This window comes from Corallococcus sp. AB030 (assembly GCF_003668965.1).
GTDB lineage: Bacteria > Myxococcota > Myxococcia > Myxococcales > Myxococcaceae > Corallococcus > Corallococcus exiguus.
Genome location: NZ_RAWQ01000025.1, coordinates 1 through 56,815 on the forward strand (window position 1 = coordinate 1; position 56,815 = coordinate 56,815).

The 56,815-nt window shown below is 70.3% G+C and carries 48 protein-coding genes and 1 pseudogene (1 of these 49 cut by a window edge); 21 read left to right on the top strand and 28 right to left on the bottom strand.

Features of this window, described 5'->3' with window-relative positions; translation table 11 throughout:
* Nucleotides 1–252: pseudogene (locus D7Y15_RS09050) on the top strand (hypothetical protein); the annotation flags it as partial.
* A gap of 12 nt (nt 253–264) precedes the next feature.
* Here the strand turns inward: D7Y15_RS09050 and serB are convergent.
* The 3 genes from serB to D7Y15_RS09065 all read right to left on the bottom strand — a co-directional run bounded on the left by serB (nt 265) and on the right by D7Y15_RS09065 (nt 4,032).
* Nucleotides 265–1,461, bottom strand: a complete 1,197-nt coding sequence (serB, locus tag D7Y15_RS09055; protein ID WP_121752293.1) for a phosphoserine phosphatase SerB — start codon at nt 1,459–1,461, stop codon at nt 265–267.
* 74 nt (nt 1,462–1,535) lie between these two features.
* Nucleotides 1,536–3,197 (bottom strand): serine/threonine-protein kinase, encoded by a 1,662-nt coding sequence (locus tag D7Y15_RS09060; RefSeq protein ID WP_121752294.1) that lies wholly within the window; start codon nt 3,195–3,197, stop codon nt 1,536–1,538.
* 82 nt (nt 3,198–3,279) lie between these two features.
* Nucleotides 3,280–4,032: a TIGR02266 family protein gene (locus D7Y15_RS09065; RefSeq protein ID WP_120579120.1), complete on the bottom strand. Its 753-nt coding sequence runs from the start codon at nt 4,030–4,032 to the stop codon at nt 3,280–3,282.
* A gap of 104 nt (nt 4,033–4,136) precedes the next feature.
* Between D7Y15_RS09065 and nuoE the strand changes: the two genes are divergently transcribed.
* From nuoE to D7Y15_RS09100, 7 genes are read left to right on the top strand one after another with little or no spacing between them, the layout of a single operon-like run.
* Nucleotides 4,137–4,625, top strand: a complete 489-nt coding sequence (nuoE, locus tag D7Y15_RS09070) for an NAD(P)H-dependent oxidoreductase subunit E (protein WP_120579121.1) — start codon at nt 4,137–4,139, stop codon at nt 4,623–4,625.
* 40 nt (nt 4,626–4,665) lie between these two features.
* Nucleotides 4,666–6,006 (top strand): NADH-quinone oxidoreductase subunit NuoF, encoded by a 1,341-nt coding sequence (gene nuoF / locus D7Y15_RS09075; protein ID WP_120579122.1) that lies wholly within the window; start codon nt 4,666–4,668, stop codon nt 6,004–6,006.
* Nucleotides 6,003–6,509 (top strand): NADH-quinone oxidoreductase subunit J, encoded by a 507-nt coding sequence (locus D7Y15_RS09080; protein ID WP_120579123.1) that lies wholly within the window; start codon nt 6,003–6,005, stop codon nt 6,507–6,509. The genes nuoF and D7Y15_RS09080 overlap by 4 nt, the downstream gene beginning before the upstream one ends.
* A 25-nt stretch (nt 6,510–6,534) precedes the next feature.
* Nucleotides 6,535–6,837: an NADH-quinone oxidoreductase subunit NuoK gene (nuoK, locus tag D7Y15_RS09085; RefSeq protein ID WP_120527355.1), complete on the top strand. Its 303-nt coding sequence runs from the start codon at nt 6,535–6,537 to the stop codon at nt 6,835–6,837.
* Between the two features lie 25 nt (nt 6,838–6,862).
* Nucleotides 6,863–9,091: an NADH-quinone oxidoreductase subunit L gene (gene nuoL, locus D7Y15_RS09090; RefSeq protein ID WP_120594063.1), complete on the top strand. Its 2,229-nt coding sequence runs from the start codon at nt 6,863–6,865 to the stop codon at nt 9,089–9,091.
* Nucleotides 9,088–10,779: a NuoM family protein gene (locus D7Y15_RS09095; RefSeq protein ID WP_120579125.1), complete on the top strand. Its 1,692-nt coding sequence runs from the start codon at nt 9,088–9,090 to the stop codon at nt 10,777–10,779. The genes nuoL and D7Y15_RS09095 overlap by 4 nt, the downstream gene beginning before the upstream one ends.
* Before the next feature lie 15 nt (nt 10,780–10,794).
* The gene (locus D7Y15_RS09100; RefSeq protein WP_120579126.1) at nt 10,795–12,354 is read left to right on the top strand and encodes an NADH-quinone oxidoreductase subunit N; all 1,560 of its coding nucleotides are present in this window, start codon (nt 10,795–10,797) and stop codon (nt 12,352–12,354) included.
* A gap of 519 nt (nt 12,355–12,873) precedes the next feature.
* On the opposite strand, the gene D7Y15_RS09105 is transcribed toward D7Y15_RS09100, so the two are convergent.
* From D7Y15_RS09105 to D7Y15_RS09125, 5 genes are all read right to left on the bottom strand, one after another.
* Nucleotides 12,874–14,340 (bottom strand): sigma-54 dependent transcriptional regulator, encoded by a 1,467-nt coding sequence (locus D7Y15_RS09105; protein ID WP_121752295.1) that lies wholly within the window; start codon nt 14,338–14,340, stop codon nt 12,874–12,876.
* On the bottom strand, nt 14,337–16,847 hold the full coding sequence (locus D7Y15_RS09110; protein ID WP_121752296.1) for an ATP-binding protein: 2,511 nt from the start codon (nt 16,845–16,847) through the stop codon (nt 14,337–14,339). The genes D7Y15_RS09105 and D7Y15_RS09110 overlap by 4 nt, the downstream gene beginning before the upstream one ends.
* Nucleotides 16,844–18,772, bottom strand: a complete 1,929-nt coding sequence (selB, locus tag D7Y15_RS09115) for a selenocysteine-specific translation elongation factor (protein ID WP_120579129.1) — start codon at nt 18,770–18,772, stop codon at nt 16,844–16,846. The genes D7Y15_RS09110 and selB overlap by 4 nt, the downstream gene beginning before the upstream one ends.
* A gap of 27 nt (nt 18,773–18,799) precedes the next feature.
* The gene (locus D7Y15_RS09120) at nt 18,800–19,495 is read right to left on the bottom strand and encodes a phosphoribosyltransferase (protein ID WP_120579130.1); all 696 of its coding nucleotides are present in this window, start codon (nt 19,493–19,495) and stop codon (nt 18,800–18,802) included.
* Nucleotides 19,496–19,657: 162 nt separating this feature from the next.
* Nucleotides 19,658–20,551, bottom strand: coding sequence for an Hsp33 family molecular chaperone HslO (locus tag D7Y15_RS09125; RefSeq protein ID WP_120579131.1), 894 nt, complete (start codon nt 20,549–20,551; stop codon nt 19,658–19,660).
* 272 nt (nt 20,552–20,823) lie between these two features.
* Here D7Y15_RS09125 and D7Y15_RS09130 point away from each other — a divergent pair, with 272 nt between their 5' ends.
* Nucleotides 20,824–21,507, top strand: a complete 684-nt coding sequence (locus tag D7Y15_RS09130; protein ID WP_120579132.1) for a succinate dehydrogenase — start codon at nt 20,824–20,826, stop codon at nt 21,505–21,507.
* Between the two features lie 114 nt (nt 21,508–21,621).
* Here the strand turns inward: D7Y15_RS09130 and D7Y15_RS09135 are convergent, their stop codons facing one another.
* Together D7Y15_RS09135 and dacB are read right to left on the bottom strand one after the other, a co-directional pair.
* Entirely contained in the window at nt 21,622–22,140 is a 519-nt protein-coding gene (locus D7Y15_RS09135) for a single-stranded DNA-binding protein (RefSeq protein ID WP_120579133.1), read from the bottom strand.
* A gap of 261 nt (nt 22,141–22,401) precedes the next feature.
* On the bottom strand, nt 22,402–24,666 hold the full coding sequence (dacB, locus tag D7Y15_RS09140; RefSeq protein ID WP_120579134.1) for a D-alanyl-D-alanine carboxypeptidase/D-alanyl-D-alanine-endopeptidase: 2,265 nt from the start codon (nt 24,664–24,666) through the stop codon (nt 22,402–22,404).
* Nucleotides 24,667–24,773: 107 nt separating this feature from the next.
* On the opposite strand from dacB, the gene D7Y15_RS09145 reads away from it, so the two are divergent.
* The 4 genes from D7Y15_RS09145 to dtd are packed head-to-tail and all read left to right on the top strand — an operon-like array spanning nt 24,774 to nt 28,647.
* Nucleotides 24,774–26,390 (top strand): ABC transporter substrate-binding protein, encoded by a 1,617-nt coding sequence (locus D7Y15_RS09145; RefSeq protein WP_121752297.1) that lies wholly within the window; start codon nt 24,774–24,776, stop codon nt 26,388–26,390.
* Complete coding sequence (locus D7Y15_RS09150) at nt 26,387–27,301, top strand: ABC transporter permease (RefSeq protein WP_199745899.1); 915 nt, start codon at nt 26,387–26,389, stop codon at nt 27,299–27,301. Before D7Y15_RS09145 ends, D7Y15_RS09150 begins: the two co-directional genes overlap by 4 nt.
* Nucleotides 27,298–28,131: an ABC transporter permease gene (locus D7Y15_RS09155; RefSeq protein ID WP_121752298.1), complete on the top strand. Its 834-nt coding sequence runs from the start codon at nt 27,298–27,300 to the stop codon at nt 28,129–28,131. Before D7Y15_RS09150 ends, D7Y15_RS09155 begins: the two co-directional genes overlap by 4 nt.
* Before the next feature lie 54 nt (nt 28,132–28,185).
* Complete coding sequence (dtd, locus tag D7Y15_RS09160) at nt 28,186–28,647, top strand: D-aminoacyl-tRNA deacylase (RefSeq protein ID WP_121752299.1); 462 nt, start codon at nt 28,186–28,188, stop codon at nt 28,645–28,647.
* Here the strand turns inward: dtd and D7Y15_RS09165 are convergent.
* From D7Y15_RS09165 to D7Y15_RS09215, 11 genes are all read right to left on the bottom strand, one after another.
* Complete coding sequence (locus D7Y15_RS09165; RefSeq protein ID WP_233604867.1) at nt 28,644–29,741, bottom strand: alpha/beta fold hydrolase; 1,098 nt, start codon at nt 29,739–29,741, stop codon at nt 28,644–28,646. The genes dtd and D7Y15_RS09165 overlap by 4 nt on opposite strands.
* A gap of 94 nt (nt 29,742–29,835) precedes the next feature.
* Complete coding sequence (locus D7Y15_RS09170; protein WP_120576836.1) at nt 29,836–30,681, bottom strand: hypothetical protein; 846 nt, start codon at nt 30,679–30,681, stop codon at nt 29,836–29,838.
* 23 nt (nt 30,682–30,704) lie between these two features.
* Nucleotides 30,705–31,166, bottom strand: coding sequence for a PTS sugar transporter subunit IIA (locus D7Y15_RS09175; RefSeq protein WP_120576835.1), 462 nt, complete (start codon nt 31,164–31,166; stop codon nt 30,705–30,707).
* Nucleotides 31,167–31,366: 200 nt separating this feature from the next.
* Entirely contained in the window at nt 31,367–32,014 is a 648-nt protein-coding gene (gene raiA, locus D7Y15_RS09180) for a ribosome-associated translation inhibitor RaiA (protein ID WP_120576834.1), read from the bottom strand.
* Nucleotides 32,015–32,284: 270 nt separating this feature from the next.
* Nucleotides 32,285–33,073, bottom strand: a complete 789-nt coding sequence (locus D7Y15_RS09185; protein WP_120576833.1) for a hypothetical protein — start codon at nt 33,071–33,073, stop codon at nt 32,285–32,287.
* Between the two features lie 16 nt (nt 33,074–33,089).
* On the bottom strand, nt 33,090–33,728 hold the full coding sequence (locus D7Y15_RS09190; protein WP_121752317.1) for a GNAT family N-acetyltransferase: 639 nt from the start codon (nt 33,726–33,728) through the stop codon (nt 33,090–33,092).
* Nucleotides 33,729–33,786: 58 nt separating this feature from the next.
* The gene (rpoN, locus tag D7Y15_RS09195; RefSeq protein ID WP_120576832.1) at nt 33,787–35,307 is read right to left on the bottom strand and encodes an RNA polymerase factor sigma-54; all 1,521 of its coding nucleotides are present in this window, start codon (nt 35,305–35,307) and stop codon (nt 33,787–33,789) included.
* Nucleotides 35,308–35,559: 252 nt separating this feature from the next.
* Nucleotides 35,560–36,300, bottom strand: a complete 741-nt coding sequence (gene lptB / locus D7Y15_RS09200) for an LPS export ABC transporter ATP-binding protein (protein WP_120554202.1) — start codon at nt 36,298–36,300, stop codon at nt 35,560–35,562.
* On the bottom strand, nt 36,297–36,947 hold the full coding sequence (locus tag D7Y15_RS09205) for an LptA/OstA family protein (protein ID WP_120576831.1): 651 nt from the start codon (nt 36,945–36,947) through the stop codon (nt 36,297–36,299). Before D7Y15_RS09205 ends, lptB begins: the two co-directional genes overlap by 4 nt.
* Nucleotides 36,944–37,495, bottom strand: coding sequence for an LPS export ABC transporter periplasmic protein LptC (locus D7Y15_RS09210; RefSeq protein WP_121752302.1), 552 nt, complete (start codon nt 37,493–37,495; stop codon nt 36,944–36,946). The genes D7Y15_RS09205 and D7Y15_RS09210 overlap by 4 nt, the downstream gene beginning before the upstream one ends.
* Nucleotides 37,496–37,508: 13 nt before the next feature.
* On the bottom strand, nt 37,509–38,462 hold the full coding sequence (locus D7Y15_RS09215; protein ID WP_120576829.1) for a lysophospholipid acyltransferase family protein: 954 nt from the start codon (nt 38,460–38,462) through the stop codon (nt 37,509–37,511).
* A gap of 18 nt (nt 38,463–38,480) precedes the next feature.
* On the opposite strand from D7Y15_RS09215, the gene astB reads away from it, so the two are divergent.
* Nucleotides 38,481–39,803, top strand: a complete 1,323-nt coding sequence (gene astB, locus D7Y15_RS09220) for an N-succinylarginine dihydrolase (RefSeq protein ID WP_121752303.1) — start codon at nt 38,481–38,483, stop codon at nt 39,801–39,803.
* Between the two features lie 132 nt (nt 39,804–39,935).
* A complete protein-coding gene (locus D7Y15_RS09225; RefSeq protein ID WP_121752318.1) occupies nt 39,936–40,466 on the top strand; it encodes an aminoacyl-tRNA deacylase in 531 nt (176 codons plus the stop codon).
* 5 nt (nt 40,467–40,471) lie between these two features.
* On the opposite strand, the gene D7Y15_RS09230 is transcribed toward D7Y15_RS09225, so the two are convergent.
* A complete protein-coding gene (locus D7Y15_RS09230; protein WP_121752304.1) occupies nt 40,472–43,096 on the bottom strand; it encodes an O-antigen ligase family protein in 2,625 nt (874 codons plus the stop codon).
* Between the two features lie 178 nt (nt 43,097–43,274).
* Between D7Y15_RS09230 and D7Y15_RS09235 the strand changes: the two genes are divergently transcribed.
* On the top strand, nt 43,275–43,550 hold the full coding sequence (locus D7Y15_RS09235; RefSeq protein ID WP_120576825.1) for a hypothetical protein: 276 nt from the start codon (nt 43,275–43,277) through the stop codon (nt 43,548–43,550).
* Nucleotides 43,551–43,828: 278 nt separating this feature from the next.
* Here D7Y15_RS09235 and D7Y15_RS09240 read toward each other — a convergent pair whose 3' ends face one another.
* The 6 genes from D7Y15_RS09240 to D7Y15_RS09265 form a co-directional block, all read right to left on the bottom strand.
* Nucleotides 43,829–45,022 carry an acyltransferase gene (locus tag D7Y15_RS09240; protein ID WP_121752305.1) on the bottom strand — a complete coding sequence of 398 codons (1,194 nt, stop codon included), beginning with the start codon at nt 45,020–45,022 and terminating at the stop codon, nt 43,829–43,831.
* Complete coding sequence (locus D7Y15_RS09245) at nt 45,023–46,321, bottom strand: UDP-glucose/GDP-mannose dehydrogenase family protein (RefSeq protein WP_120576823.1); 1,299 nt, start codon at nt 46,319–46,321, stop codon at nt 45,023–45,025.
* A gap of 105 nt (nt 46,322–46,426) precedes the next feature.
* Nucleotides 46,427–47,398 (bottom strand): nucleotidyltransferase family protein, encoded by a 972-nt coding sequence (locus tag D7Y15_RS09250; protein WP_121752306.1) that lies wholly within the window; start codon nt 47,396–47,398, stop codon nt 46,427–46,429.
* A gap of 39 nt (nt 47,399–47,437) precedes the next feature.
* A complete protein-coding gene (locus D7Y15_RS09255) occupies nt 47,438–48,514 on the bottom strand; it encodes a nucleotidyltransferase family protein (protein WP_172813389.1) in 1,077 nt (358 codons plus the stop codon).
* A gap of 4 nt (nt 48,515–48,518) precedes the next feature.
* Entirely contained in the window at nt 48,519–50,006 is a 1,488-nt protein-coding gene (locus D7Y15_RS09260) for an MraY family glycosyltransferase (RefSeq protein WP_121752307.1), read from the bottom strand.
* 173 nt (nt 50,007–50,179) lie between these two features.
* Nucleotides 50,180–51,208 carry an ROK family protein gene (locus D7Y15_RS09265; RefSeq protein WP_120576820.1) on the bottom strand — a complete coding sequence of 343 codons (1,029 nt, stop codon included), beginning with the start codon at nt 51,206–51,208 and terminating at the stop codon, nt 50,180–50,182.
* Nucleotides 51,209–51,448: 240 nt separating this feature from the next.
* Here D7Y15_RS09265 and D7Y15_RS09270 point away from each other — a divergent pair, with 240 nt between their 5' ends.
* The 5 genes in view from D7Y15_RS09270 to D7Y15_RS09290 are tightly spaced (at most 23 nt apart) and all read left to right on the top strand, a layout consistent with a single transcriptional unit that may run on beyond the window.
* On the top strand, nt 51,449–52,969 hold the full coding sequence (locus D7Y15_RS09270; protein ID WP_121752308.1) for an oligosaccharide flippase family protein: 1,521 nt from the start codon (nt 51,449–51,451) through the stop codon (nt 52,967–52,969).
* A complete protein-coding gene (locus D7Y15_RS09275) occupies nt 52,966–54,099 on the top strand; it encodes a glycosyltransferase (RefSeq protein ID WP_121752309.1) in 1,134 nt (377 codons plus the stop codon). The genes D7Y15_RS09270 and D7Y15_RS09275 overlap by 4 nt, the downstream gene beginning before the upstream one ends.
* 23 nt (nt 54,100–54,122) lie before the next feature.
* A complete protein-coding gene (locus tag D7Y15_RS09280; RefSeq protein WP_121752310.1) occupies nt 54,123–55,247 on the top strand; it encodes a glycosyltransferase family 1 protein in 1,125 nt (374 codons plus the stop codon).
* Between the two features lie 15 nt (nt 55,248–55,262).
* The gene (locus D7Y15_RS09285; protein ID WP_121752311.1) at nt 55,263–56,498 is read left to right on the top strand and encodes a glycosyltransferase family 4 protein; all 1,236 of its coding nucleotides are present in this window, start codon (nt 55,263–55,265) and stop codon (nt 56,496–56,498) included.
* A protein-coding gene (locus D7Y15_RS09290) for a glycosyltransferase family 4 protein (protein ID WP_121752312.1) crosses the window boundary here: on the top strand, nt 56,495–56,815 show its start. The gene runs 831 nt beyond the window's last position; 321 of the gene's 1,152 nt are visible here — the first part of the coding sequence; its start codon is at nt 56,495–56,497; its stop codon lies beyond the right edge, outside the window. The genes D7Y15_RS09285 and D7Y15_RS09290 overlap by 4 nt, the downstream gene beginning before the upstream one ends.

Sequence of the window (56,815 nt, forward strand, 5' to 3'; positions counted from 1 at the left end):
GCCCCGGCCCCCGCCGCGCGCGCGGCCCCCGCGCCCGCCGCGAACCCGGGCTCCAGCGCCTCGGACATCCTGGATGAAATCCTCGCGGGCGGCTCGCCCACCTCCGAGTGGACGGAGGAGGACCTGGCCCGCCTGCAGACGGTGCAGCAGAACCAGGAGAAGAGCTCGAAGATCCTCCGCGCCCTGCTGGAGCTCGTCTTCGAGAAGGGCGCAGTGCAGCAGCGCGAGCTGGCCGCGCGCATGCGCCTCTGACCCTGGCTTGTTTCAGCCCACCTCGCGCAGCTCGCGCGCGGTGAGCCCCAGCAGCGTGAGGATGGTGTCCAGCCCGCCGGCGGAGATGGACGTGTCGGCGGCCTCGCGCAGCTTCGGCTTGGCTCGGAAGGCGATGCCCAGCCCCGCCTTCTCCAGCATCAGCAGGTCATTGGCCCCGTCACCCACGGCGATGACCTGCTCCAGCAGGATGCCTTCCTGCTTCGCCAGCGTCTCCAGCAGCTCCGCCTTGCGGCGCGCGTTGACGATGGTGCCCAGGGTGCGGCCGGTGAGCTTCCCGTCCTGGACCTCCAGCACGTTGGAGTACGCGAAGTCGATGCCCAGCCGCTTCTGCAGCGCTTCCGCCGCCACGGAGAAGCCGCCGCTGATGACCGCGGTGCGGTAGCCCAGGCGACGGAGCACGCGGATGAGCGTCTCCGCGCCTTCCGTGAGCGGCAGGTTCGCGGCCAGCTCGTGCAGCACGCGAGCGTCCAGCCCGGCGAGCAGCGCCACGCGCTGACGCAGGGACTCGTCGTAGTCCATCTCCCCGTGCATCGCGCGCTCGGTGATGGCGGCCACCTTCGCGTGGACGCCGTAGGCACGCGCCAGTTCGTCGATGACCTCGATGCGGATGAGCGTGGAGTCCATGTCCATCACCACCATCCGCTTGCCGCGCCGGTAGAGGCTCTCGCGCTGGAGGGCGACATCGAAGGTGGGGCTCGCCATGGACAGCTCCAGCAGCGCGCGCTTGAGCGCTGACGTGTCGGCATCCGGCGGCAGCGTGACGTGGAGCTCCACCGCCGCGAGCGGCGTCTCGCTCAGCCGGGTGATGCGCTCCACGCGCGCGTTCCCCGCCACCAACTTCTGCGTCAGCGCATGCACGTCGTGCACGCCCAGCGCCTTGCCCACCGCGGTGACGACGTAGCGCAGCGGCTCTGGCCCCGGCGCTGGAGACGTGACGGCCGGAGGCACCGCGCGGACGTCCACCGTGACGCCCAGCTCCCGGGCCAGCTCAGGGAGCGCCTGGAGGGACTCTCCGCCTGGCAGACGCACCCACAGGGCCAGGGTGAGCAGGCCCTGCACCACCACCTGCTCCACGTCGAGCAGCTCCGCGCCCGCTTGCGCGAGCAGGCCGGTGAGGCGGACGGTGGTGTCGGGGCCGTCCCTTCCGGTGACGGTGAGGAGGACGCTGTCAGAGGGGCGCGTGTGCATGACGCACCGCACTCTGACAGGTCCATGCGGGGACGGGCGAGCCTCGCGAGGAGGCCCGCCTGCCCGGCCGACGGCTACTCCTGCGGATCCGACGACAGGACGAGCGAGCCGCGATCCAGGTACTCGCGCTCCGGGAAGGCCTTGTAGAAGTCCGCCAGCATCGCGTCCACGTCCGGGTAGCGCTGCTCGCGCCGGTCCTGCGTGGCCTTGTCGAAGAGCTGATCCAACCCGCTGGGCGCCTCCGGGTTCACCTCCGACGGCAGCGGCGAGCGGCGGCCCGGAATCTGACCGGTGAACATCTCGTAGAGCAGGATGCCCAGGGCGTACACGTCCGCGGCGGGACCCGCCTCCTGGACGCCCTTGTTCATCAGCTCCGGCGCCATGTAGACCATGCCGCCCGTGCCCACGAACACCTGGGGCATGCCCTTCGTCGCGTCCACCTCCACCACGCGGCTCATGCCGAAGTCGGAGAGCTTCGCGTTGCCGTACGCGTCGAAGAGGACGTTCTCCGGCTTGATGTTGTGGTGGGTGAGCCCCGCGGCGTGCGCGGCCTTCAAGCCGTACGCCAGCTGCAGGAAGGTGCGCAGCGCGTGCTGCACGTCAATGCCCTTGCCGCCAGCCGCCTCCAGCTTCTCCTTCAGGCTGCCGCGCATCAGCTCCACCACGAAGTAGGGCCGCGCCGAGTCCACGTTCTGGTCGAGGATCTGCACCACGCCCGGGTGGCGCACCTGCGCCTGCGCGCACAGCTCCTTCTTCAGGCGCTTGAGCACCTCACCGCGCTGCAGGAAGGAGAAGTAGCCGAAGATGTCCTTCAGCTCCTTGATGCAGATGTCCAGCCCCAGGGCGTTGTAGCGGCCCTTGAAGACCGTCCCCAGCGGCCCCGTGCCAATGGGGTCGAACTTCTGGTAGCGCAGGTCCAGGTCGCTGGTGCCCTTCGCGGCGGCCGCGGCGGCGGCGGCGTGGGGGACCGGAGCTGCGGGAGCGGGGGTCGAGGCGGGAGGGGGCATCGGAGCGGGCGCGGCGGCGAGCGGAGGGGTGATGATGAGCGGTTGGGACGCGCTGGGAACCGGCGCGGTCACGACAACGGGCTGGGACGCGGGCGCCGGCGGCGACCCGATGAAGGTCTCCCGGCGTCCTTCCGCCGGGCCGTCCTGCCGGAACGCCGGCTGGGGCTGCGGCGTCGCGATGGGCGGCGGCTGCGCGGGCTGCATCTGGGTGGCGGCCTGCGCCAGGTCCAGCGCCGGCATGGCCACGCGGTGCGTGCGCGACGGCGGCACCGGCGGCGGCCCCACCTGGGACTGGGAGGAGGCCCCGGCCGAGGAGGACGGATCCACCTCCGCCTCGTCCAGGAGCAGCTCCGGCGGCGGCGGCGGGACGTTCATCGGTTCGTCCTCGTCCAGCGGACGGCCGATGTGCGTGGCGTCCTCCGCCGGCAGGAGCTGATCCGCGAAGAAGTCGTCGACCTCTGACGCGAACCGGTCCTGCAGGTCCCCCTCCACCACCCGCTCACCCGTTTCGGTGAGCTTCAGCTGGGCCTCGCGGTCCATGGCGATGTAGTGGAACTTGCGCAGGAAGAAGAAGTAGTTGTCGAACTCCAGCGAAACGGACGGTTCGAGGGCGGCCTTCACGTCGGCCAGCTTGTTCGAGCGTCCCAGGCGGCCGTTCTCCCGCAGATTCTGCAGGATGAGCAGCGCCTCTCCACTGACGGTGTCACGATGGATGGCGGGCTTCGTCATGGGTGCGCGGACTCTACGCGGCACCCGCCCGGCGCTTCAACGTCTGGTGCGACGAAGAAGCGCCTGGGGAATCACCCGGGCCCTACCGGATGCGCAGGAGCTGCTTCACCGTCTCCAGCACTTCCACGAACCGCACGGGCTTGCGCAGGTAGATATCCACCCCCAGCTGCATCGCCCGGTCCTGGGCCTCCTTGCCACCCGCGGAGATCGCGATGACCGGGATGCCCTTGAGCTCCTCTTCCTCCCGGATGCGCTCCACCAGGGCGAAGCCGTCCATCACCGGCATGTAGAGGTCCAGCATCACCAGGCTGAAGCGGTCCTCGCGCAGCCGCAGCAGGGCGTGGTGGCCGTCCGGGGCGAAGTGGACCTCCAGCGGCACCTTCCCGTGCAGGTCGTTGCTCGCGAGCTTCTTCAGCACGTAGCTGTACATCTCGATGATGTGCGGGTTGTCCTCGACGATGAGCACACGGAACCCGTCCTGCTCAGAGGGGGTCACCGCGTTGTCGTTGGGTCCCGCCGCACTCAAGATGTCACCCAGTCGCCGCCGGTCCTGCTCGCTCTCCACACGGATGCCCACGCCGCCCGGCTGATCGGGCGCGGCAAGGCGCACCCACGCCACCGTCCCGGCGACTTCTACCGGATCCAGCAGTCCCGGGAAAGAAAGAGCAAGCCGCAGCTCGTCCCCCACCGCGAAGAGCTGCTCGGTCTGGACGAAGAACCCTCCGGTGGAGAGGTTTTCCGTCACGTCCCGGACCGGACGCCCATGGGCGTAGTCCACCCGGAGGATGGTGGGGATGCGAGGGTGCTGCCGCTGGTCCGCAGGGTCCAGGCTCATAACAAGGGGTTGAAATCGCTCGGTAATTTGCTGAGGGCGGCCCAGTCTACCGCCGAGGGTTTATGTTGACAACGAAGCCATTGCGGCAATACGTACGGCCCGCCATGGCGGAGCCCCTGTTCACTCCTGAAGAGCAGAAGAAGTTCGACGCGGGGATCGCGGAAATCCTCTCGCACTACCCCTCTGATCGCAAAAGCGCCGGCATGCTTCCCGCGCTGCGCCTGCTGCAGGACCTCAAGGGGTGGTTGCCTCCTGATGGTCTGCGGCTGGTGGCGAAGAACCTGGAGGTCACGCCGGAGCGCGCCTACGAGGTCGCCAGCTTCTACGTGATGTACCACCTCAAGAAGCCGGGCAAGTACGTCATCGACGTCTGCACGAACCTCTCCTGCTCCCTCTGGGGCGCGGAGAAGATGCTCGCGTACCTGGAGCAGAAGCTGGGCCTCACCGCCGGGGAGACGAACGACAAGTTCACCCTGCGCGAGACGGAGTGCCTGGCGTCCTGCGGCACGGCGCCCTGCCTGCAGATCAACGAGGATCACCACGAGCGCCTGACCCAGGCGAAGCTGGACGCCATCCTGGCCCGGCTGTCGTGAGTCGCCCCTCCTCCCCCTCGCTTTCCTAGGACATTCATCCATGGCCTCTACGGCAAAGGCGGTCGAACCCGTCATCTCGGCGGCCTGGGGCAAGCCCCAGTCCTGGACCCTGGACAGCTACCGCTCGCGCGGTGGCTATGACGGGCTCAAGCGCGCGCTCTCCATGGAGCCCGCCGCCATCATCGACGAGGTGAAGAAGTCCAACCTCCGCGGTCGCGGCGGCGCGGGCTTCCCCACGGGCATGAAGTGGAGCTTCGTCCCCAAGGACAGCCCCAAGCCCAAGTACCTGGCCGTCAACGGGGACGAGTCCGAGCCGGGCACCTTCAAGGACCGCTACATCCTGGAGAACGACCCGCACATGATGCTGGAGGGCATCGCCATCGCGTCGTACGCGCTGGGCGTGCACACCTGCTACGTGTACCTGCGCGGCGAGTTCAAGTTCCAGGCGGAGCGCACCCAGGCCGCCATCGATGAGGCCTACAAGGCCGGCATCTTCGGCAAGACGATGATGGGCAAGGACTTCGCGCTCGACTGCTACGTGGTCCGGGGCGCGGGCGCGTACATCTGCGGCGAGGAGACGGCGCTGCTGGAGTCCCTGGAAGGCAAGAAGGGCTGGCCCCGCCTGAAGCCCCCCTTCCCCGCGGTGGTGGGCCTGTTCGGCAGCCCCACGGTGGTGAACAACGTGGAGACGCTCGCCAGCGTGCCCCCCATCCTCGCCAAGGGCGCGGAGTGGTACGCGAAGCTGGGCACGGACAAGTCTGGCGGCACGCACCTGGTGTGCCTGTCCGGCTCCGTGAACCGCCCCGGCGTCTACGAGGTGGGGATGCACACCACCATCCTGGAGCTGATCCACGACGACCAGTACGGCCAGGGCATGCCCAAGGGCCGCAAGGTCAAGGCGGTCATCCCGGGCGGTTCCTCGGCGCCGGTGCTGGGCGCGGACGAGCTGGACGTGGCGCTGGAGTTCGAGGCGCTGAAGATGAAGCAGACGATGGCCGGCTCCGGCGGCGTCATCGTGATGGACGACGCCACCTGCATGGTGCGCAGCCTCTGGCGCGTGGCCCGCTTCTACGCGGAAGAGTCCTGCGGCCAGTGCACCCCGTGCCGCGAGGGCACGCCCTGGCAGACGCGCCTGCTGCGCAAGATCGAGGAAGGCCGCGCGGAGCTGAGCGACATCGACATGCTGTCGAACGTCGCCTCCTCCATCGCGCCCTACCCTCCCATCGGCCTGGGCAACACCATCTGCGCGCTGGGTGACGCGGCGGCGCTGCCCACGCACTCCTTCCTCATGCGGTTCCGGGACGAGTTCGAGGCTCACGTACGGGAGCACCGCTGCCCGTACGGTGACCACCCCTGGGGTTCCTTCGGAGACTGGTCTTGAACATCGAATTGGTCCTCTTCGGCGTCTTCGCCGTCATGACGCTGCTGTCGGCGGGGCTGGTCATCACCGCGCGGAGCCCCATCAACTCCGCCATGGCCCTGGTGTCGACGTTCTTCTTCCTGGCCGGCATCTACGTGCTGCTCTGGGCGCACACGGTCGCCGCCGTGCAGGTGCTCGTGTACGCGGGCGCCATCATGGTGCTCTTCCTGTTCGTCATCATGCTGCTCAACCTGGGTGACGCCCCGCACCGCGGAAAGCCCACGGCGACGCGGTTCCTGGGTGGCGCCTCCGCGGTGGGCCTGCTGGCCGTGCTGGCCGTGACGCTGGGCCGGCTGAACGCGCAGCCCGCGCAGCTGGACGCGCGGGGCCAGGCGGCGTTCGGCACCATGGCGGCCATCGGCGAGACCATCTTCACCACCTGGCTGTTGCCCTTCGAAGCGGTCAGCCTGCTCCTGCTGGTGGCCATGGTGGGCGCGGTGGTGGTGGCCAAGTCCCGCATCTGATCCTCGCGACCTTCCGGACAACCCAATGGTCCCCATCACCTACTACCTCCTGCTGGCCGCGGCCCTCTTCTGCATGGGCATGTTTGGCGTGCTGGTGCGCACCAACGCGCTGGTCGTCTTCATGTGCGTGGAGCTGATGCTCAACGCGGTCAACCTGACGTTCCTGGCCTTCGCGCGCATGCACGGCGAAGGCACCGGGCACGTGTCCGCCTTCTTCGTCATCGCCGTGGCGGCCGCGGAAGCGGCCATCGGTCTGGCCATCGTCATCGCGGTCTTCCGCAGTCGCGGGTCCGTGAACGTCGACGACATCCGGACGATGAAGCACTAACGCCCCGTCACCCCTGAGCACACCCATGGACGGATCCCTCGTCGAGTTCTTCAGAACCGCACCCATCCCCCCGGAGGTGTTTTCGCCCTCGCTGGGGTTGATCATCCTGCTGCCGCTGCTGGGCGCGTTCGTGTGCGGCGTGTTCGGCAAGTGGCTGGGCCGGGCCAACGTGCACCTGGTGGCGTGCTCCGCCATCGCCGGCGCCTTCGTGCTGAGCCTGCTGGCCTTCTGGGCCACCAGCGACGCGGCCGGCGGGCGCGTGGTGAGCATGGTCAACCCGTTCGGCATCGAGCGGGACACCATCCGCTACGCCATCGCGCACGACTACGGAACGTGGTTCGCCGCCGGTGACTTCCGGGTGAACTTCGGCCTGCTGGTGGACCACCTGTCGGGCATCCTGCTGCTCATCATCACGGGCGTCGGCTTCCTCATCCACCTGTACTCCACCAGCTACATGGAGCACGACGATGGGTACTGGCGCTTCTTCGCGTACCTGAACCTCTTCGTCGCCGCGATGCTCACGCTGGTGATGGCCGACAACCTGGTCCTGCTCTTCGTGGGCTGGGAGGGCGTCGGCATGGCCAGCTACCTGCTCATCGGCTTCTGGTACACGGACAGCGCGAAGGCGTGGGCAGGCCGCAAGGCGTTCGTCACCAACCGCATCGGTGACTTCGCGTTCCTCATCGCCACGTTCCTGCTCATCCTCACGGTGGGCGCCTTCAACCGCCAGGCGGACGCGCGGGACTACAACGCGGCGTCCACGTCGCGCGCCCGCTACGAGCAGGGCATCTCCCAGAAGGGCCCCGTCACCTTCAAGGGCCTGGAGAAGCTGGCCCTGGCCCTGCCGGAAGGCACGGGCGGCGCGGTGTCCCTGGCCACGCCCATCGAGTCCGGGCCGCTGGCGGGCTACACCTTCGGTGGCGTGATGACGTCCATCATGCTGCTGTTCCTGCTGGGCGCCGCGGGCAAGAGCGCGCAGCTGCCGCTCTACGTCTGGCTGCCGGACGCGATGGCCGGCCCGACGCCGGTCTCCGCGCTCATCCACGCCGCCACGATGGTGACCGCGGGCGTGTACCTGTTCTGCCGCATGAGCTCGCTCCTGGTGCTCTCTCCCACCGCCATGGCGACCATCGCCATCGTGGGCGCGCTCACGTCGCTGCTGGCGGCGCTCATCGCCTTCGCGCAGGACGACATCAAGAAGGTGCTCGCCTACTCCACGGTGTCCCAGCTGGGCATCATGTTCATGGGCGTGGGCATGGGCGTCTTCTGGGCCGCCGCGATGCACCTGATGACGCACGCGTTCTTCAAGGCCTGCCTCTTCCTGGGCGCCGGCAGCGTGATGCACGGCAACGGGGACGAGACGGACATCAAGAAGCTGGGCGGCCTGTGGAAGGAGATGAAGTGGACGCACGCCACGTTCCTCATCTCCACGCTGGCCATCACCGGCATCTTCCCCATCATGTCCGGCTTCTTCTCCAAGGACGCCATCTTCCACGGCGTGCACCACAACCACCTGCACGGCCTGGAGTGGGTCTCCACCTTCGTCTACGTGATGGGCCTGCTCATCACCGCGTCCACGGCGTTCTACATGTCGCGCGTCTACCTGCTCACCTTCACGGGCAAGCGGTCCCCGGAAGCGAAGCTGGCGCACGCGCACGAGAGCGCGTGGCACATGACGCTGCCGCTGGTCATCCTGGCGTTCCTCGCCTTCGTGACCTTCGCCTACGCCCTGCCCCTGATGCCCCGCGTGGGCGGCGGGATGCAGCCGGTGTTCGAGAACTTCCTGTCCCCCGTGCTGCGCCCGGCGGAGACGGTGGCCCGCGTGGCCAAGACGGTGCAGCTGGACACCAGCACGCCGACCCTCGGGGACTACGCCTTCGCGTGGATGTGGGCGCTCGCGGGCGGCGCGGCCGCGGCGTTCGCCTACCTGAAGTTCTTCCCCTCGCGAGTGGGCCAGCCCGTGCCGGCGTTCGCCCGCGCGGTGCGCCGCACGGCGCTCAACAAGTTCTACGTGGATGAGCTCTACGAGTTCATCCTCATCCGGCCGGTGAAGTTCGTGGCCTTCATCCTCTTCCGCGTGGTGGACGCGCTCGTCATCGACACGGTGCTGGTGCGCGGCACCGCGTACGTCACGGAGAAGGTGGGCCTCGGGCTGCGCCGGCTCCAGACGGGTGACGCGCAGGCCTACGCCGCCATCATGGCGCTCGCCATCCTGGGCGGCGCGGTCTACGCCCTCGTGCAGGTGCTTTCATGAGCTTCTTCGACACCCACCTGTTGAACGTCGTCATCTACCTGCCGCTCGTGTTCGCGGCGCTGGTGCTGATGCTGCCCGCGTCCGAGCACGGACAGGTCCGCGCCATCACCTTCGTGGGCATGCTGCTGGACCTGGTGTTCGGCGTCTGGGCGTACCTCCGCTTCGAGCCTTCCGGCGCGGAGTTCCAGATGGAGTTCCGCGTCCCGTGGTTCCAGCAGTTCGGGATGAGCTACCACCTGGGCCTGGACGGACTCGCGGCGAGCCTGCTGCTGCTGACGGTGTTCCTGGGGCCGCTGGTGGTGCTCGCCTCCACCACGTACATCAGCCACCGCATCAAGGAGTTCCACCTGGCGCTGCTGGTGCTCCAGACGACGATGCTGGGCGCGCTGGCGTCGATGGACGTCCTGCTCTTCTACATCTTCTTCGAAGCCATGCTCATCCCCATGTACCTGCTGGTGGGCGTGTGGGGCGCCGAGGACCGGCGCATGGCTGCGGTGAAGTTCTTCCTCTACACGCTGGTCGGCTCGCTGCTGATGCTGGTGGCCATCGTGGCGGTGTACTTCGTGAGCGGCGGCCCGGGTGTGCGCTCGTTCGACTACGGCACGCTCTACAACAACCTGCTCGCCGCCAATCAGCAGCTCGCCGCGTGCACCAACGGCCCGGAGGGCTCGTGCGTGGGCCTCTCGCCGCTGGCCGCCACGCTGCAAACCTACGGGCCGTGGATGTTCGCCGCGTTCGCGCTGGCGTTCGCCATCAAGGTCCCCATGTGGCCGGTGCACACCTGGTTGCCGGACGCGCACGTGCAGGCGCCGGTGGCGGGATCCATGATTCTGGCCGGCGTGATGCTGAAGATGGGCACCTACGGCTTCTGGCGCTTCGCCATCCCGCTCTTCCCCGTGGCGGCGCACGCGGCCCGTCCGTTCCTCGCGGTGCTGGCTGTCATCGGCATCGTGTACGGCGCGCTGATGTGCCTGGCGCAGCGGGACATCAAGAAGCTCATCGCATACTCGTCCGTCAGCCACCTGGGCTACTGCATGCTGGGCCTGCTCGCCGTCACCGGTGAGGGCGCCACGGGCAGCGCGTACCAGATGCTCAACCACGGCATCTCCACGGGCGCGCTGTTCCTCCTGTTCGGCTTCCTCTACGAGCGCCGCCACACGCGCCTGATGTCGGACTACGGCGGCATCGCCAAGGTGATGCCGGTGTTCACCGCGGCGTTCGTCATCATCACCTTCTCGTCGGTGGCGGTGCCGGGCACCAACGGCTTCATCGGCGAGTTCCTGGTGCTGATGGGCACGTTCAAGAGCACCCTTCCCCTGGGCTTCGGCGCGTTCGCCACGCTGGGCGTCATCCTGGGCGCGGCGTACATGCTGTGGATGGTGCAGAAGGTGTTCTTCGGCAGCATCACGCACCGGGAGAACCAGCACCTGCGCGACATGAACCTGCGCGAGATGCTCACCACGGCCCCCTTCATCGTGCTGGTGGCGGTGATGGGCCTGATGCCGCAGCCCTTCCTGGACCGCATCGCTCCGTCCACGGACCGCTACGTGGCTCGCGCCAGCGTGGGCGCTCCGGGCGCCACCCAGGCGAAGGACGACCAACTGCGCGTGGAGGTGATGTCCCTGCCCTCCACCGCCGCCGCGGCCCGCCCCTCCGTTCCCGCCGCGCCGCTCGCCGTTCGCGAGTAGGCCCCGAAAGACTCCATGAACCTGCCAAATCTCACCCTGGCGGATTTCCTCCCCATGCTGCCCGCCATCATCATGGTGGTGGCAGCCTGCGTCCTGCTGTTGTCGGAGGTGTTCCTCTCCGCGACGGCGTCCCGCGGCTACCAGGCGGTGCTCACCGTCGTGGCGGCGCTGGCCAGCGGCGCCGTGGCCGTGGGCTTGATGTTCGAGCCGCCGCAGGAGGTGTTCCTCGGCTTCGGCGTGTTGGACCCCTTCTCCAGCTTCCTCACCCTGGTGGTGAGCGTGGGCCTGGGGCTGGCGGCGCTGAGCGCGGTGGGCTTCCTGCGCAAGCGCGGAGCGGAGCGCGGTGAGTTCTACGCGCTGATGCTCTTCGCCTCCGCGGGCATGAGCCTGCTGGCGATGTCGTCGGAGTTCATCACCATCTTCGTCAACATCGAGGTGCTCTCCATCGCGACGTACGCGCTGACGGCGTACCTGCGCCGCGGCACGCGCCCCAGCGAGGCGGGCTTCAAGTACTTCATCCTGGGCGCCTTCTCCTCCGCCGTCCTGCTGTACGGAACGGCGCTGCTGTACGGAGCCACGGGCACGACGAAGCTCAACGACATGGCGGGCCCGCTGCAGCAGGCGCTGTCCACGTCCCCGGCGCTCGTCTACGTGGGCGCGGTGCTCATCGCCGCGGGCTTCGCGTTCAAGGTGGCGGCCGTGCCGTTCCACATGTGGACGCCGGACGTGTACGAGGGCGCTCCCACCCCGGTGACGGCGCTCATGAGCGCGGGCGTGAAGGCGGCGGCGTTCGCGTCGCTGGTCCGCGTGTTCGTCACGGTGGGCAAGGACATGGACCCCAAGCTGCCGCTGATGCTCTTCGCCACGCTGGCGCTGCTCACGATGGTGGCCGGCAACCTGATGGCGATTCCGCAGCGCAACGTGAAGCGCATGCTGGCGTACTCCTCCATCGCGCACGCGGGCTACCTGCTCCTGGGCGTGGCGGCGCTGTTCGTCGTGGCGCCGGGCGAGCACTTCCGCCTGCTGTCCGCGTCCTCGCTGTCCGGTGGCACGCCGCTGGACGTGGCGCGCTCGGACGCGCTGCGCGGCATCCTGTACTACCTGCTGGCGTACACCTTCAGCGCGACGGGCGCCTTCGCCATGGTGTCCGCGCTGGAGCGCCGCGAGGACGAGGAGAAGGGAACCGCGTGGGACCTGGAGCGCTTCGCGGGCCTCGCGCAGCGCCGTCCGGGTTGGGCGTTCGCCATGGCGGCCTTCATGCTGTCCCTGGGCGGCATCCCCCCCACGGTGGGCTTCATGAGCAAGCTGCTCATCTTCCAGGCCGCCATCGACGTGGGCCTGGTGGGCCTCACGGTGGTCGCGGTGCTCAGCAGCGCGGCGGGCGCGTATTACTACCTGCGCGTCGTGGTCTACATGTTCATGCACCCCGTCCCCGAAGGCGCCCAGCCGCTGGAGCGCAACTGGGGCACCGAGGCCGCGCTGGTCATCTCCACCGTCGCCGTCGTGCTGCTGGGCATCCTCCCCGGCCACGTCACCGACTGGCTGGCCCAGGCCGGCACGCTGTTCGGTCAGTAGCCGTTCGCCGGCAGCTCGCGGCACCCGACGCCCGCCTCGGCCCCTGGCCCTGGCGGGCGTTGTCGTTGCGGGGCGTGGCTCACAGCGTCAAACGCCGCGCGCATTGCAGAAGTGAAATGGATCCGCGCCGCGTCATGCGGGCGGCTGCAACGCGGCGATGATGCAGGGAGCGGAAAAGAAGGCGGCCCGGCACCCGTGAGGGTGTCGGGCCGCGGGTCTTCTCAAGGTAACGCACCGGAAGTGCTGAAAGGGTGGGGGGGAACCACTTTCAACCTCGCTTCGATGCGTCCCGAGCCTAACCCTTAGCAGGTGCCATGCCAGAGCCCGTTTGGGACGAAACTCTAGAGTTCTCAAGCACTTGGACGACCGGGCAACAGTTTCGCCCCATTGCAGCCCTGAAATCGCGTTTCAGGGATGAAAACAATCAACGAATTCAGGAGGTTGGTTTTTTCATCCCTGAACGCAGGTGATTTCGGATCTGCACTCGTACTGGGAGGCAGGTGCGAGTTCGCTGGCAGGCTATTCGCGGGCACCGGCGGGAGGCCGCAGGTTGAGCCGCTTCATCTTCCGCCACAGCGTGGTGGAGGAGACGCCCAGCTCGTCCGCCACGCGGGCCAGGTCCACGCCGTGGCGCTCCAGGGCCAGGACGATGGCCCGGCGCTCCGCGTCCTCCACCACCTCCGCCAGCGTGGGGCCCGTGGCCTCCGTGCTGGTGGGCCGCACGACGTCGGTGGGGGGCAGGCCCATGGCCTCGGGCAAAGGCGCTTCAGTCGGAGGCGCGGCGGCGAGCACGCGGCCCTGGGGGCGCAGCGGGAAGTCCTCGGGGAGCAGTTCGTCCGCTTCGGCGAGCGCGGCGGCCTGCTCCACCAGGTTCTCCAGCTCGCGCACGTTGCCAGGGAAGTCGTACGTCATCAGGTGCTCCACGGCGGTGGCGGACAGGCGCCGGGGCCGGGGGCTGCGGTTGTTGGCCCGGTCCAGGAAGTGCTGCGCCAGCGCGGGCACGTCCTCCAGGCGCTCGCGCAGCGGGGGCACGCGCAGGAGCACCACGTTGAGGCGGTAGTAGAGGTCCTGACGGAAGCGCTTCTCCTTCACCTCCAGCTCGATGTCGCGGTTGGTGGCCGCCGCGATTCGCACGTTCACGCGCAGCGCGGTGGACTCCCCCACGCGGCGCACCTCGCCGTCCTGGAGCGTGCGCAAGAGCTTGGACTGGAAGGTGGGGCTCGTCTCCGTCACCTCGTCGATGAAGAGCGTGCCGTTGTCCGCCTCCTCGAAGAGGCCGCGGCGCGTCTTCACCGCGCCCGTGAAGGCGCCTTTGGCGTGACCGAAGAGCTCGCTCTCCAGCAGCGTCTCGCTGATGGCCGCGCAGTTGACGGGCACGAAGGGCTGCTTGCTGCGGCGGCTGTGCACGTGGAGCGCGCGGGCCACCAGCTCCTTGCCCGTGCCGCTCTCGCCCTGGATGAGGACGGTGGCGTCGCTCTGGGCGACGCGCATCAGGCGCGTGGTGAGCTCGCGCATGGCCTGGCTGCGGCCCACCAGCGCGGACAGGCCGTGGCGTTCGTTGAACTCCGTGGCCAGGTTGTCCACCGCCGCCTGGAGCCGGGCGCGCTCCAGGGCGCGCTCCACGCGGTAGCGCAGCTCGCCTTCCTTGAAGGGCTTGGTGACGTAGTCGTAGGCCCCCAGGCGCATGGCCTCCACCGCGCTGTCGATGGAGCCGAAGGCCGTCATCATGATGACCTGGAGGCGGGGCGAGGCCTCCAGCGCACGCTTGAGCAGCGTGAGCCCGTCCATGGGCTCCATCTTCAGGTCCGTGAGGAGCAGGTCCACGCGCGCCTTCGCGAGCCGGAGGAGCGCCTCCTCGCCAGTGGCGGCTTCGGCGACCTCGTAGCCCTCCTGTTTCAGGAGCAGCGCGGTGGTGGCGCGCATGTTTTTCTGGTCGTCCACCACGAGGATGTAGCCTCGGGGAACCGGAGTGGTCGCGTCGGTCATGAGAAGGACTGGGGCTGCGTGAGCGGCAGCCAGAAGGTGAAGGTGGTTCCGCGTCCGGGGGCGCTCTCCACGGCGATTTCGCCGCGGTGCTCCTCCAGGATGCGCTTCACCACCGCCAGCCCCAGGCCGGTGCCCTGGGCCTTGGTGGTGAAGAAGGGTTCGAAGACGCGGTGGAGCAGCTCCGCCGGGATGCCCGGCCCCTGGTCCATCACGTCGATGCGCAGCTGCTCGCGGCCTCCGTGCGTGTCCCGGCGCCCACGCACCCGCACGTCGCCGCCCTGGGGCATGGACTGGATGGCGTTGACGGCCACGTTGAACAGGGCCTGGCGGATCTGCCGCCGGTCCATGGGCACCGCGGAGAGACCGGGATCCACCTCCACGGAGATGTACACCGGACGCTCCGTGGGAGCCTGCGCCCGCGCCGCCTCGAACGCGTCCTGGAGCACGCGCAAGAGGTCCTCCGGCTGGAGCACCGGGTTGCGCGGGCGGGTGAAGTCCAGCAGGTCCGCCACCATGCGGTTGAGGCGGTCGCTCTCCTCCGCGACGATGTCCAACAGCATGGCCGTGTCCCCCCCGGGGTTCATGATGCGCCGGAGCGTGGCCACCGCGTTGAAGATGACGCCCAGGGGATTGCGCACCTCGTGGGCGACGATGGCGGACAGCTCGCCCAGCGCGGCGAAGCGCTCGCGCTTCACCATCTCCGCGCGGGTGGCGGCCAGCTCCGCGTAGCTGGCCCACAGCGATTCGTAGAGCCGCGCGTTGGCGATGGACAGCGCCAGCTGGCCGCACGTCGCCTCCGCCAGCTCAATCAGCTCCGGGCCGAAGGGACGCGGGCCGCGCACGTCGTCCACCAGCACCACGCCGATGAGCTCCTCGCGCGAGGTCAGCGGCAGGCCCAGCAGCGCCTTCTCCCCCAGCCGGTCGATGAGCACCGCGCTCACGGAGGTGCTCGCGGACGTCAGGTCCTCCACGGCGATGGGCTTGCGCTCCTGCGCCACGCGCGCGGCCAGGTCGTCGCTGTCGAGCGGCACCACCACCGTGCGGAACATGTCGCGGTGGGTCGCCGACGCAGCCGCTCCGCGCAGCACCTTGGCCTGTTCGTCGTAGAGCAGGATGAAGCAGTTGGACACGTCCAGCAGGTGCACCAGGAAGTCGGACGCGACGTCCAGGATGCTCGCCGTCTCCAGCACGCCGGATGTGGTGCGCGCCAGGTCCAGCAGGAGGCGCGTCTCCGTGAGCTGGCGCGCGGACTCGGCGCGGAGGCGGCGCTGCTCCAGGAGCGTCACCAGCAGCTCCGCGAGCGTGGACAACAGCCGCGCGTCTCGCTCGTCGAAGGGCCGCTCCTTCGCGCGCAGCGCCTGCACCACGCCCACGCTCTCACCGCCGCGGGTGAGCCGCGCCGCCGTCCCGCTGCCCAGGCGGCCCTGGGACAGGGTCTCCAGCGCGCGCCCCTGCGACTCGGAGGACAGCACGCCCCCGTCCTCCCGCAGCGACGCGGCCAGCAGCACGCCGGTGGCGCGCACGGCCTCCGCGTCACTCCCCTCCTCCAGCCCCACGTGGGCGGAGAGCCGGGGGGCCTCCCCTGGTTCGGGGACGACGTGCAGCGCCACCGCGCGGGCCTGGAGCAGCTCCGCCACTCGCGCGAGGAACGTCTCCGGCGGCGGGGGCACGGGCTGCGCCACGAAGCGCGCCATCTCCGCCACCGACTCCACCTCCCAGCGGCTGCGCGCGCCGTCCGCCTGGAGGTGGGCGTCCGCGAGCGCCGCGCCCACCACCTTCGCGAACAGCGTCAGCACCGAGCCGTGCCGGGGCGCCACCCACGGGCCCGCCACCCAGAGCACCTCCGACTGCGGCCCGCCCACCGGCAGGTACGCGTGCGTGGGCTGCGCATGGTCCGCGCCGCCGAACACCGGCCGCCCGTCCGACAGCGCCTCCAGCGCCAGGTGCGAATCCGCCGGAATGGACACTCCGTCGCGCACCACCCACCGCGTGCCGTCCCAGCGCAGGAGCCGCGCCCGGAAGCCCGCGGCCTCCAGGCCCGCCAGCGCCACGCGCCGCACGCCCTCCTCCGAGCGCGCGGACACCAGCCCCGCGGACGTGTCCACCAACCGCTCCGCCACCACCAGCTCCCGGGGGCGCTCCGCCACCACCATGCAGCTGAGCAGCAGGGCGAAACGCCCGTTGTCCAGCCGCAGGGGGTTGGCCTGCACGTAGACCTCGCCCGTCGCCCCGTGGACGCTGAATATCTTGTAGAGCTGCGGACGCCCGTCCAGCGGCGCACCCGTGGCCACCCGGTGGAAGCGGTCTCCCATCCGGCTGCGCTCCTCCGGCTGCACGAAGTCCAGGAAGGAACGCCCCTCCACCTGCTCCACGGGCAGTCCCAACAGCCGCGCGTACGCGGCATTGGCCACCCAGACGTGCCCCTCGCCCTCCACCACCAGCACGGGCTGGGTGAAGGCATCCACCAGGGCACGCAGTTCCTGCTCGCTGTAGGCCTTGTCACTCATCCGCGACGCAGCACCCGTTTGTCCCCCACCCTCAGCGTCACCTTCTCCCGGTCGAAGTACTCCGACAGGGGGATGGTGAACTTGCGGCTCTGGCCCACCAGTTCCTTGAAGCCCTGCGTGGAAATCTCCTTCTGGTCCTTCAGGTACGTCACCAGCCGTCCGCGCAGGTCCTCCAGCGCGCCCGTGTCGAAGCACAGTTCCTCGCTCACCCGCACGCCAGTGCCTGACGCCACCAGCACCTTCAACAACTCCTGCAGCTTCGCGGGCGGGAGCCCCAACTTCTGCGACAGCTCCGTGACGGTGGGCGGCGCGAGCCCCGCCGCGGACAGCTCCGCGGACAGGCGCGTGCGCGCGGCCTCGTCGCCCAGCGTGAGCGTACGGCCCCGGCCCTTGAGGCGCACCAGGTCCTTCTCCGCCTCCACGCCGCTGGAGTCCACCAGCGCCTGCACCACGCGTTGGAACAAGCGCGCGTCCAGTTGGGCGGAGAGCCGCTGACGGAGCTCCTCGCGTGACAGGCCCTCGCGCATGGGCTCGCGTTCATGGAACGCGGCGAGCAGCGCGAGCGAGCGCTGGCGCAGTCCCTCGAACACGTCCTGCGCCACGTAGAGCCGCCGGTCGCGGTCCACCAGCAGCACCTGCCCCTTCGCGCCCAGCAGCTCCAGCGTGCGCGTGAGCACCTTGGGCGAAAGCCCCGAGCGGCCGAACAGCTCCGTCTGCGTGAGCCCCGCGTAGCCCGCCTGCCTGAGGAGCCACCCCACCTGCCCGGCCGCGTCCGCCTCCAGGAGCGGCCGCACCACCGACGACGCACCCTTGCGCCGGCGCGGCGGCGTGATGGAGAGCACGCGGCCCCCGGCCACCGTGGCGCCCCGTCCCGGCAGCGCGCGCGAGCCGCGCAGGATGAAGCGCTGGCCCACGAGCGCGCCCACCGGAGACTCCAGCCGCAGCTGCGCGAGCCCCGTCTCCCCCGGCGAAAGCGACTCCAGGTCCAGCAGCGCCACCGTGGCCTCCACCTGCGCGGTGCCCAGGTGCAGCAGCAGCTTGCGGCGCTTGGGCAGCGGGACTTCCGCGGCGGGCAGCAGCGTCAGCTCCACGTCCAGCATGGACGTCTCCGGCAGCTCGCCCGCGCGCGTGAGCACCATGCCCCGGTGCACGTCCTCCGTCTGCACGTCCGTCACGTTCACCGCCGCGCGCTGCCCCGCCTCCACGCGCGCCACCGGCTGGCCGTGCACCTGCACGCCGCGGACGCGGAAGGGGCCCGGACGCGCACCGGCCACCGAGGGGAGCAGCGACACCGCGTCATCCACCGCCAGCGCGCCGGACAACAGCGTGCCCGTCACCACCGTGCCGAAGCCCTTGATGGTGAAGGCCCGGTCCACCGGGAGGAACACGGGGCCCTCCGAGGGACGCCGTGGCAGTGAAGCGCCCGCGCTCGCGAGCGCCGCCTTCAGCTCCGGCAGGCCCTGCCCCGTGCGAGAGGACACCGGCACCACGGGCGCGGTCTCCAGGAAGGTGCCGACGGTGAGCGCGGCGAGGTCCGCCTCCACCAGCGCGCGCCAGTCGTCGCCCAGGCCCTCCAGCAGGTCCGCCTTGGTGAGCGCGACGACGCCCGCCTTCACGCCGAGCAGGCGGCAGATGTCCAGGTGCTCGCGCGTCTGGGGCATGACGCCTTCGTCCGCCGCCACCACCAGCACGGCCAGGTCCACGCCGCCCGCGCCCGCGGCCATGGCCTTCACGAAGCGCTCGTGGCCGGGCACGTCCACCACGCCCGCCACCTGCCCGTCCGGGAGCGGCAGGTGGGCGAAGCCCAGCTCCAGGGTGATGCCCCGCCGCTTCTCCTCCGGGAGCCGGTCGGTGTCGGTGCCCGTCAGCGCCTTCACGAGGGACGTCTTGCCGTGGTCGATGTGCCCCGCCGTCCCGATGATCATCGCCGCGTCAACGCCCTTCGGCTGGACTCAGGCCCCGGCCTTGTCCGGGTCGTCGTCGAAGTGCGCGTCGCCCATCACCGGCTGGTAGTCCCACGGGAAGACGAAGAGCGAGTCCGTGGACAGCCCCACGTGGTCCGGCGTGAAGCCCTCCGGCCGCGCGATGAGGCAGGCGGTGCGGATCTCCTTCGCGCCCACCTTCTTCGCGAGCGCCGTGGCCAGCTCCAGCGTGTCTCCGCTGGATGCGATGTCGTCCACGATGAGCACGCGGCAGCCCTTGATTGCCGGGGGCATCTCCTCGCTCACCTGGGGCTGGCCGCGCTCCTGGGTGCGCTCGGCCTTGTCGCGGCTGCGGCGGCTGATGCGCACGGGGTAGAACGGGCAGCCGAGCGCGCCCGCGAGCGCCCCGCCCACGTACACGCCGCCGTGGGCCACGCCCACCACCGCCTGGGGCTCCCACGCTTGCCGGATGGTGCGCGCCAACTGCTGCACCTTCCGGTCGAACTCCGCCCACGACAGCTCCACCACGCCCGTGGACTTGTGCCGGGACTGGTCGCGGCCGGTGGGTTGGCGAGGGGCCTCCACCTGGGGCGCCAGGATCATGTCATTGGGAATGGAGACGAGCTTCTCCGCCCCGTCCTTCTGGGCGGCGGAGGGCACGGCAGACTTCTGGGAAGGGTTGCGCTGGTCCTGGGACTTCGGCGGCGCTGCCCGCTTGATGGCCACGGCGAAAGCTCCGGGTGAGGTGCGGCCCTGTCATATCCCGAGCACCGCGACCCCGCCACAACCGCCGCGAGTGCCTCCCCTGAGGATGTGAGGCGCTGAAAAGTCCCCGGAAAACGAAGGATGTCTGTCTTCGTGACAGGCGCCTTGTCCACGGGGACAGGCTCAGGCGCTGCCCTCGGTGAGCATCTGCTGGATCTCCGCGCCGGGGATGACATAGCGCGTCGTGCAGAACTGGCAAGTGGCCTCCGCCTGGCCTTCTTTCTCCAGCAGGTCCTTCAGCTCCTCGCGGCCCATGGCGAGCAGCGCGAGCTTCACGCGGTCCCGGCTGCACGAACAGGTGAAGCGCAGCGGGTAGCGCGACATGACCTCCAGGTCCGCCTCCGGCACGAGCGAGCGAAGGAGCGTCTCCGCCCCGTCCTGCGCGTGCGCCTGCACGGCCGTCTGGAACTGCGCCTTGAGCCGGGTGCCCAGCGCCTTGAAGGCGTCCTTGTCCCCGTTGGGCAGGGGCTGCACGAGCAGACCCACCACCGTGGCGAGCGGATCCTCCTGACCGTCCACCTGGCCGGGCAGCTGCGCCACCAGCAGGTGCGAGGGCACCTGATCCGACTGGTGGAAGTAGCGCTCCAGGTCCGCCACCAGGTCGAAGTGCTCCAGCTCCACGGACGAGCGGTAGTACTCGCCGCCGCCCTGGTCGCGCAGCACGGACAGGAAGCCCTGGTTCCCCAGCACCGGGCGCCAGTGATAGCGCCCCTCCGAGCCGGAGTACTCCACCAGGGTGTTCTTCACGTAGCCGCGCACGACGCCGTTCGCGTCGCCGTCCACGAAGAGGCCGCGCAGGGGGCCGTCGCACTCCAGTTGCACGTTGATCCGGGAGTCCGTGCCCTTGCGGAGCGACCCCATGAGGGCGGCGACGGTGAGGCCCTGGGACAGGAGCGCGGCGGAGGCCGGCATGCTCTGGTGCGTAGCGCGGGCCTGGCGGGACAGGTCACCGGTGGTGGCCAGCACCAGGCGCAGGTCCGTCGCCTTCAACAATCCACTGACAAGCTCATCAGGCATAGGGCTGGTTAGCGTGCCCCACCCGTTCGCGCCCGCCAACGGAAGAGGGACGGAGACGGGCCGCCTGCCCGGCGGCCAGCAGTCAGGGCGGGGGGCTGGCATCGCCAGGGCTTATGAGTCGGTGTTCCCCTGCTGGCACGGGCGGATGCGGAAGAAATCCAGCCCGCGTGACGGAACGGCTATAAACCGGCGGAAGGCCGTATCACCCAGGCCCTGACTTGGGCTCGCGGGGGTCTTCACCCCACCCATCCGCGCGCCCCGCTGGAGACTCGATGAGCACCCAAGCCACCGCCGAAGCCCTCACCGACCGGAACCCCCTCTTGAAGTCGCGGCTGGGGTCGTTCCTCGCCGTGGTGCCCCTGAGCTTCTGGGTCATCAACCATCTGTGGGACAACCTGTCCGCCTTCTACGGCGCGACGGCCTGGGAAAAGTCGGTGACGGAGTACGCGAACCCGTTCGCCCAGGCGTTCACGTTCATCATCGTCATGCTGCCGCTGCTCATCCACACGGCGTGGGGCCTGGTGCGCATCTTCACCATGAAGCCCAACAACCTCGCGTACAGCAACTACGGCAACCTCAAGTACATCGTGCAGCGCGTGGCGGGCCTGGGCGTGCTCGCGTTCCTGGGCGCCCACATCTGGCTGGCCTTCCTGCACCCGCGCCTGGTGGAGGGCCACGCGGAGCCCTTCATGGATATCGCCCGGGAGATGCACTACCACGGCCCCACGCTGATGGTTTACCTGCTGGGCACGCTGGGCACTGCGTACCACCTGGCCAACGGCCTGCAGACCTTCGCCATGGGCTGGGGCATCTTCGCGAGCGACCGCTCCATGCGCCGCTTCGAGCCCTTCTCCATCCTCATCTTCCTCATCCTGCTGGCCATGTCCTGGGGCGCCATCTACGCGCTCTACACGGCGGGCGCGGCGTACGGCCCTGCCGGCCTGGACGTCGGCTGAAGCAGTCCTGAAGAAGCGCCGGGGCCTTGAAGCCCCGGTGCCCGAAAACACGACCGGCCGCCCCTGACATCCAGGAGCGGCCGGTTCGCTTTTCAGGGGAATGGCCCCAGGGCGTTAGAACGGGATGTCGTCGTCCGTGCCGCCGTGGTTGCCGCCGCCCATGCCGCCACCGTCGTCCATGGGAGGGGGAGGCTGGCCGAAGTCGTCACGCCCCTGCCCGTAGCCGCCGTTGCCCTGCGGCTGCTGCCGGCGCCCACCGCCACTGCCGCCGCTGCCGCCGCTGTAGCCCTCACCGGCGTCACGGCCGCCGAGGAAGGTGACGGAGGTGGCGACGACCTCGGTGGTGTAGTTCTTCTTGTTTTCCTTATCCATCCACTCGCGCGTCTGCAGACGGCCTTCGACGAAGCACTGCCGTCCCTTCTTGAGGTACTCGCCGCACAGCTCCGCGAGCTTTCCCCAGACGACGATGCGGTGCCACTCGGTGCGCTCCTGCTTCTGGCCGTTCTTGTCGTTCCAGCTCTCGCTCGTCGCGATGCGGAAGTTCGCCACGGCCTGACCGCCCGGGGTGAAGCGCACTTCGGGGTCCGCCCCGAGGTTGCCGATGAGAATGACCTTGTTCACGCCTCCAGCCATGTTTCCTCCCGATACCTGACCCCTCTAGGGCCAGGAACAAACCTGCGAGGCCACACGCCCCGACAGGTCCTTCAGCCCATAGCATCCACCACTGACATTCCCCGGGCCACTAAACGGCCAGGGGTGCCGGGGACGCACGTCCGCCTACTCCCCTGGCGGGAGGCTTCAAGGATTCCGCGATGTTGGGAGGTGCCGGGAGCCGGCAGCGGGGACAGCCGCCCGGACGAGGACGTCCGGGCGGAGGGAGGCCGAGGCGAGGGACTACCCGCCCGGGCGGAGGACCCCGGAGGCAGGGACCACGTTGGGCGTGGCGGAAGCCGGCGCGACCACCTGGACGGGCTGGGCGCGCTGGGAGGTCCGGGCCTCGGCCGTCTTGGTGGTGAGGGTGGAGTCCAGCCCCTTGGCGAAGGCGACGAGCTGGGCATCCGTCCCGCCAGAGCCCAGCTTGCGCAGGGACTTCCAGAACGGGTGGGTGGTGTCCCCGGTCTTCACCAGCCCCTGGGCCAGGAGCGGCACGGTCGCGTCGCGCTCCACGGTGCTGGCGGTGCGCAGGGCAACGACCAGCTCCTCGGGAGCGGTGCGGGCCACCTCGCCCAGGCCGTCCGCGAGTTCGTCCTGCGCCTCGACGTCACGGGCGGTGCCGGCCGCGCGGCACAGCTCCAGCACACGGGCCAGGGCCTCCGTGTTTCCGCCGGAGGCCAGCTCCACCATGCTGCTCACGCCGGGCACGCCCACGGACAGGGCGTGGGCCACCTGGCGCAGGCGGCCGTAGACGTCATCCGTGGCGGAGTAGCTGTCCAGCAACGTGCGGGTGCCCAGATAGTCGTGCGGGTTGGACTGGTAGAGGCTCTCCGCCAGCACGGCGCGCACGGCGGGGTCGCGCTCGCTGCGCCATGCGGTGCGCAGGAAGCCGATGTTGCGTTGATCGCGCTGCTTGCCCAGCTCCAGGTAGGTCTTCACGCGGTTGGCGATGTCCGGCAGGCCGCCCTGCGCCTTCTGGCCCTCATTGAGGGAGGCCAGCGCGTTGCCCGGCCCCAGCGTGGAGCCGGTGGCGGCCACGGCGGCGCCCAGCGCGTCCATGCCCGCGACGACAGGGCCGGCGCGGCCCGCGTAGTCGTTGACCATGATGGAGAAGGAGAACTTCTCCCCGCCCGCGGACTGCACGTAGCCGCTGAGCGCGGAGACGCCCTCCAGGGTGCCCGTCTTGGCGCGCAGCCGGCCCACGGCGTCCGTGCCGTCGAAGCGGTACTTGAGCGTGCCGTCCTTGCCGGCGATGCCAAGCGAGGACAGGTACTCCGGGGCCAGCGGGAAGCGCTCGTACATGTGGCGCAGGAGCCGGTCCACCTGCGCGGTGGAGAAGCGGTTGGCGTCGTTGAGACCGCTGCCGTTCTTCATCACGTAGGTGCCGCGCGGGATGCCCACGTCGCGGTCCAGGAACTCCTCCACCACGTCGATGCCCTTGGCGAACGAGCCCGGCTGTCCACGCAGCTCCGCGCCCATCGTCTTGAGGAGCGTCTCCGCGACGAAGTTGCTGGAGAGCTTGTTGAGGCGCTTGAGGACGATGTCGAACGTGTCGGATTGCGCCACGTGCACGACCTTCGCGCGGGACGGCGTCAGGCCCAGCTTCACCTTGCCCTTCACCTTCACGCCGCGCGACACGAGCAACTGCTTGAGCGACCCGCCGAAGTACAGGGGCGGGCTGTCGATCTTCTTCCAGACGCTGACGGCGCCGCGCTCGTCGGGGACCTGGCCCTTGACGACGATCTTCTGCTTGTCGCCGTACGCGTCGGACTTCACGGACACGCGCCGCGCGCGGCCGGGGCCGCTGGTGACGGTGTTCTCCACGACGAAGAAGTCGCTGGGCGGCTCCATGTCCACCACGGCCTTGCCGCCGGGAGCGGCGCGCACGTAGACGGCGACCGCGTTCCAGTTGAGGCTCACCGCGCCAGTGGGCGCCATGTACGCGCGGTCGGAGTCCTCCTGGTCGTAGCCCGGAGGAGTGCGCTCGGCGTCGAACCAGGAATCGTCCACGACGATGTCCTGCACCTCCTTGAGGCCCGCGTGGAGCAGCTCGGAGGTCATGCCGTAGAGGCGCTCGGTGGTGACGGTGGGGTCACCCTTGCCGCGAACGTAGAGGGTCTTGACCTTGCCGTCGGCGGGCATCTCCGCCTCGACGAGGAACTCCGTCTCGTAGCGGAACTCCGGCCCCAGTGCGACGAGGGCCGCGGAGGACGTGACGAGCTTCACGTTGGAGGCGGGGTTGAGCAGTTCGTCCGCGTTGTGGCTGAACACCACGGTGCCGTCGTCCAGGCTCTGCATGTGGACGCCGACGCGGCTGCTCTTGAGCGCGGTGCGCTGCATGACCTGCACGAGCGCGTTCTTCAGCGCCTCGCGTTCAGCCTTTTTGTCGGCGGACGGCGACGCGGCCAGGGTGGCGGAAGGGAGCCACAAGGCAATGACGGTCGCTGCCCAGAAGGGTCTGGTTCGAAAAACCTGCACGCACGCTCCAGGGAAGTCGCGATCCATTATGAAGAAGGGACGAAAGGGGCGGCAAGGGTGGGGGACGGATCCACGGTCGCTGTTACCCTGCACGCCTGCCTGCTTCCTGGAAACAAGAAGAAGGCTGTCGCAGCATGGACGTCCCGCCTGACATCCACCTCGTGACAGACGCCATGCCCCCCCTGCCCTCCCGCGCCACCCGGGTGTTCTTCATCGCGCTGGCGCTGGTGCTTGACTCCGGCTGCCGCGACCCGGCGCCCCCGGCGGGCATCACGGTGCTGTTGGAGGCCCCACCGGACAGCCTGGACGATCGCTTCGCCCTCACGGCCCATGGACAGCGGCTGGCGCAGCTCGTCAGCCCGGGGCTCCTCACCTTCGATGACGCGAGCCGGCCCGTGCCCCAGCTGGCGGAGTCCTTCCGGGAGGTCTCGCCCACGGTGATGGAGTTCGTCCTCCGTCCGGGGCTGACCTTCCACGACGGGAGCGCCCTCACCGCCGAGGACGTGAAGGCCACCTTCGACGCCCTGCGAGACCCGAAGCTGGGCAGCCCCAAGCGCGAACGGTACGAGCCGGTGGAGCGCGTGGAGGTGGTGGACGCCCGCACGGTGCGCTTCCACTTGAAGCGACCCTATGCGCCGCTGCTCGCGGAGCTGTCCGCGGCCATCCTGCCCGCGGAGCGCGTGGGGCCCGGAGGCATCGAGGCGCAGGGAACGCACCCGGTGGGCGCGGGGCCCTTCCGGTTCGAGTCGTGGCCGGACGAGGAGCACCTGACGCTGGTCCCCTTCGAGGGATGGCACGGAGGGAAGCCCGCGGTGTCGAGGCTGACGTTCCGGGTGGTGCGGGACGAGACGACGCGGGTGCTGGAGCTGCTCAAGGGCCGCGCGGACCTGGTGGTGAACGGCGTGTCCCCGGCGGTGCTGCCAGCGCTGCGAAAGTCGCCCCACCTGCGAGTGGTGACGAAGCCAGGCACGGGCTTCACCTACCTGGGCATCAACCTGCGCGAGGGGCCGCTCGCGGACGTGCGCGTGCGCCAGGCGCTGTGTCACCTCATCGACGTGCGCCCGTTGGTGGAGCACAAGCTGCACGGGCTGGCGGAGCCCGCGTCCAGCATGCTGCCTCGCGAGCACTGGGCCTTCACGGAGACACCGGGATGCGGCTACGCGCCGGAGGAGGCGGCCCGGCTGCTGGACGCTGCGGGGTACCCGGATCCGGACGGGCCCGGGGGACAGCCACGCTTGTCCTTCACCTTCAAGACGAGCACGGACCGCTTCCGGCGCGCGGTGGCGTTGGTGCTCAAGGAGCAGCTGGCGAAGGGAGGTATCGCGGTGGAGGTGCGGGCGCTGGAGTTCGGAACGTTCTTCGAGGACGTGCGCCGGGGGCGCTTCGAGCTGTTCACGTTGAAGTGGGCCGCCGTGATGGAGCCGGACCTGCTCCGGGGCGCGTTCCATTCCGCGAACATCCCCGGCCCTGAGAACCACTGGGGCGGGTTCAACCGTGGAGCCCTGAAGGACCCGAAGCTGGACCGCGTGCTGGACGCGGCGACGCAGGCGTCTCGCGAGGAGCGGAAGACACTGTACGCGGAGGCGCAGCGGGAGCTGGACGCGGACATGCCCGTCATCCCGCTGTGGCATGAGGCCAGTGTCGCGGTGGTGTCCTCGCGGCTCGCGGACTTCGAGCCCAGCGCGCATGGACTGCTGCTGCCGCTGGCGAAGGCGCGGGAAGTGACGCCCGAGCGTGGGGGCACGCCGTGACCCGGAGGCTCGTGTCCGCGGTCATCGCGATGGTGGGGGCGCTGCTGCTGGTGTCGCTGTTCCTGCACCTCGTGCCTGGGGACCCGGTGGACGTGATGCTGGAGGAGCAGGCCACGCAGGTGGACCGCGCGGCGCTGCGGCAGGCCGTGGGGCTGGACCTGCCGTGGTACGCGCAGCTCTGGACGTTCGCTCGAGACCTGGCCACCGGGGAGCTGCGCACGTCGCTGCCTCCGTTCCAGCGCAAGGTGCTTCCTGCCCTGGGCGCGGCGCTGCCGTACACGCTGCTGCTCACGGTGTCGGCCATGGCCGTGTCCCTGGTGCTGGCGCTGCCCCTGGGCGTGATGGCGGCGGCGCGACGAGGGACGCCCGTGGACGCGGCGGCGATGGGCGTGTCCGTGGCGGGTGTCGCCCTGCCCCGCTTCTGGTTGGGGCCGGTGCTCATCATCCTGTTCGCGCTGAAGCTGGACTGGCTGCCCGTGTCGGGCGCGGAGTCGTGGCGACACCTGGTGCTGCCCGCGTTCACACTGGGCACCGCGCTGGCCGCGTTCCTGGCACGGATGACGCGCGCGACGATGCTCGAAGCGCTGCGCGAGGACTACGTCACGGTGGCCCGGGCCAAGGGCCTGTCGCCTCGCGTGGTGCTGTGGAAGCACGCATTCCGGAATGCACTGCTGCCACTGGTGACCGTGCTGGGCCTGGAGTTCGGCGCGCTGCTGGGCGGCGCCATCGTGACGGAGAAGGTGTTCGCGTGGCCGGGCATGGGCACGCTGCTGCTCACCGCCATCGAGAAGCGCGACTACAACACCGTGCGCGCCACGGTGCTCCTCTTCACGTTCTGCTACGTCGCGGTCAACACGCTCACCGACCTCGCGTATTCGTGGGTCGACCCGCGCGTGCGGAGGCGCTCATGAGCGCGGCCCATCGCTTCCGGCTGCACTCGTGGGACGCCCGCTTCGGGCTCGCGGTGGCGTGCGTCTGGGTGTTCACGGCGTTGTTCGCGCCGTGGCTCAGCCCGCATGCGCCGGACGCCATCGACCTCACTCGCGAGCTGTTGCCCCCGACGCCCGGTCACCTGCTGGGCACGGGAGAGAACGGCATCGACGTGCTCACCCACGTGCTGTACGGCGCGCGCGTGTCGCTGGAGGTGTCCTTCTTCGCCGTGGTGCTGTCCGCGGCGGTGGGCATCACGCTGGGCGGCATCGCGGGCTACGCGGGCGGGCTCGTGGACGAAGCGCTGATGCGGCTGGTGGACGTGCTGCTCGCGTTCCCCGGCATCCTGCTGGCGCTGTTCATCACCGCGGTGCTGGGCCCAAGCCTCGCCAACGTGGTGTTCGCCCTGTCGTTCACTGGATGGACGGGCTACGCGCGGCTGACGCGCGGGCAGGTGCTCACCCTGCGCGAGCGCGACTACGTGCAGGCTGCTCGGGCGCTGGGCAGTGGGCCGGGCCGCATCCTCGTGCGGCACATCCTGCCCAACGCCGCGGGGCCACTGCTCGTGCTGGCGACGTTCGCACTGCCGGGCGCCATCGTCGCGGAGGCGTCCCTGAGTTTCCTGGGGCTGGGCGTCCCGCCGGGCACGCCGTCATGGGGCGCGCTGGTGGACCAGGGGACGCAGTACCTGCTGGTGGCGCCGCACGTGGCCCTCTTCCCCGGCATCGCGCTGGCGGTCACCGTGCTGGGCTTCAACCTGCTGGGCGATGCGCTGCGCGACGCGATGGATCCGCGTCGCGAAGGACGCTGACTTGAAGGCCTCTTGCGTCCCTGGCAGGAAGCAGGAACGCAAGGGAGTCAATCCATGAAGGCCGTGGTGCAGCGGGTCCTGGAAGCGTCGGTGACGGTGGACGGACAGCGTGTGAGCGAGATGGGCCCGGGCCTGCTCGTGCTGCTGGGCGTGGGCAAAGGCGACACCGACGCGGACATGGCGTGGATGGTGGAGAAGCTGGCCATGCTGCGCATCTTCGAGGACTCCGACGGCAAGATGAACCTGTCGCTGGAGGACACCTCCAAGCACCTCATCGTCGTCAGCCAGTTCACCCTTTACGGCGACGCGCGCAAGGGCCGCCGGCCCAGCTTCATCGACGCGATGGAGCCTGTCGCCGCCAAGGCCCTCTACGAGCGCACCTGCGAAGCGCTGCGCCAGCGAGGCCTCACCGTGGGCACCGGCATCTTCGCGGCGGACATGAAGGTCGCGCTCGTCAACGACGGGCCCGTCACCATCCTGCTGGAGAGCCTTCCGAAGGCCGCGGCTCCTGCCTAGCGCACGTCCAGCGTGCGGCGGAAGAACGCCACGCCTTCCGCGTTGGTGCGCGCGTGCGAGGCCGGGCGCGTCCCCGCCACCGGGTCGCGGCACAGCATCGCGATGACGTCGAAGCCCTTCGGGTAGCACTCAGGCAGGAAGGTGAAGTGTCCCGCGTCGTCCAGGACCACCGTCGTCGTGGTCGCGGGCGGCAGCAGCCCTGCCAGGTGCATACCGTGCCCTTCGTGCGGCATCAGCTCGTCACCCTTCGCGAGCACCAGCTCCACCGGCTTCTGGACGTCGGCGGTGTCACGCGCCTCGAAGGAGGCCGCCATGCCCGGCGCCATCGCGAACGCGGCCTTCACTCGCGGGTCCAGGTACGACGCTCGCGAGCGCTTCATGTCGATGCGGCTGTAGTCCACGTCGCGCAGGCCCTCGCAGCCAATCTCCTCCTTGGTGCCCGGCGTCTTGCAGCGCTTTTCAATCCACTCCAGGTTCAGGTTCAGCCCCACCAGCGCCAGCGCCGTGTAGCCGCCCATCGAGTGCCCCGACGCGCCGATGCGCTCCGGATCCACGCGCGGGCCCCACTTCGGATCCTTCAGCAGGTGGTCCAGGATGACCGTGAAGTCTTGCGGACGCTCGTACGCGCGCGCGAAGCCCTCCGGGCTCGTGTCGCCGAAGGTGTTGCCCGGGTGGTTCAACGCCACCACGACGAAGCCATGCGCCGCCAGGTTCGAACCGAACCAGGACAGGTCCATCAACGAGCCCCCACTCCCGTGCGACAGCAACACCACCGGCCAGCGCTCCCGCGCGTCCGAAAGCGGTGCGTCCTTCGCTCCGTAGAAGGGCTTGAACAGGTCCGACGGCGCACGGTTGTCCATCGGCGTGCCGGGCGCCACCGGGTACCAGACCAGCGGCTTCAACGTGCGGCGGCGGACCGCGTCCTCGTACGTCAGCGATTGCGTGACGCCCACCGCGTAGGCCGCGTCCGCCCCGTAGAGCGACGCATGGTCCGTACGCGGAGCCTCCGTCGCCTTCTTCGAGGAAGAACAGCCGCCCATCAGCACCGCGGCGGCGAGGAGCATGGAACCCACGGGCGACAGGAAGCGGCGCATGCCCCGGAGCATGACCGGGAACGACAGGACAAGGAAACCCGGAAATCGCCGTCCGCTTCAGCCGAGCAGCACCAGGGACCTGGTGGCAGTCAGCTCACAGCCGCACGGTGGTCCCGCGCGTCACCAGCGCGGCCAGCCCTTGCTTCGTCTGCGCGGCGCTGCGCAGGTGCAGCGTGAGCGCGCCCAGTTCGCGGATCCACGTGGCCGCGTTCGGGCCCAGGCCGGAGAACAGCACGGACAGGGGCGGCGGCTGGGGCAGCTTCCCCGTCCAGTAGCCCAGCACCTCGTCGCGCTCCGGCAGCACCGGCAGCTTCAGGCGTTCCTGCTCCCGCGTCAGCAGCCGCTCCAGCTTGCGCGGCAGGTTCACCTGCCAGTGCAACACCGTCTTCGCCGGCCGCCAGGCCCAGTCCGCGAAGGCGAACCGCTCACGGACCGCGTACTCCCCACGGCCCTGCGTGACGAAGACGCGGTCCGGCGGGAACTCCGGGAAGGGGTCCCACTGCCCGGCCAGGAGCGACGCCAGCCCCTGCTCGCCCGGAGGGCGCCTGCGGAAGTTGTCCCGCACCACGCGCGCCGCCTTCGTGTCCCAGTAGGGATAGGCCGCGTCCTCCACCATCAGCGCCAGGTTCAGCGCCTCGTCCCACTCGTCCGCGTAGCCGCCAGGGGACCCGCCCACCTCCCAGCCGCCGGGCGACTCGCGCCAGGGCTGGAACACCAGCCGGTCCACCAGGTCCATCCACCCGTCCGAGTCCACCGACCCCACGCCCCCCGGCAACGCCGACGAGGCCAGCCGCTGGCAGAGCGTGAACGCCTGCGCGTCACCCAGGTGGTTGGAGAGGGCTTCCAGCGCGCCGGAGGCATCCCCCATGGCGCGCGTGAAGAAGGGCAGCACCTGCTCGTGGAAGAAACGATCGTTGATGGGACGCAGGACGACGTCCATGCGGGGCGTCTCCTGTCAGGCCCTCAGGGCCGCGCGTCTTCCTGGACGATGAGGGCGTGGATGTCCGCGGCCGAGGGCGCTTCCAGGATGGCCGCCCGGAAGCGCGGGTTCTTGAACAGCCGCGAGATGCGCGCCAGCGCCTTCAGATGCACCCCCGCGCTGTTCTCCGGCGCCACCAGCGCGAAGAACAGGTGCGTGGGCTTGCCGTCGATGGACTCGAAGTCCACCCCCGCGCGCGACACGCAGAAGGCCGCCTGGAGACTGTCCATGCCCGCCAGCTTGCCGTGGGGGATGGCCACGCCTTCGCCAATGCCCGTGCTGCCCAGCTTCTCCCGTTCCTGGAGCACCGCCACCAGCCGGTCCTCGCGCAGATTCGGATGCGCCCGGGCCAACGTGGCACTCAGCTCGCGCAGCACCTCCGGTTTCGTCCGGGCTTGCATGTCCGCGACGACCGCCTGGGGGCTGAGGAAATCGGCGATTCTCAATGGCGCTCCCGCACTGGCGCTCCGGGCCGGCAATGATTCCTCGGCCGGCAATTACTCCTCACACTGGATTCGCGCAAGGGTCGCCTGGGCGGTGGCAGGCGCTTCGCTCACTGCGCGTCAGCCCGGGCCGTTCCCCCCACCCCGGACCCGGGCCCGGGGATGTCCCGGACCCGGTTCCCCGGCACGGATACGACTGCCTGTCAGGTGCCGGTGGCGGCCACCGGCGCGTCAGGCAGGTGCGGCTCGATGAGCCCGAACCCTCCCTCCTTGCGCCGGTAGACGATGGACAGCGCCTGGGACTGCTGGTTCTGGAACACGTAGAAGTCGTTGTTCATCAGGTTCATCTGCATCACGGCGTCGTCCACGGACAACGACTGGATGGCCAGATGCGTGGTGCGCACCAGGCGGGCGACACCCGACTCGGCCACCGGCGCCTGCGCGGCGGGCGCGGCCTGGGCGGCGGGCGTGGAAGCCTCCGCGGTCGCCTCCGGCTCGTGGACCTCGAAGACGTCGTGGCGGACCCTCACCAGGTCCTGGCGGTGATGGACCTTCTCCTTGCCGTGGTGCGACTTGAGCTTGTCGCGGTAGCGGCGCAACTGCCGTTCGATCTTGTCCATCGCCAGGTCGATGGACGCGTACATGTCATCGCTCTTCTCACGCCCTCGGAGGACCCAGGCGCCGGAGTGGATGGTGATGTCCGCGTGATGCAGGTGCCGCTCCAACGACAGCACCACGTGGGCTTCACCAGCCCGGTCCAGCAGTCGGTTCACCCGATCGACCTTTTCACGGGCGTACTCCTTCAGGGAATCCGACGCTCCGAACTGACGGAAGGTGATGTTGAGCTGCATGCGTGGCCGCCTCCTAGGGAGAGAGGTAAGCTCCGTGACAGATCAGAAACGGAGCCCACGCCGAAAGCAACCCGGCCCCCCAGGTTGGAAATCCCGTTCACGGATCGCGCTCGCGAAAGCGACCGCAATAGGACACGTCTGGTGTCCGCTGCATGGCACGGTGAGGGGATTCCAACCCGGGCCTCATTTTCCGGTCGGCATTCCCCCACACCGCGTGCGTGGCGCTCACGCCAGCAACATGCCTGCGGATCGCCCCGCGGCCCGGCGGAATCAGGGCACCACGGAGAGCACGTAGTCCTGCGAGTGGTAGATGGCGCCCGAGCACGACGCCACGCCCGTGCACTCGCCCACGACGCCCTCCAGGTCCGCGCCCAGCGTCAGGATGTGGTTCGCCTGCGGGGTGCCCGCGGCGATGGCGACGGTGGACGTGTTGCCGTTCTGCGTGACGGAGAGCACGCCGGGCGCGCGGCCCCCTTCGCGCAGGAGCAGCGCCTCCACCGGACCGGGCACCTCCGTGGAGGGCTCCCAGAGGAAGTCGTAGGACTGCCCCACGCGCAGCTTGTCTGGGGTGCCCTCGCCCTGGAACGTGAACTTGCGCTTGGCCTTGGCGTTCTTCACCACCAGGCGCACGGTGCTGGAGGAGTCCTGCAACTGCACGACGATGTCCTCCACCGGCTCGCGGCCCCAGGCGGCCGGATCGAAGTTGAAGTAGACGCGGCTGTTCTCACACGCCTCCGAGCGCCCGCCCACGTCCGACGCACCACCCGGCACCAGCGTCATGGGCTGGCCGTTGAAGGTGGCCGTCACGTCGTCGGCGAAGCGCGAGCACGGGCCGTCCGGCGACACCGTGTAGCTGGCGGTGAAGCGGTGCGCGCCCTGCGCGTCCGGCGTCTCCGCGTCATCCACGTCCGCCAGCGCGAAGATGAGCGAGCGGTCCGACAGCTCCGCCAGCGACATCACCTTCGTCTCGCCGCCGCTACAGCCGGTGAGCGCCACGAGCGCCCCCAGGACGGTGAAGCAGGACACGGTTCGACGCGGGCTCGAGGCGGGGAAGGTCATGGCGGCCGGCACCCTATCACTCCCGCGCCAGCAGTCCTTCGAGCCGCGCCTTCACGCCGGGCCACTCGGTGTCGATGAACCCGTAGTACGCGCTGTCCCGCACCACGCCGCCGCGCACCAGCATGTGGTTGCGCAGGATGCCCTCGAAGGAAGCACCCAGGCGCTCGATGGCCGCCCTGGAGCGCGCGTTGCGGCTGTCCGTCTTGAGCTGCACGCGCATCACGCCCAGCGTCTCGAAGGCGTGCGTGAGGAGCAGGTACTTGCACTCGGTGTTCACCCGCGAGCGCCACGCCCGCCGCGCCAGCCACGTGGAGCCGATTTCGAGCGTGCGGAACTCGCGGGAGATGTCCAGGTAGCGCGTGGTGCCCACCACCGCGCCGCTGGCCTGCTCGCGGATGGCGAAGGGCCGCTCCGTGCCCGCGGCGGATGCCTTCAGCGCGACGGTGATGTAGTCCGCGACGTCCGCTTCCGTGCGCAGCACGCGCGAGAAGTGGTCGAAGATTTCCGGTTCGCAGACCGCCGCGAGCGCGGGCACGTGCTCCAGTGACAACGGCTCCAGTCGCACCGCCCTCCCCTCCAGGGTGACGGGCGGGACGACGAGCGGCACGGGGTCACGACGGGGAACGCCGACATCGGTGGGGAGCACGGGGTCCATGGACCGCTTCATGCCCCAAACCGGCCCTGCTGTGCAGGGCCGGCGCTTCAAGGACAGCTCAGAAGTACTTCTTGCGCTTGCTGCTGGGGAGGATGCCCAGCACCTCGCGGTACTTGGCCACCGTGCGGCGGGCAATCTCCGTGCCCTGCGAGCGCAGCAGCTCGACGATCTTCTGGTCTGAGTACGGGTTGCGCGAGTCTTCCTGCGACACCAGCTGCTTGATGTGGTGCTTCACGGCCTCGCTGGCCGTGTCCTCGCCGGACACGCGCGCGATGGACGAGTTGAAGAAGTACTTCAGCTCGAAGATGCCCTGCGGCGTGTGCACGTACTTGCTGGTGGTGACGCGGCTGACGGTGGACTCGTGCATGCCGATGTCCTCCGCCACGTCGCGCAGGATGAGCGGCTTCAGGTGCGCGATGCCCTTGTCCAGGAAGTCCCGCTGGAACTTCACGATGCTCTCGGTGACCTTGTAGATGGTCCGCTGCCGCTGGTGGATGGAGCGGATGAGCCACATCGCGCTGCGCAGCTTGTCCTGGATGAACTCCTTCGTCTGCCCGGGGCTCACCGCGCCGTTCTTGAGCGCGTTCCGGTACATGCCGGAGATGCGCAGCTTGGACAGGCCGTCGTCGTTGAGGACCACGGTGTAGTCCTCGTCCCCCAGCTTGTAGACGAAGACGTCGGGGGTGATGTACTGCGCGTCGTCCCCGCTGAAGTTGCGGCCCGGCCGCGGGTCCAGCTTCGGGAGCAGCTTCGCCGCAGAGACCACCTCGTCCAGGGTGACCTTGAGGTCCTTGGCGATGGCCGGCAGGTTCTTGCTCTCCAGGTACTTCATGTGCCGCTTGATGATGAGGCCCAGCAGCGCCGCGTTCGGGTCCTTCATCGCCTGCAGCTGGATGAGCAGGCACTCCTGCAGGTCGCGCGCGCCGCAGCCCCGGGGCTCCAGGTTCTGGATGCGGCGCAGGGTGCGCTCCGCCACGTGCATGGGCACGTCCGCCTCGTTGGACAGGCGGATGAGCGGGTCGCCTTCAATGTCGGGCAGCTTGAGGTAACCGTCGTCGTCCAGGTTCCCCAGGATGAGCACCGCCACGCGGCGCTCGGCCTCGTTGAGCCGCAGCGTGCCCAGCTGCTCCTGGAGGTGGTCGACCAGGTCCTCCTTCTTCACCATGTTGGCTTCGAACGACGGCAGGTCGTCCGTGGCCACGTTGCCCTTGTTGGAGGCGGTGGTGGGCTCGTTGAACTGGTAGCTGTTGAGGTAGGACTCCCAGTCGATCTCCGGGGGTCCCTCGCCGTCCGCCTTGAACTCCTGGGCGTTCTCCGGCGTCGCCGACGGCAGGTCCACGTCGCGCGCGATTTCCGCGTTGTCCGCTTCGAGCGAGGCCTCGCCAGGCTCCTTCTCGCTCACCTCCCCGGGCATGCCCTCCTCGGGCTGCTCCAGGAGGGGGTTCTGCTCCATCTCCTCGCGGACCTGGTCCAGGAGCTCCATGCGTGAGAGCTGGAGGAGCTTGATGGCCTGCTGCAGCTGGGGCGTCATCACCAGCTGCTGGGCGAGCTTCAGGCTCTGTTTGAGTTCCATCGCCATGTGGGGGCGTCTCCGGAAGGCTTGCGTGCCACCTGATTGGAGATTCCAATCAAGGACCGTGCCAACCTAACAAGGACCCCCGGCCACGTCCAGTGCCCCAGCGCGTGGTTTCTGATTTGCATCGTCAAAAATCCGCTGGAAATCCGACAGGTTGTCGTAACCCCCGCTCGCTTGGCAGATGTTCAGACGTCGACGCAAAAGCGGGGCCAACTTCACCGCGAGCATCTGGAGACATACGGAGAGAGCGGCTTTTCACGGAGCCTGGAGACGGAACCGGTCTCCCAGGTAGACGGCCCTCGCGCGGGCCGAGCCGGCGATCTGCGCAGGGGTGCCCTCTTCGAGAATCTGACCCTGTGCGATGATGTAGGCCCGGTCACAGATGCCCAGGGTGTCCTGGACGTTGTGGTCGGTGATGAGGATGCCCAGGCCCCGCTCCCGCAGGAGGTGGATCTGCCGCTGGAGGTCGCCCACGTTGATGGGGTCCACGCCGGCGAAGGGCTCGTCGAAGAGGATGAAGCGGGGGGCGGGGATGAGGCTGCGGGCGATTTCGGCGCGCCGCCGCTCGCCGCCGGAGAGCGTCTCTCCCCAGGAGTCGGCGACGTGGGAGAGGCCGAACTCCTCCAGGAGGGTGTCCGCGCGCTGCTTGCGGTCCTGGGCGGTGAGCCCCTTCTGGAGCTCCAGCACGGCCAGGAAGTTCTCGCGCACCGTGAGCTTGCGGAAGACGGAGGCCTCCTGCGGCAGGTAGCCCACGCCACGGCGCGCACGGCGGTGCATGGGCAGGTGGGTGAGGTCCTCGTCGCCCACGCGCACCCGGCCCGCGTCCGGCGTCACCAGGCCCACCACCATGTTGAAGCTCGTCGTCTTGCCGGCGCCGTTGGGTCCCAGCAGGCCGACCACTTCACCGGGGGCGACGTTGAAGGACACGTCGCGCACCACCTGGCGCTTGCGGAAGGACTTCTGGAGCCCTTCGGCGAACAGCTTCGCGCCGCTCATGGCGTCGTGCCCGCCGGCTTCGGCGTGGGGGCCTTCTTGCGGGTGCCGGGGACGGCGGTGGTGGACGGGGAGTCCACGAGGATGCGGGCGTTCTCCACCTCCAGGCGCTCGCTGCCCAGGACGAGGCGCACCTTGGTGCCGGTGAGGTAGGTGTTGCCCTGGCGGGCCTCCGGGGAGCCCGTCACCACCAGCACGCCCGAGGGCACGTCGTAGTCGGCTCGTTCGCCCCGGGCCTGCCGGTCGCCGTCCACGGCGCGCACGTTGCCGGCGCACACCACGCGCGTCACCTGGCGGGTGGCGTTGTAGTAGCCGGTCATCTTCTCGCAGCGGATGTCCATGGTCTGGTGCTTCACCACCACGTTGCCGGTGAGCACCGCCTGGTTGCGGTCGCCGGTGACGTGGTCCGCGGACAGGTCCACCGGGTTGCGCAGGCCCGTGGGCGCCAGCGACGTGCCCGGCGCGGGCGGCGGAGCGGCCGGAGCGGCCGAGTCGGGAGCAGCGGGCTTCGCGGCGGGCGCGGTGGGGGCACCGGGCTTCGCGGGCGGAGTGGCCTGCGCGACGACCGGGGCGCCGGAAGCTGCGGGCGCGGCGGCCTGCGAGGACGCGGGCTGGGCCAGGAACAGCGCCATCACGAGGAACTCAATCACTCCGTCGCTCCACCCAGCACGGCTTGGACCGTGCCCTCGAAGGTGAACGTCTGGTCCGCAGAGGACAGCGTGAAGCGGTCCGCCCGCATCTGGTAGTCCGGGCCCCTCATCGTCACGCCCTCGTCGCCATGGGCCCGCCGCGCATCCGCGTCGTAGGTCAGCCGGGGAGTGTTGGCCACCAGTCCCTCCGCCGTCCGCACGACGACACCGCCCGACCCCACCCACCTCTTGGACGCGAGGCTGCCGTCCATATTCGGCGCGGTGATGACGGTGTCCGCCCGCGAGGCGCCAAGCGAGCCCTGCGCGCCCTTCCCGGGGGGCAGGCGAACGACGACCTCGGTGGCCTGAACCTCGCCGCCCGCGCGCCGGTAGAGGACGCGCGAGGCGGTGCCGGAGACCTGGAGCGTGTCGCCCTCGTAGGAGCGCAGGTGCGCGCCCTCCAGAACCACGTCCGGGCGCGGCTCGTTCGAGGCGCCCGGGGCCGGACGGCGCGGCGCGCAGGCGGTGGCGAGGAGTCCCAGGAAGCTCAAGGCAAGCAGGCGCGGCACAAGGCCCTCCTTATCACCGCGCCGGGGCGGACGGTGCGTCAGCGAGGGCCAGGGGAGCGTCCTCGGGAGGACGCGTCTTCCAGCGCTGATGCATCCACACCCACTGTTCGGGGGCGCGGCGGATGGCCGCCTCGATGCGCTGCGACAGCGCGGCGGTGAGCGCCTGCACGGCCGCTTCACGCTCCGTCGCGTCCGGGTGCGGCACCTCTTCCATGGTGAGCCGGTAGCCCTGGCCGTCGCGCTGGCAGAAGCCCACCACCACCGCCGCGCCGGTGCGCAGCGCCAGGTCCGCCGCCGCGCGCGGAGTGGCCGCCAGCTCCCCGAAGAAGGGCACGAAGACGGACTGCACCTTGGTGTCCTGGTCGATGAGGATGCCCAGGATTTCACCGCTCCGGAGCGCGCGGAGCATGGCCCGGGCCGCGCCCTCCTGGCCGCGCCAGATGCTGCGCACGCCGCCCTTCGCCCGGAAGTCCTCCACCAGCGCGGTGAGGCGCGGGTCGCTGGTCTCCTTCGCGATGCTCTGGCTGGGGTAGCCCGCCCTCGCCACGCGCCGGGCGAGCAGTTCCCAGTTGCCTACGTGGCCGGACACGAAGACGACGCCCTTCCCCTTCGCCAGCGCGGCCTCCAGCACCTGGCGGTCCGCGTCCGGCCAGGACACCAGGGACTCCAGCCCGGCATCCAGCGCCCGCGCGGAGGCGACCTCCAGGGCCGCGGCGGCCAGATGGCGGAAGGCGTCACGGGCGAGCGCGTCACGTTCCGCCCCGGTCCTCTCCGGGAAGGCGCGGGCCAGCGACTTGAGCGCCTTCCTGCGCTCTCCGCCCGCGAACGCGTAGGCCCAGCCGCCCAGGGTCATGCCCAGGGTGCGGGCCGTGTCCAGCGAAAGGAACTGGAGCAGGCGCAACATCCCGGCGATGAGCAGGTAGCGCAGGTAACGCTTGAGGCGCTTTGTTAAAGGGGGACGCTCCACGACGCGTCTCCATATCCCATGCGCGAATACAACTTCGACGGCCTCATTGGTCCGACCCACAATTACGCCGGCCTCTCGCCGGGCAACCTGGCGTCACAGCACCACGGCGGCCAGCCCAGCCACCCCCGGGAGGCGGCGCTCCAGGGGCTGGAGAAGATGCGCTTCGTGTCGGAGCTGGGCGTGGGCCAGGCGGTGCTGCCGCCCCAGCCGCGCCCCTCCCTGCGCACGCTGCGGGCCCTGGGCTTCACGGGCTCCGACGAGGAGGTCATCACCCGCGCCGCGCGCGACGGGGAGCACCTGCTGCGCCTCACCTCCAGCGCCTCCGCCATGTGGACGGCGAACGCGGCCACCGTGGCGCCGTCGGCGGACACCGCGGATGGCAGGGTGCACCTGACGCCCGCGAACCTCACGCAGATGTTCCACCGCGCCATCGAGGCGGACACCACGCACGCGGTGCTGCGCGCCATCTTCGCGGACGCGAAGCACTTCCAGGTGCACGCGCCGCTACCGGGCGCTGCTCACTTCGCGGACGAGGGCGCGGCCAACCACACGCGCCTCTTCACGCCGGGGCACAAGGCCGTGCACGTGCTCGCCTGGGGGCGCAGCGCGTGGCAGGACGTGAAGGGGCCGCAGCGCTTCCCCGCGCGCCAGACGCTGGAGTCCAGCCAGGCCCTGGCGCGGCTGCACCAGCTGGCGCCGGAGCAGGTGGTGCTGCCGCAGCAGCATCCGGACGGCATCGACGCGGGCGCGTTCCACACGGACGTGCTCGCGGTGGGCAACGAGCGCTTCCTCATGCTGCACGCGCTGGCCTTCGTGGAGCACCCGAAGCTCCTCCAGACGCTGCGCGAGAAGCTGGGCGACGCCTTCCGCTTCGAGGTCGCGACAGACGCCGAGCTGCCGGTGAAGGACGCCGTGCGCGCCTACCCGTTCAACTCGCAGGTGCTGTCGCTGCCGGACGGCACCATGGCCATCATCGCGCCCATCGAGAGCCGCGAGACGCCCACCGCCCACGCCTTCCTGGAGCGAGTGGTCGCCGGGGACAACCCGGTGAAGGCGGTGCACTACCTGGACGTCCGGCAGTCCATGAACAACGGCGGCGGCCCGGCGTGCCTGCGTCAGCGCATCTCGCTCACGGACGCGGAGCGCGCCGCCATCACCGCGGACGTCTTCTACTCGCCGGCCCTGCACGAGGGGCTCGCGGCGTGGGTGCGCAAGCACTACCGCGATGTGCTCAAGCCAGAGGACGTGCGCGATCCGCAGCTCGCGCGCGAGACAATGACCGCGCTCGACGAGCTGACGCGCCTGCTCAAGCTGGGCAGCGTGTACGACTTCCAGCAGTGACGTGAGGTGGCCGCCCGCCTGCCCTCCGGCGCACCCGGCGAGGGCAGGCAGCCCTGGCCGTCCCGTTCGGGTGGCGAATGGCCGCCCGCGTCGTCCGGACACACCTTCTACGCGAAGGAGGTGATGTCCCCCATGATTCCGAGTGCCATTCAAAGCTATCTGCGGCGCCATCGCGTCCCCTTCGAGCGGTACGCCCACGCTCGGGCCGTGACCGCGATGGAGCTCGTGGACGCCCTCAACGTGCCCGCCTGGCGCGTGGCCAAATCCATCATCGTGCTGGCCGACCGGCAGCCGTGGATCGTCGTCGTGCCCGCGATGGCGACCGTGGACCTGCGGCAGGTCCGCCACACGCTGGGCGTCCGCACCGCGCGGCTCGCCGCCGAGTCCGAGTTCGCCGACCACTTCCCCGACTGCGAGACGGGCGCCGAGCCTCCCTTCGGCGAGCTGTACGGCCTGCCCGTCGCGATAGACGAGTCCCTGAGCGCCAACGAGCGACTGCTGTTCCGCGCCGGTTCGCACGAGGAGGCCCTGGAGATGCGCTTCCAGGACTTCGCGCGCCTGGAGTGGCCGCTGGTCGCGACCTTCATCCAGTCGCTCTCGCGTGAAGAAGAGAGAGCGTCGTCGTACGGAGCGCCCGTGGAGGACTCAGGCGCGTCGGCCTGATGTCCTCATGGAGCGGGAGCGTCGCTGACCGCCGGTGAACCCGGCGGTTCCACTTCCCGCCCCTTCGCGTCCTCCAGCAGCCCGCCCTTGTGTGCGTCCTGTAGCGCACGCTCGCGTTCTTCCAGCCGCGCCGCCCAGGCTTCACCCTCCGCGCGCCGTGCATCGTTGAGTGGCATGAGCCGCAGGCCCTCGTGCACCGAGCGCGCCGCCGCGTCGTAGCGCGACAGCAACTCCTGCAACCGGGCCACTTCGAAGTGGCTCTCCGGACCGGGCAGCAGCCCCACGACCGAGCGGCGCTGCTCCAGTGCGCGGGCCAGCAGGCCTTCCTGTTCGAAGCTGTCCGCTTCCAGCGACAGCAGGCGTGCGCGCTGCCGCAGGTCGGTCAGGTACGGCGCCATGGCGGCCAGCGTGTCCCGGGACCTGCGCATGAGCCCGGCCTCCTGCTGCCGCGTGGACAGAGTGAAGGCCAGCTCCACGTCGTGAGGGAAGCGCTTCACGAGCGCCTCCAGCGACTGGAGTGCCTCCGCGCGCTTTCCCTGCGCAAGCCACACGTCCGCGCGCAGCAGGTGCGTGGCCAGTGCGTCCGGGGCGCGCCGCTCCACCTCCGCGCAGGCCGCCTCCGCCGCGGGGAGTTCTCCCTGGGCCAGCCGTCCGCGCGCCTCCTGCATCCACAGCGCGGTGGCTTCGGACCGGCCCTCGAAGTGTTCACGCGCCCAGGTGAGCCATTCGAGTCCCAGCGCTCGGCGTGAGGGCCCGGCGAGCAGCGCCTCCGCGAGTTCCACCCCCTGCCCGGGCGCTTCGGACGTGAGGGTCTTCAATTCCTCGACCGTGCGGGCACGGGGCATCGCCTCGCTGATCAACACGCGCGTGTCCCCGGCCTCGTGCGCGAGCCGGTACTCCAGGAAGGCCTGCTCGCGCCGGCCCAGGTGCAGCAGGGCCCGCGCGGCCACGCGGTGCGCGGGCGCATCCAGGGGCCGCAGGTACAGCGTGTGATTGACGAAGCTCAGCGCGTCCTTCGCGCCCTCGGCGCCATTCGACACAGAGGCCATCGCCATCAGCCGGTACAGCAGGTAGTCCGCCGGGTGCACGTCGATGAGCTGGAGCCCCAGGGCTCGCACCTCCACGCCCGGCGCCCTCGCCGCCACGCGCTCCGCCAGCAGCGCCTCCGCGTCCGCCATCCTCCGCCGTCCCGGCACGAGCGCGACGAGCATCACGACCGTGAGCCCCGCCGCCAGCGCCAGCGCGGGACCGACGGGCAGTGTGCCCAGCTTCGTGCGGCGCGCTGCCATGCGCTCGGCTTCACGGGGCCGGAACACCGCGCCCAGCACCACCGCGACCGCCACCGCGCACGCGGGCAACTCCAGACTGAAGTCGAAGAGGTTGTGCAGCGCCAGCGCCGCCACGCCGGACAGCGCCGCCAGCTCCACGGGCCCGTGGTCCTCGCGCCGCACGCGCTTCACGAAGGCCCAGACGCCCAGCCCGAGCAGCAGCAGCCCCGGCACGCCCCACTCCGCCGCCACCTGCAACACCGCGTTCTCCGGGTGCGTGAAGGTGTTGGGGTTGGGCTCGGTCTGGTAGCGCGGGAAGGCGGCTTCGAACGCGCCGCGCCCCATGCCCAGCACCGGGAAGGCGCGGGCCGCGCGAGCCATCATCGGCCAGGGCTCCATCTTGCCGCGGCGCAGGGACTCCACGCCGTCCACGGTGCGAGCCTCCGCCCACAGCTGATCCGCCGCCAGGTACGCGCCCACGGACAGCGTCGCCAGCAGCCCCAGCAGCACCGCCGCGCCCCGCCCCCACGCGGGCCTGGCGGGAATGCGCGCCTCGCGACGCTGCTTCATCAGCCACGCGGCGAGCAGCACCTGCCCGAAGACGAAGAACACGATGCCCGCGCGAGACAGCGACAGCAGCACTCCCGCGCCGGAGACGAGCGCCGCCATCGCGAAGGGCCACGCGCGCGAACGCGGCTGCTTCGACAGCGCGAGCCCCACCGCCACCGTCGCGCACAGCCCCAGGAAGCCAGCGAGGTGATTGGGATTTCCGAACGGCGTCACCAGCGGCGGCCGTGCATGCACGTACGCCCGCAGCCCGAACAGCGTGTCCACGCCGAACAGCGCGTGGCCCAGGCCCACCGTCGCCACCGCCGCGCCCGTGAACGCCAGCACCGAGAGCAGCCGCTGCCGAGACGCGCGAGCGCGGCACACCTGCACCGCCGCGACGAACGTGAGGAGGTAGGCCACGTGCTTCGCCAGCTCACGCCAGGTGGCGGCAGGCTCCAGCGACACCGGCCGCCAGCCCGTGAGACCCAGCGGAACGAGCACGTCCTCGCGCAGCGCCGCGGCCTCCGGACTCACCCATGCGAGCAGTCCGGGTGGCAGCGGCACGAGCTGCGACACACACAGCACCACGGCGCCCACCAGCGGCGCGGCCAGGAGCGGCACGCGCGGGGTCTCTCCCTGTCGCCGGGCCCCCACGAACGCCAGCACCGCCGCGGCCCCGGACAGCACGCCCAGCGGCCAGGACACCCAGTGCGCCGCGCCGCCGAGCGCCACCGGGCCCAGCACCACCAGCGCCGCGAGCGCCACTTCCGCGTAGACGGTGTACCGGGAGACGCGGTGGGAGCCAGGAGCCATGCGCGGCGCGGGAGTATGTCACGCTCCTCACGAACCTCCGGGGCTCGTCCCCTCGACCAGCGGACGCGGCGCCTGGATGCCTCCTCCCCCGGCGCGGCCTTCCGGGGCTATCGAATGAACGCCCCGCCCGGGACACCGCTTGCATCCGGGGAATCATCTGGCATCTTCCCCCGACCCCATGCGTCGCTTCCTGCTCACTGCCGCCGTCCTCTGCGCTTCCCTCTCCGGACTCACCGCGTGCAAGGGCGCGTGCCGCGAGCTGTCCGAGAAGCTCTGCGAGTGCGCCTTGAACTCGGTGGAGAAGCAGGCCTGCCAGCAGCGAGCCGCCGACGAGGAGGGCCGCGTGGAGCCCATCGCCGAGGACGAGGCCGTCTGCGAAGCGAAGCTCGAAGGCTGCGACTGCCGCACCATCGAGACCGAAGAGGGCAAGAAGGCCTGCGGCCTCGCCCGCTGAAGACGCGCTGTCGCGAGGCTCGACCTTCGCGGCCACGAAGGGCCCAAGGCCTCATCCGCTGAGGACGCTGTCGCGAGGTTCGACCTTCGCGGCCACGAAGGGCCCAAGGCCTCATCCGCTGAGGACGCTGTCGCGAGGCTCGACCTTCGCGGCCCCAAAGGGCCCAAGGCCTCATCCGCTGAGGACGCGCTGTCGCGAGGCTTGGGCCTCCGCGCCCCGGAAGGTCCTACGGCAACACCTGCTGAACGCCGCCCGCTGAGGACGCGCTGTCGCGAACCTCAGGTGCCCGGCACCACGGGAGCCGGAGCCGGCCGCGAGGGCGAGCCATCCACCCACGGCTGAAGCCCGCGCCGCACCCGCGTGCGCCACGGCGTCTCCACCCATCGGTGCACCGCCACCGACGCGGGCACCAGCAACACCAGCAGCACCGCCAGGAAGCGCGTGGGCGACGACGGGCCCACGAATCGCTCCATCCAGTGCACCAGCTCGCTGACGGGGTACTGCAGCAGGTACAGCGCGTAGCTGGCCCCACCCAGGTGCACCAACCACGGCCGCGCCAGCACCTGCCCCAGCGGACCACCGCCGCGCGCCAGCCCATACACCAGCAGCGCCGACGCGGGTGCCAGCAGCGCGTTGTGCATCAGCGGATACGGAATCCACGCGCCCTGCGAGAAGCCCGCGACCAGCAGCGCCGCGCCAGCCAGCGCCATCACCGCGCCGGAGCGCTGGGACGTCGCCGTCGCCGCCGCCCGCTCCCGCACGAAGACCAGCCCCAGCAGCACGCCCAGCAGGAACTCCGGCAGGCGCATCAGCGGGTTGAGCTTCACCACCGCCAGCCACATGCCGCCGGACGCCGCGTTCAGCGTGCCCGGCCCGTCCGGCCGCAGCACCAGGTAGAGCACCGGCGGCAACAGCCCCAGCAGCCACACGCCCACCAGGGCCGCCTTCATGCGCGCGCCCCGGAAGCGCTCCAGCCTCCCGGCCAGCGCCGGGAACACCGCGTAGAAGAACGCCTCCACCGACACGGACCAGGACGGCGGGTTCCAGTACAGCGCCAGCTGCGGCACCCACGACTGGAGCAGCATCAGCGTGGTGAGCCCCGCCGTGGTCAGCTTCGCCGCGGCCACCGGCACGGAGTTCGCCGCCAGCGAGCCCTGCGCAGTGGGCACCGCCGACAGCAGGAACATCAGGAGGAACACCGGGTAGACGCGCGCCACTCGCGCGCTCCAGAAGGCCCGGGGTGGGGTCTGCATCCCACCGGCCGTGTCCACGTAGTTGTACGCGAGCACGAAGCCGGACAGGAGGAAGAAGACCCCCACGGAGGCATAGCCGGAGGCCACCACCTGCACCATCCACTCCGGCGCCACGCCCTGGATGCACGGGGTGCCGAAGTGGAACAAGACGACGTGCAGGGCCGCCAGGAAACGCAGCCCTGTCAGCGCATCCAGCGAGCCTCCGGACTGCTGCTTCATCTACTTGCGACCGATGCCGAAGTAGGTGAAGCCCTGCTCACGCATGCGCGCGGGCTGGAAGATGTTGCGGCCGTCGAAGATCACCGGCGACTTCATCAGCGACTTCATGCGCGCGAAGTCCGGGTGGCGGAACTCGTTCCACTCCGTCACCACGAACAGGCCGTCCACGCCCTCCAGCGCGTCGTACGGCAGGTCCGCGTAGCGGATGCGGTCGCCGAAGACGCGCTTGGACGCGTGCGCGGCCACCGGGTCGTGCGCGATCACCGTCGCGCCCTTGCCGATGAGGCCCTCGATGACCTCGATGGACGGCGCCTCGCGCATGTCGTCCGTCTTCGGCTTGAACGCCAGGCCCCAGACGCCGAACTTCTTGCCCTCCAGCGTCCCGTAGTGCTTCACGGCCTTGTTCACGAGCAGCTTCTTCTGCCGCTCGTTGGTGCGCTCCACCGCGCGCAGCAGGTCCAGCTCCAGGCCGTACTCACGCGCCGTCGTGACGAGCGCCTTCACGTCCTTGGGGAAGCAGGAGCCGCCGTAGCCCACGCCGGGGAAGAGGAACGGGTAGCCGATGCGCTTGTCCGCGCCCAGGCCCTTGCGCACGAAGTCCACGTCCGCGCCCACCTTCTCGCAGAGCGCGGCCACGTCGTTCATGAAGGAGATGCGCGTCGCGAGCATCGCGTTCGCCGCGTACTTCGTCAGCTCCGCGGAGCGCGTGTCCATGAACAGGATGGGGTTCTCCGTGCGCACGAACGGCGCGTACAGCTCCCCCATCAGGGTCCGGGCGCGCTCGGTGTCCGCGCCAATGACGACGCGGTCCGGCTTGAAGAAGTCGTCCAGCGCGGCGCCTTCCTTCAGGAACTCCGGGTTGGAGACGACGTCGAACTCCACGTCCGTCACCTTGGCGATGGCCTCGCGAACCTTGTCCGCGGTGCCCACCGGCACGGTGCTCTTGTCCACCACCACCGTGTACTGCTTCATCGCGCGGCCCACCGCCTGCGCCGCCGCGAGCACGTACTGGAGATCCGCCTCGCCGCTCTCCCCTTCAGGGGTGCCTACGGCGATGAACACGGCCTGCGCGTTCTGCACGCCTTCGGCCAGGTTCGTGGTGAACGTGAGGCGCTTCTCCTTCACGTTCTTGCGGATGAGCTCCTCCAGACCCGGCTCGTAGATGGGGACCTGTCCATCCTGGAGCATGCGGATCTTCCGCTCGTCGATGTCCACGCACGCGACGTCGTTGCCCGAGTCCGCGAAGCAGGTGCCCGCGACGAGTCCGACGTAACCCGATCCGATAATGGCAATGCGCATTCTTTGAGTGTCCTGGTTTCGACAGGTGGCGTCATGAACTCATACGCCGACCGGAGCACTGAAAGAAAGCCCGGGCACGAAGGACCGCCGAGCGACCAGACAGCCTTATCGCCCCGTGAGGAGGCGACGCAGTCTGTCCACACCCCGTAGGGCGGAGGAACGTCCGGGGGTGCTCACCGGACCCACCACGCCCCGGTCCAGAAGTTCACGGGTCGCGCGGCGCAGCGGCGGGAACGCGGCGGTGGCCTGCGCCTCCGCCTCCGGGAACAGACGCGCCACGATGGCCAGCGACGTGTAGAGGGCGCGCTCCAGGCCGAACGCCTCCGCGCGAGCGAGCAGCGCGGGGACATCCATCGGGCGCGAGTACACGCCGCCCATCCAGGTGGCGCCGGTGATGAGCTCGCGCAGGTCCACGAACGACAGCCACGGCACGTCATACCCGTGGTGGGCCTGGTCCAGCGCGGTGAGCAGCAGCGCGTCCTCCAGCTCCGGGCGGAAGATGGACTGTCCGTAGACCTTCATGGGTCGGGCGCGCTCGAAGATGCCAGCCAACTGCTCACGTCGGTTCGCGCCCAGCACGTCCGCGTAGATGTGGATGGGGGTGCGGCCGTCGGACACGACACGCGCGGCGCCGCTGTTCGTCGTGTCCTCCTCTGGGACGAACTCGTGGTTGGACAGGTAGCCGGCGAAGCCGTCCACGTCCATGCGGCGCACCAGCACCTGGATGTCCAGCACGGGCCGGAAGCCCACGTGCGGATAGAGCGCCTCCGCGAAGGCCGCGCCGCCCAGGAGGAGAATCTTGCGGCCCTCCAGCTGATCCACGATGCGCTTGAAGTGGACCAGCTTCATGACGTTGTCGTTCACGGAGCCGGTGTAGATGGACATCATCCGGTCGCGGGCCCACTCCGGCGCCTCGCCCCCGCCCATCCGGTACTCCAGGTTGTACGCCGCGAGCGGCGCCAGTCCCTGCGCGATGGCCCAGTCGACGTACGCCTCCCATGGCGCGCCCCGGAGCTTTCCGCGCGGAGGCTCGAAGGAGGACAGGACCCGGAAGGTGTCGAGGAGGCTGGGCGCCATGGTGCGGCACCTTTAATGGGCCGGGCCTGCCCGCCGCAATCACCGTCTTCCAGTGGGCGAGCGAACAGGCCGTGGCGCCCCTGGCTCCGCTCCCGTCCCGGGAGGGGACCGGGCGCCGCGCAGCCGCCGCAGCGCGTACCGCACCATGGGCCGGGCCCGGGGCGCCAGGGCCAGCTTCGCGGCGACCCATGCCGGCTTGTTACGCGCCAGCTCCGCGCCCACCAGCCGGGGGCCGGAGAACAGTCGCGTCGCCAGCGCGCGCTGCCACCGGGGCGGGGCCAGCGCCTTGAGCACCCAGGCGGGCACGGGCGCGTCCAGCAGCCGGTGCGCCGCGTCCCACGCGTACCAGACCAGATGGGGCAGCTCCGTGCGCCGCGCGCGCGTCACCACGCGGTCCCAGTCGAGCCGGGGGTTCGCCCGCGCCAGCAGCTTCAGGTCGAACAGCCAGGCCAGCCGCTGCAGCAGGTGGTTGCTCGCGTGCAGGGCCAGGTAGACGGCCTCGTCCTCCGGGCACAGGTAGCGCACAGGGTGGCCGTCCAGCGTCGCGTCCAGCGACCGCGACACCATGGCGTCGCCCTCCAGCGACAGGCCGTAGCCCGTGAGCGCGCGGTAGTGCAGCTCCACCAGTCCGTCCGGTCCGGTGAGCTCCACATGGTGCGCGTCGTCCCGGTCCACGTCGCCGGCCTGGGTGGTGAGCCCCATCCCCTCCAGCGCGTGCACGGCGCACAGCACCCGGGCGCGAGGCACCAGCAGGTCCACGTCGTTCGTCGCGCGCTGGAGCGGCTCCGGGTAGAGCCTGCGCGCCAGCCCGTAACCCTTGAGCAGCACCGGCGTCAGGCCCAGCGCCGCCAGCGCCGTCAGGCTCCGCGACAAGAGCGACCGCACGCGCATGCCCCGCGCCGCGCTCAGCCGGGCCTCGCGGGTGAGCAGCGCGGCGGCGTCCGGGGTCAGCGTCCAGTCCGCCTTCGAGAGCGCGTGCTCGACGAAGCCCGCCAGTCCATGGCGTACGGCGGCCTTCACCAGCACTTCACCATCGCCTTCGTTCGAAGGCCCGGGAGCGTCCGGCACTTCCGGCCACGCATGGAGCAGGGTCAGCAAGGCCGGAGAGGAGCTCATGGGCTCACCGCCGCAGCGCGATGATGCGCTCGGGCTCCGCGGCCTCCAGCGCCACCAGCAGCCCCACGCGTTCGGCCACCGCGTCCGCGACCACCTCCAGCGCCAGCTCCTCGTCCCGGTCGATGGCGGCCCGGCCATCGCGCCAGACCAGGCGCAGCGCGCCGAGCAGGGACTCCTCCTCCTTCACGTCCAGGCGGACCTCCAGCGAGGCCTCGGCGCCAGCGTCCGGGTGCTGGGACTCGAAGACGACGCCCGCGTTCACGCCCTCGTGCGGGCGGCGCAGGCGCAGCTCCAGCGAGGACAGGCTCAGCCCCTGGGACAGCGGACGGACGGCGTTCCACACCTCCTGGAACGAACCGGCCGCGCGCACCGCGGCGGTGACGGAGCGCACCAGCGAGCGCAGCTCCAGGTTGCGCTGGCGCGTCTGCTGGACGGCGTCCATGTGGCGCACGTCCAGGTAACCCAGCTTGCGCATCAGCACCATGATGACCACGCCGATGCCGCTGAGCAGCAGCGCGCTCTGGATGCTGTTGGCGAAGCTGAGCCCCAGCGCGGTGAGCATGAACAGCGTGCACAGCGCGTAGAGCACCAGCACGGTGGTGCGGTGGGACAAGAGCAGGCGGCTCATCAGCCGGTGGTGGATGTGCTCCTTGTCCGCGCTGAACATGGGTCTGCCCAGCAGCGAGCGGCGCACCATGGCCAGCAGCGTGTCCATGATGGGCAGGCCCAGCGCCATCACCGGCACGAGCAGCGCCACCGCGGTGCCGCTCTTCGACGACGTCTTGATGGACACCGCCGCGAGCACGAAGCCCAGGAACATGCTGCCCGTGTCCCCCATGAAGATGGAGGCCGGGTTGAAGTTGAACACCAGGAACCCGAGGATGGCGCCCGCGAGCGCCACCATCAGCAGGCACAGCAGCACGTCCCCGCGCATCAGCGCGAGCAGGAAGTGGGTGCCCACGCCGAAGAACGCGACGCCGCCCGCCAGCCCGTCCAACCCGTCGATGAGGTTGAGCGCGTTGATGACGCCCACCACCCACAGCACCGTCAGCGGCAGGCTCAAGAGCCCCAGCGTCAGCTCCGCGCCGAAGGGGTTGGCCAGCACCTCGATGCGGAAGCCCAGCGCGTAGAGGCCCAGCGCCACCGCGAACTGCACGGAGAACTTCAGCTTCGCGCCCGCGCCCTTGAGGTCGTCGTAGAAGCCCAGCGCCGCGATGATGGCGCCGCCCACGAAGAGGCCGATGATGAGCGACGTCTGCGAGACGAACTGGTCCCCCACGCCCGAGTCCACGATGAACAGCGCGCACAGCGGCGCGAAGAAGCCCCCCACGATGCCAATGCCGCCCAGCCGGGGGACGGGCCGCACGTGCACCTTGCGGCTGGAGTTCGCCTGATCCAACCAGCCCCACGCCAGCGCACGCTCGCGCACGCGCCACGTGAGCACCAACGCCACGAGGAACGACACGAGGAAGGCGACGAAGAAGGTGACCATGCGAGAGGAGCGTCCACCCGCATCGTGACGGTCACCGAAGCAGCGCGTCAACGTCCTGACGTCGCAGGTGTGTCACGACTCGCCTGCCTACCTGCTGTCAGCCCTGATTCGCGGGACTTCTGCGTCAAACGCATCGAGAGAGGACGGGTGGCGATGTCGGGCCAGGTGAGTCCTCACATCCGTGGGCCCGCGAGCAGCGCCGCGCCGATGGCGCCGGACAGGTCCCCCAGTTCGGCGATGCGCATCACGGGCTTGCGCTCCGTGATGAACAGGTGCGGGTGCATGGCGTCCTGGATGTGGCCCATGTACATGGGGCCCAACCGGGACCCCAGCCCGCCTCCGATGATGACGGCCTCCAGGTCCAGCAGGTTGATGACGGAGGCGATGGCCACACCCAGCATGTCGATGGCCCGCTCGATGAGCCGCGTCGCCAGCGGATCCTTCTGCTTCAGCGCGCTCGCCCAGACGCTGCTGGACAGGCGCGTGCGATTCTTGTCGCGCATGATGTCGAAGAGGAGGGTCTTCTCTCCCTTCCTCGCCGCCGAGCGCGCCTTGCTCTCCATGCACGCGCGCCCCGCGTAGGCCTCCAGGCAGCCCCGCCGGCCGCAGCCACAGCGCGCGCCGTTGGGCTTCACCACCATGTGGCCAATCTCGCCGGCGGAGCCCTGCCCGCGCCACGGCACGCCGTTGAGCACCAGGCCCCCGCCCACGCCCGTGCCCCACCACACGCCCAGCACGGAGCGGTGGCCGCGGCCCGCGCCCAGCTTGTACTCGGCCGCGACCGCCACCTGGACGTCGTTGCCCAGCATCACCTTGCCGCCGCCCACCAGGTCGCCCAGGTCCGACGCCAGCGGATAGGGCGCGTCCCAGCCGCCCGCCACGTTGGCCGTGTGCGAGAGCGTGCCGTTGTTCGCGTCCACCGAGCCCGGCACGCCCACGCCCACGCCCACGAGCTTCGCGGGCTCGATGCCCACGGCATGCGCGGCCTCGCCCAGCGTGCCGTAGAGCTCCTTCACCACCTCGCCCGGGCCGCCCGTCGCGGGGGTCACGTGGCGGGCCCGGCCCAGCACGTCGCCGCGCGCATCCACGATGACGGCCTCGATTTTCGTGCCGCCCAGGTCGATGCCTCCCCAGACGCGGCCCTTGCCGTTGCGCGCTCCGTTCCCCGCGCGGTGCCCGTTCTTCGCTGACGCGTCGGCCATGTGATGCCCCCGTGACTCGCGGCACCGGCGGCCGCTCGCGGCACAATCTGCGCAGCGCGGTCACGGCCAGTGCCGCCGTGCCGGGCACGCCCGTGTCCGCCCGCCCGCTCCACGGGGCTGCATGCGAGCCCTCCTTCCGGGGCACGGGGACGCCCTGCCTCCTCGTGCCCCTGTTCGCCGGAGGCGGGGGCGCATATAGGCTCCGTCGGAGTTCCTTTCGTGGAGCGCCCCGTTTCCCCCATGAGCAGCCGTTCCCCTCCCGCGCCGGACGCCGCTGACGCTCCGCCCCTGGGCGTGTCGGACGTGAAGGTCCGCGCGCAGCGCTCCATCATCGCCCTGCTCCTGCGGACGGTCGGCTCGCTGGGCTTACGCGTGGTGAGCTCGCTCACCCTGTCGCATCTGCTGTTCCCCGGGGACTATGGCGTGTTCGCCATCGTCGCCTTCACCTCCGCGATGGGCGCGTTCCTGGGGGACCTGGGGCTCAGCGCCTCGCTGGTGCGCCAGCAGCACGAACCCACGCAGGACGAAATCACCTCCGCCTTCTGGAGCCACCAGGCGTTCACCGTCTTCATCGTGGGCGCCATCGTGCTGCTCGCGCCGTGGCTGTCGAGCACCTACGAGCTGGGGCCTTCGGGCGCGGCCATGGTGGGCACGATGGCGATCGGCCTGTTCTTCCACTCGCTGCGCGTCATCCCCGTCATGATGCTGGAGCGGCAGCTGCGCTTCCCGACGCTCGCGCGCATCGAGCTCATCGAGAGCGTGGCGCAGACGGCGGGCAGCATCCTGCTGGCCTCGATGCACTTCGGGGCGTGGTCGCTCATTGGCGGCGGGCTGGTGCGGGGCGCGGTGGGCATGGTGCTGTTCTGGGCGGCGGCGGGCTGGAGGCCCCAGGGCACGTTCCGCTGGGACATCGTCAAGCGGCTCTTGTCCTTCGGCATCTGGTTCCAGCTCACGGGCATCATCCCCGCGGCGCTCCAGGGATGGATTCCGCTCGTGGTGGGGCGCATGGAGGGCAAGGACGGGGTGGGCCTGGTGAACTGGGCGACCGCGCTGGCCTCCGTGCCGCTGGCGGTGAGCAGCGTCCTCACCCGCGTCGCGTATCCGGCGTACAGCCGCATGCAGGAGGACTCGGCCGCGCTGGCGGACTACCTGCGCACGTCCATCCGGCGCGTGAGCGCGGTCCTGTGCCTGGCCATCCCGTTCGGCGTCATCGCGCTGCCGCCCTTCATCCCGGTGGTCTTCGGCGAGCGCTGGAGCCTCGCGTCCACGCTGGTGCAGTGGTTCACCATCGAGGCGTCGATGCTGGCGGTGCAGGGCCTGCTGGCCTCGCAGCAGAACGCCAGCGGTCACGCGCGGGAGCGGATGTACGTGGCCATTACCGGGAGCCTGCTGCGCTTCGGTCTGGGAGTGCTGGCGGTGATGCACTGGGGCATCGTCGGCGTCGGGGTGAGCGCGACGGCCGTGACGCTCACGGAGCTGTGGTTCACGGCGCGGCTGGTGTCCCGCCGCAACCCGCACCTGTCGCGGCTCGAGTTCGAGGTCATGGAGCCGTTCCTCACGGTGGGCGCGCTGCTCGCGCTCGCGGTGGGCTGTTCGCGGCTCGCGATGGGGCAGGACGGGCTGCTGGTGCAGGCGTTGGTGGCGGCGGGGCTGCTGACCGCGCTGGTGCTCGCGCGTGAGGCCACGCGGCGAGGCCTGTCGTTGCTGGGAGAGCTGCGCGCCCTGGTCCAGCACCTGCGCGCGAGGCGGGCGCCTCCGTGAGCCGCACGTGGCATCTGTTGACGGGGGAGTATCCGCCGGCCCCCGGTGGCGTCTCCGACCATTCGCGGAGCATCGCCCACGCGCTCTTGAAGGCGGGGGAGACGGTGCACGTCTGGACGCCTGGGGCCAACGGGCTCACGGATGATCAGGGCGTGACCGTGCACCGGTGGCCCGGCCTCTTCACGCCGCCGGGTCTGGTGCGCCTGACGCGCGAGCTGGATGCGCTGCCAGGGCCCCGGAGGCTGTTCCTCCAGTACGTGCCGCACGCATTCGGATTGAAGGCGATGAACGTGCCGTTTTGCGCCTGGTTCGCGGCGAGGCGGCGGGACGAACGCGAGCTGTTCCTCCATGAGGCAGTGTACCCGTGGAGTCCGGGCGCGCCTTGGAAGCATCAGGTGCTCGCGGGAGTCACGCGGGTGATGCTGCGCACGCTGGCGTTCGGCGTGGAGCGCGCCTACGTGTCCATCCCCACCTGGGCGGAGCACCTGCCGGAGCCACTGCGGTCCCAGGCCCGGTGGTGTCCCATTCCCAGTCCCCTGCCCCTGGACGCGCCAGGGGACGAAGTGTGCGCGGTGCGGGATGCGCTTGGCGGCCCCACGGTGGCGCATTTCGGGACGTATGGCGGGGCCATCGCGGGACCGCTGGAGGCCGTGCTCGTGCCGTTGTTGCAGCGGGATGAACGGCGGCAAGCGCTACTGCTGGGCCGGGGCAGTCAGGGCTGGTGTGAGGCCCTGGGACGGAAGCATCCCGCGCTGGCCCGCAGGCTTCATGCGAGGGACGGACTGGCACCGGAGGCCGTGGCCGTGCACCTGCGCGCGGCGGAGCTGCTGGTGCAGCCGTATCCCGACGGCGTCAGCGCCCGGCGAAGCAGCGCGATGGGCGGATTGGGACTGGGCCTGCCCATCGTCACCAACACCGGGCACCTGAGCGAACCGCTGTGGCGCGAACTGCGGCCAGTGGCGCTCGCGGATGATGCGTCACCCGCTTCGCTGCGGGTGCTCGCGGAGCACCTGTTGGAGCACGAGGAAGAGCGCCGGACCCTGGGTGAGCGCGCGGCGCGCGTGTACCGTGAGCACTTCGCGCTGGAGCACACGGTGGCGCACCTGCTGCGCCGCGGAGTCACCGCGTGAGCATCTTGAGGTTGAAGGTCCTGATGGATCCGCGCGAGGAGGGCTGGCCCAGCATGGACCTGGTGGGCGAAGCGCTCGTCGAGGGACTGGCGGCGTTTCCCGCCGAGGTCGGCGTCACTCCCGTGCGTCCGTCCATTCCCCACGCCGTGCGCGCCCTGCCCCGCGTGGGAAGCCGCAAGGCCGCCTTCAACGCGGACCGACTGCTCACCCGCTTCGGCCTCTATCCCGCGCGATTGCTGCGTGAGCGAATCGGCCACGATGCGTTCCACGTCGTGGACCACACCTACGCGCAGCTCGTCCACGCGCTGCCTGCGGAGCGTACCGGCGTCTTCTGCCATGACCTGGACGCGTTCCGCTCCGTCCTGGAGCCCCACCGCGAACCGCGCCCCACGTGGTTCCGCCTGATGGCGAGAGCCACGCTCAAGGGCCTGGAGCGCCCGGCCATCGTCTTCCACAGCACGCAGCAAGTCCGCGACGAACTGCTCGCGCACGGCGTGGTGCCTCCCGAGCGATTGGTGTGGGCGCCCTACGGAGTCTCGCCGGAGTACCGGCTCGACCCCGTTCCCGGAGACGCCAGCGAAGCCGTACTCGCACCGCTGAAGGGCCGGCCGTATCTGCTGCACGTGGGCAGCGCCATCCGCCGCAAGCGGCTGGACGTGCTGTTCGACACCTTCGCTGCGCTGAGAGCCCGGCATCCGGAGCTCATGCTGGTGCAGCAGGGTGGAGAGCTGGACGCGGCTCAACAGGCACAGGTGGCGCGGCTCGGCTTGAAGGACGCGCTGCTGCAACCACCCCGGCAGGAGCGGGCCACGCTCGCGGGACTGTACCGGCGTGCCCGCGCGGTGCTGGTGCCCAGTGACGCGGAGGGCTTCGGCCTGCCCGTCATCGAAGCATTGGCGTGTGGTGTCCCCGTGGTGGCCAGCGACCTGCCGGTGCTGCGCGAAGTGGGCGCCGACGCCTGCACGTACTGCCCGGTGGGCGACGTGGCCGCATGGTCGGAGACGGTAGACGCCCTGCTCACGGGTCGCGTGCCCGCCCCATCCGCGGAGACGCGGCATGCACGGGCCGCACGCTTCACGTGGAGCGCCCATGCGCGCACCGTGTTGGACGCGTATCTGCATCGCCTTGACCGCCCCGGGCGGGTCTGATTCGGTCGCGTCCGCGTGCGGATCCTGTTCCTCAATCCCGTGGGAATCCTGGGCGGTGCCGAGCGCGCGCTCGTGGATCTCCTCGCGTGCCTGCGCACGCTGGAGCCCGGCCTTTCGCCGCACCTCATCGCGGGTACGGACGGGCCGCTGGTGGAGACAGCCCGAGGGCTCGGCGTGGAGACCCAGGTGCTCGCCCTGCCCGACCGCCTGTCCGCGCTCGGGGACAGTGGTCTGCGGGAGCAGGGTCGCGCGGGTCTCTTTCGCTTCGCGCGTGAGATTGCCCCGACGCCCCTGCTGCTGACCCGCTACGGCCTCGACCTGCGGCGCGCGGTGCGTGACGCGGCGCCGGACCTGCTGCACTCCAATGGCATCAAGACCCACCTGCTGAGCGCGGCCACCACCGGACTGCCGGTTCCGCGCGTGTGGCACGTGCACGACTTCCTCGGCGAGCGGCCGTTGGTTCGACGCGCTCTCTCCGGCCTGCATCCGCTGGCCTCGGCCGCCATCGCGAACTCGCAGGCCGTCGGCGACGACGCGCGTACGGTGCTCGGGAAGGTGCCCGTGCACGTCGTGCCCAACGGCGTGGACGTGGAGCGGTTCTCTCCGGCCGCCGGTGACGGCGCGCACCTGGATGCACTGGCCGGACTGCCGCCCGCGCCTCCGGGCACGCTGCGCGTGGGGCTCGTGGCCACGTACGCGCGTTGGAAGGGACACGACGTCTTCCTGGAGGCCGCGGCCCTGCTGACGCGTCAGGCACCGGCCCTGCCCGTGCGATTCTACCTCGTGGGCGCTCCGCTCTACCGCACGGCCGGCTCGCAGTTCACCGACGCGGAGCTGCGCGAACAGGTGGAGCGCCACGGCCTCACGGGCCGCGTGGGCTTCGTGCCCTTCCAGCCCGAGCCCGCCCGCGTCTACCGGGCCCTGGACGTCTTCGTGCACGCGAGCACCCGCCGCGAGCCCTTCGGCCTCACCATCGCGGAGGCGCTCGCCTGCGGCCGGGCCGCCGTCATCTCGAAGTCGAGCGGCGCCGCCGAAGCGCTGCGGGATGGCGAGGACGTGCTGGCCATCGAACCCGGCGACGCGAACACGCTCGCGGCGGCCCTGCGCCGGCTGCTGGAGGACGAAGCCTTGCGAGACACCCTGGCCCGCGCGGCCCGCCACACCGCCGTACGCCGCTTCTCCCGTGAGCGCTACGCCCGGGACATCCTCGCCGTGTATCGGAGCCTCGTCCCCACGCGAGGGCATTCATGATGCGTCCCCGGAAGCTCGTCACCGTCTCGCACTCCTACGTCGTCACCCTCAACCGGCGGCTGGCCAACGAGATGGCCCGCGTGGGCGCCGGCCGCTGGGACGTCACCGCCGTGGCGCCGAAGTCCTTTCACGGGGACCTGAGCCCGCTGGTGCTCCAGCGCGACCCTCACGAGGCCGTGAACCTGGAGGGCGTGCCCGCGTACTTCAGCCGCTCGCTGCACGGCTTCGTCTACGGGCCGGAGGTGCACGCGCACCTGTCGCGAGGCGCGGACCTGGTGCACTTGTGGGAGGAGCCCTACGTGCTCTCCGGCCTGGAG

Bases quoted from the DNA above. Each gene is read 5' to 3' on its own strand.
- nuoK (WP_120527355.1), top strand. From the start codon at position 6,535: ATGGTCCCCATCACCTACTACCTCCTGCTGGCCGCGGCCCTCTTCTGC.
- D7Y15_RS09265 (WP_120576820.1), bottom strand. From the start codon at position 51,208: ATGGCCGACGCGTCAGCGAAGAACGGGCACCGCGCGGGGAACGGAGCG.
- D7Y15_RS09255 (WP_172813389.1), bottom strand. From the start codon at position 48,514: ATGAGCTCCTCTCCGGCCTTGCTGACCCTGCTCCATGCGTGGCCGGAA.
- D7Y15_RS09155 (WP_121752298.1), top strand. From the start codon at position 27,298: ATGAGCGCGGCCCATCGCTTCCGGCTGCACTCGTGGGACGCCCGCTTC.
- D7Y15_RS09280 (WP_121752310.1), top strand. From the start codon at position 54,123: ATGGATCCGCGCGAGGAGGGCTGGCCCAGCATGGACCTGGTGGGCGAA.
- D7Y15_RS09165 (WP_233604867.1), bottom strand. From the start codon at position 29,741: ATGCGCCGCTTCCTGTCGCCCGTGGGTTCCATGCTCCTCGCCGCCGCG.
- D7Y15_RS09245 (WP_120576823.1), bottom strand. From the start codon at position 46,321: ATGCGCATTGCCATTATCGGATCGGGTTACGTCGGACTCGTCGCGGGC.
- D7Y15_RS09145 (WP_121752297.1), top strand. From the start codon at position 24,774: ATGGACGTCCCGCCTGACATCCACCTCGTGACAGACGCCATGCCCCCC.
- lptB (WP_120554202.1), bottom strand. From the start codon at position 36,300: ATGAGCGGCGCGAAGCTGTTCGCCGAAGGGCTCCAGAAGTCCTTCCGC.
- D7Y15_RS09135 (WP_120579133.1), bottom strand. From the start codon at position 22,140: ATGGCTGGAGGCGTGAACAAGGTCATTCTCATCGGCAACCTCGGGGCG.
- D7Y15_RS09190 (WP_121752317.1), bottom strand. From the start codon at position 33,728: ATGGACCCCGTGCTCCCCACCGATGTCGGCGTTCCCCGTCGTGACCCC.
- dacB (WP_120579134.1), bottom strand. From the start codon at position 24,666: ATGGATCGCGACTTCCCTGGAGCGTGCGTGCAGGTTTTTCGAACCAGA.
- D7Y15_RS09130 (WP_120579132.1), top strand. From the start codon at position 20,824: ATGAGCACCCAAGCCACCGCCGAAGCCCTCACCGACCGGAACCCCCTC.
- D7Y15_RS09250 (WP_121752306.1), bottom strand. From the start codon at position 47,398: ATGGCGCCCAGCCTCCTCGACACCTTCCGGGTCCTGTCCTCCTTCGAG.
- nuoE (WP_120579121.1), top strand. From the start codon at position 4,137: ATGGCGGAGCCCCTGTTCACTCCTGAAGAGCAGAAGAAGTTCGACGCG.
- D7Y15_RS09125 (WP_120579131.1), bottom strand. From the start codon at position 20,551: ATGCCTGATGAGCTTGTCAGTGGATTGTTGAAGGCGACGGACCTGCGC.
- D7Y15_RS09260 (WP_121752307.1), bottom strand. From the start codon at position 50,006: ATGGTCACCTTCTTCGTCGCCTTCCTCGTGTCGTTCCTCGTGGCGTTG.
- D7Y15_RS09110 (WP_121752296.1), bottom strand. From the start codon at position 16,847: ATGAGTGACAAGGCCTACAGCGAGCAGGAACTGCGTGCCCTGGTGGAT.
- D7Y15_RS09185 (WP_120576833.1), bottom strand. From the start codon at position 33,073: ATGACCTTCCCCGCCTCGAGCCCGCGTCGAACCGTGTCCTGCTTCACC.
- D7Y15_RS09095 (WP_120579125.1), top strand. From the start codon at position 9,088: ATGAGCTTCTTCGACACCCACCTGTTGAACGTCGTCATCTACCTGCCG.
- D7Y15_RS09105 (WP_121752295.1), bottom strand. From the start codon at position 14,340: ATGACCGACGCGACCACTCCGGTTCCCCGAGGCTACATCCTCGTGGTG.
- nuoL (WP_120594063.1), top strand. From the start codon at position 6,863: ATGGACGGATCCCTCGTCGAGTTCTTCAGAACCGCACCCATCCCCCCG.
- selB (WP_120579129.1), bottom strand. From the start codon at position 18,772: ATGATCATCGGGACGGCGGGGCACATCGACCACGGCAAGACGTCCCTC.
- nuoF (WP_120579122.1), top strand. From the start codon at position 4,666: ATGGCCTCTACGGCAAAGGCGGTCGAACCCGTCATCTCGGCGGCCTGG.
- D7Y15_RS09100 (WP_120579126.1), top strand. From the start codon at position 10,795: ATGAACCTGCCAAATCTCACCCTGGCGGATTTCCTCCCCATGCTGCCC.
- astB (WP_121752303.1), top strand. From the start codon at position 38,481: ATGCGCGAATACAACTTCGACGGCCTCATTGGTCCGACCCACAATTAC.
- D7Y15_RS09060 (WP_121752294.1), bottom strand. From the start codon at position 3,197: ATGACGAAGCCCGCCATCCATCGTGACACCGTCAGTGGAGAGGCGCTG.
- dtd (WP_121752299.1), top strand. From the start codon at position 28,186: ATGAAGGCCGTGGTGCAGCGGGTCCTGGAAGCGTCGGTGACGGTGGAC.
- rpoN (WP_120576832.1), bottom strand. From the start codon at position 35,307: ATGGCGATGGAACTCAAACAGAGCCTGAAGCTCGCCCAGCAGCTGGTG.
- serB (WP_121752293.1), bottom strand. From the start codon at position 1,461: ATGCACACGCGCCCCTCTGACAGCGTCCTCCTCACCGTCACCGGAAGG.
- D7Y15_RS09230 (WP_121752304.1), bottom strand. From the start codon at position 43,096: ATGGCTCCTGGCTCCCACCGCGTCTCCCGGTACACCGTCTACGCGGAA.
- D7Y15_RS09240 (WP_121752305.1), bottom strand. From the start codon at position 45,022: ATGAAGCAGCAGTCCGGAGGCTCGCTGGATGCGCTGACAGGGCTGCGT.
- D7Y15_RS09225 (WP_121752318.1), top strand. From the start codon at position 39,936: ATGATTCCGAGTGCCATTCAAAGCTATCTGCGGCGCCATCGCGTCCCC.
- D7Y15_RS09065 (WP_120579120.1), bottom strand. From the start codon at position 4,032: ATGAGCCTGGACCCTGCGGACCAGCGGCAGCACCCTCGCATCCCCACC.
- D7Y15_RS09170 (WP_120576836.1), bottom strand. From the start codon at position 30,681: ATGGACGTCGTCCTGCGTCCCATCAACGATCGTTTCTTCCACGAGCAG.
- D7Y15_RS09270 (WP_121752308.1), top strand. From the start codon at position 51,449: ATGAGCAGCCGTTCCCCTCCCGCGCCGGACGCCGCTGACGCTCCGCCC.
- D7Y15_RS09235 (WP_120576825.1), top strand. From the start codon at position 43,275: ATGCGTCGCTTCCTGCTCACTGCCGCCGTCCTCTGCGCTTCCCTCTCC.
- raiA (WP_120576834.1), bottom strand. From the start codon at position 32,014: ATGCAGCTCAACATCACCTTCCGTCAGTTCGGAGCGTCGGATTCCCTG.